At 70.1% G+C, this 57,671-nt stretch carries 50 protein-coding genes (2 of these 50 cut by a window edge); 33 read left to right on the top strand and 17 right to left on the bottom strand.

Annotated elements, in window-relative coordinates:
• On the top strand, positions 1-254 hold the end of the coding sequence (locus ABEA33_RS17695) for a hypothetical protein (RefSeq protein WP_345528232.1). The gene continues 385 nt to the left of window position 1, outside the view; 254 of the gene's 639 nt are visible here — the last part of the coding sequence; its start codon lies off the left edge, out of view; it ends in the stop codon at positions 252-254.
• Between the two features lie 225 nt (positions 255-479).
• Positions 480-962: a glutathione peroxidase gene (locus tag ABEA33_RS17690; protein ID WP_345528231.1), complete on the top strand. Its 483-nt coding sequence runs from the start codon at positions 480-482 to the stop codon at positions 960-962.
• Between the two features lie 117 nt (positions 963-1,079).
• Here ABEA33_RS17690 and ABEA33_RS17685 read toward each other — a convergent pair whose 3' ends face one another.
• From ABEA33_RS17685 to ABEA33_RS17675, 3 genes are all read right to left on the bottom strand, one after another.
• The gene (locus ABEA33_RS17685; RefSeq protein ID WP_345528230.1) at positions 1,080-7,868 is read right to left on the bottom strand and encodes an isopeptide-forming domain-containing fimbrial protein; all 6,789 of its coding nucleotides are present in this window, start codon (positions 7,866-7,868) and stop codon (positions 1,080-1,082) included.
• Between the two features lie 235 nt (positions 7,869-8,103).
• Positions 8,104-10,431, bottom strand: a complete 2,328-nt coding sequence (locus ABEA33_RS17680; RefSeq protein WP_345528228.1) for an MMPL family transporter — start codon at positions 10,429-10,431, stop codon at positions 8,104-8,106.
• A 35-nt stretch (positions 10,432-10,466) separates the two neighbouring features.
• A complete protein-coding gene (locus ABEA33_RS17675; protein ID WP_345528227.1) occupies positions 10,467-11,060 on the bottom strand; it encodes a TetR/AcrR family transcriptional regulator in 594 nt (197 codons plus the stop codon).
• A gap of 131 nt (positions 11,061-11,191) precedes the next feature.
• Here ABEA33_RS17675 and ABEA33_RS17670 point away from each other — a divergent pair, with 131 nt between their 5' ends.
• A complete protein-coding gene (locus ABEA33_RS17670) occupies positions 11,192-12,568 on the top strand; it encodes an NAD-dependent malic enzyme (RefSeq protein ID WP_345528226.1) in 1,377 nt (458 codons plus the stop codon).
• Positions 12,569-12,687: 119 nt separating this feature from the next.
• On the opposite strand, the gene ABEA33_RS17665 is transcribed toward ABEA33_RS17670, so the two are convergent.
• Together ABEA33_RS17665 and ABEA33_RS17660 are read right to left on the bottom strand one after the other, a co-directional pair.
• Positions 12,688-13,638, bottom strand: coding sequence for a hypothetical protein (locus tag ABEA33_RS17665; protein WP_345528225.1), 951 nt, complete (start codon positions 13,636-13,638; stop codon positions 12,688-12,690).
• A gap of 89 nt (positions 13,639-13,727) precedes the next feature.
• Positions 13,728-14,021, bottom strand: a complete 294-nt coding sequence (locus tag ABEA33_RS17660; RefSeq protein WP_345528224.1) for a hypothetical protein — start codon at positions 14,019-14,021, stop codon at positions 13,728-13,730.
• A gap of 58 nt (positions 14,022-14,079) precedes the next feature.
• On the opposite strand from ABEA33_RS17660, the gene ABEA33_RS17655 reads away from it, so the two are divergent.
• Positions 14,080-14,385, top strand: a complete 306-nt coding sequence (locus ABEA33_RS17655; RefSeq protein WP_345528223.1) for a MarR family transcriptional regulator — start codon at positions 14,080-14,082, stop codon at positions 14,383-14,385.
• Between the two features lie 51 nt (positions 14,386-14,436).
• Here ABEA33_RS17655 and ppgK read toward each other — a convergent pair whose 3' ends face one another.
• Positions 14,437-15,189, bottom strand: coding sequence for a polyphosphate--glucose phosphotransferase (gene ppgK, locus ABEA33_RS17650; protein ID WP_345528222.1), 753 nt, complete (start codon positions 15,187-15,189; stop codon positions 14,437-14,439).
• A gap of 42 nt (positions 15,190-15,231) precedes the next feature.
• On the opposite strand from ppgK, the gene ABEA33_RS17645 reads away from it, so the two are divergent.
• The gene (locus ABEA33_RS17645; protein WP_345528221.1) at positions 15,232-15,864 is read left to right on the top strand and encodes a PadR family transcriptional regulator; all 633 of its coding nucleotides are present in this window, start codon (positions 15,232-15,234) and stop codon (positions 15,862-15,864) included.
• Positions 15,865-15,868: 4 nt separating this feature from the next.
• Here the strand turns inward: ABEA33_RS17645 and ABEA33_RS17640 are convergent, their stop codons facing one another.
• Entirely contained in the window at positions 15,869-16,657 is a 789-nt protein-coding gene (locus ABEA33_RS17640; RefSeq protein WP_345528220.1) for an NYN domain-containing protein, read from the bottom strand.
• 80 nt (positions 16,658-16,737) lie between these two features.
• Between ABEA33_RS17640 and ABEA33_RS17635 the strand changes: the two genes are divergently transcribed.
• From ABEA33_RS17635 to ABEA33_RS17610, 6 genes are all read left to right on the top strand, one after another.
• Positions 16,738-17,454: a maleylpyruvate isomerase N-terminal domain-containing protein gene (locus tag ABEA33_RS17635; protein ID WP_345528219.1), complete on the top strand. Its 717-nt coding sequence runs from the start codon at positions 16,738-16,740 to the stop codon at positions 17,452-17,454.
• 45 nt (positions 17,455-17,499) lie between these two features.
• Positions 17,500-18,504 carry an ATP-binding cassette domain-containing protein gene (locus ABEA33_RS17630; RefSeq protein WP_345528218.1) on the top strand — a complete coding sequence of 335 codons (1,005 nt, stop codon included), beginning with the start codon at positions 17,500-17,502 and terminating at the stop codon, positions 18,502-18,504.
• Positions 18,504-19,265: an ABC transporter permease gene (locus ABEA33_RS17625; protein WP_345528217.1), complete on the top strand. Its 762-nt coding sequence runs from the start codon at positions 18,504-18,506 to the stop codon at positions 19,263-19,265. The genes ABEA33_RS17630 and ABEA33_RS17625 overlap by 1 nt, the downstream gene beginning before the upstream one ends.
• A 13-nt stretch (positions 19,266-19,278) precedes the next feature.
• A complete protein-coding gene (locus ABEA33_RS17620; protein WP_345528216.1) occupies positions 19,279-20,058 on the top strand; it encodes an ABC transporter ATP-binding protein in 780 nt (259 codons plus the stop codon).
• 77 nt (positions 20,059-20,135) lie between these two features.
• Complete coding sequence (locus ABEA33_RS17615) at positions 20,136-21,578, top strand: fatty acid desaturase (RefSeq protein WP_345528215.1); 1,443 nt, start codon at positions 20,136-20,138, stop codon at positions 21,576-21,578.
• A gap of 5 nt (positions 21,579-21,583) precedes the next feature.
• Positions 21,584-22,153, top strand: coding sequence for a TetR/AcrR family transcriptional regulator (locus tag ABEA33_RS17610; protein WP_345528214.1), 570 nt, complete (start codon positions 21,584-21,586; stop codon positions 22,151-22,153).
• An 82-nt stretch (positions 22,154-22,235) separates the two neighbouring features.
• Here ABEA33_RS17610 and ABEA33_RS17605 read toward each other — a convergent pair whose 3' ends face one another.
• Positions 22,236-23,096, bottom strand: coding sequence for a GTP-binding protein LepA (locus tag ABEA33_RS17605; protein ID WP_345528213.1), 861 nt, complete (start codon positions 23,094-23,096; stop codon positions 22,236-22,238).
• Positions 23,097-23,160: 64 nt separating this feature from the next.
• Here ABEA33_RS17605 and ABEA33_RS17600 point away from each other — a divergent pair, with 64 nt between their 5' ends.
• Both ABEA33_RS17600 and ABEA33_RS17595 read left to right on the top strand, forming a co-directional pair.
• The gene (locus ABEA33_RS17600; RefSeq protein ID WP_345528212.1) at positions 23,161-24,564 is read left to right on the top strand and encodes an MFS transporter; all 1,404 of its coding nucleotides are present in this window, start codon (positions 23,161-23,163) and stop codon (positions 24,562-24,564) included.
• 40 nt (positions 24,565-24,604) lie between these two features.
• Positions 24,605-25,453, top strand: a complete 849-nt coding sequence (locus ABEA33_RS17595) for a methylenetetrahydrofolate reductase (protein ID WP_345528211.1) — start codon at positions 24,605-24,607, stop codon at positions 25,451-25,453.
• 64 nt (positions 25,454-25,517) lie between these two features.
• Here the strand turns inward: ABEA33_RS17595 and ABEA33_RS17590 are convergent, their stop codons facing one another.
• The 5 genes from ABEA33_RS17590 to ABEA33_RS17570 form a co-directional block, all read right to left on the bottom strand.
• Positions 25,518-26,168: a DUF1638 domain-containing protein gene (locus tag ABEA33_RS17590; protein ID WP_345528209.1), complete on the bottom strand. Its 651-nt coding sequence runs from the start codon at positions 26,166-26,168 to the stop codon at positions 25,518-25,520.
• Entirely contained in the window at positions 26,107-27,618 is a 1,512-nt protein-coding gene (locus tag ABEA33_RS17585) for an ASKHA domain-containing protein (RefSeq protein ID WP_345528208.1), read from the bottom strand. The genes ABEA33_RS17590 and ABEA33_RS17585 overlap by 62 nt, the downstream gene beginning before the upstream one ends.
• Positions 27,619-27,821: 203 nt before the next feature.
• Complete coding sequence (locus ABEA33_RS17580; RefSeq protein WP_345528206.1) at positions 27,822-28,709, bottom strand: dihydropteroate synthase; 888 nt, start codon at positions 28,707-28,709, stop codon at positions 27,822-27,824.
• On the bottom strand, positions 28,709-29,377 hold the full coding sequence (locus tag ABEA33_RS17575; RefSeq protein WP_345528205.1) for a corrinoid protein: 669 nt from the start codon (positions 29,375-29,377) through the stop codon (positions 28,709-28,711). Before ABEA33_RS17575 ends, ABEA33_RS17580 begins: the two co-directional genes overlap by 1 nt.
• Complete coding sequence (locus ABEA33_RS17570) at positions 29,374-30,159, bottom strand: IclR family transcriptional regulator (RefSeq protein ID WP_345528204.1); 786 nt, start codon at positions 30,157-30,159, stop codon at positions 29,374-29,376. Before ABEA33_RS17570 ends, ABEA33_RS17575 begins: the two co-directional genes overlap by 4 nt.
• Positions 30,160-30,231: 72 nt before the next feature.
• Here ABEA33_RS17570 and ABEA33_RS17565 point away from each other — a divergent pair, with 72 nt between their 5' ends.
• A complete protein-coding gene (locus tag ABEA33_RS17565) occupies positions 30,232-31,671 on the top strand; it encodes a trimethylamine methyltransferase family protein (RefSeq protein ID WP_345528202.1) in 1,440 nt (479 codons plus the stop codon).
• Between the two features lie 56 nt (positions 31,672-31,727).
• On the opposite strand, the gene ABEA33_RS17560 is transcribed toward ABEA33_RS17565, so the two are convergent.
• On the bottom strand, positions 31,728-32,135 hold the full coding sequence (locus ABEA33_RS17560; protein WP_345528200.1) for a hypothetical protein: 408 nt from the start codon (positions 32,133-32,135) through the stop codon (positions 31,728-31,730).
• A gap of 67 nt (positions 32,136-32,202) precedes the next feature.
• Positions 32,203-33,081: a formyltetrahydrofolate deformylase gene (gene purU, locus ABEA33_RS17555; RefSeq protein WP_345528198.1), complete on the bottom strand. Its 879-nt coding sequence runs from the start codon at positions 33,079-33,081 to the stop codon at positions 32,203-32,205.
• A gap of 89 nt (positions 33,082-33,170) precedes the next feature.
• Between purU and ABEA33_RS17550 the strand changes: the two genes are divergently transcribed.
• The 14 genes from ABEA33_RS17550 (at position 33,171) to ABEA33_RS17485 (ending at position 49,202) form a co-directional block, all read left to right on the top strand.
• Positions 33,171-33,935, top strand: a complete 765-nt coding sequence (locus ABEA33_RS17550; RefSeq protein WP_345528197.1) for an IclR family transcriptional regulator — start codon at positions 33,171-33,173, stop codon at positions 33,933-33,935.
• 152 nt (positions 33,936-34,087) lie between these two features.
• Positions 34,088-35,557: an aldehyde dehydrogenase family protein gene (locus ABEA33_RS17545; RefSeq protein WP_345528196.1), complete on the top strand. Its 1,470-nt coding sequence runs from the start codon at positions 34,088-34,090 to the stop codon at positions 35,555-35,557.
• Positions 35,558-35,567: 10 nt separating this feature from the next.
• Positions 35,568-37,283 carry a choline dehydrogenase gene (gene betA / locus ABEA33_RS17540; RefSeq protein ID WP_345528195.1) on the top strand — a complete coding sequence of 572 codons (1,716 nt, stop codon included), beginning with the start codon at positions 35,568-35,570 and terminating at the stop codon, positions 37,281-37,283.
• On the top strand, positions 37,280-38,350 hold the full coding sequence (locus ABEA33_RS17535) for a quaternary amine ABC transporter ATP-binding protein (protein ID WP_345528193.1): 1,071 nt from the start codon (positions 37,280-37,282) through the stop codon (positions 38,348-38,350). Before betA ends, ABEA33_RS17535 begins: the two co-directional genes overlap by 4 nt.
• Entirely contained in the window at positions 38,347-40,383 is a 2,037-nt protein-coding gene (locus ABEA33_RS17530) for an ABC transporter permease (RefSeq protein ID WP_345528191.1), read from the top strand. Before ABEA33_RS17535 ends, ABEA33_RS17530 begins: the two co-directional genes overlap by 4 nt.
• A gap of 59 nt (positions 40,384-40,442) precedes the next feature.
• Positions 40,443-41,447, top strand: a complete 1,005-nt coding sequence (locus ABEA33_RS17525) for an ABC transporter substrate-binding protein (protein ID WP_345528189.1) — start codon at positions 40,443-40,445, stop codon at positions 41,445-41,447.
• 216 nt (positions 41,448-41,663) lie between these two features.
• Positions 41,664-44,174, top strand: coding sequence for a GcvT family protein (locus ABEA33_RS17520; protein ID WP_345528187.1), 2,511 nt, complete (start codon positions 41,664-41,666; stop codon positions 44,172-44,174).
• A 106-nt stretch (positions 44,175-44,280) separates the two neighbouring features.
• Positions 44,281-45,030 (top strand): electron transfer flavoprotein subunit beta/FixA family protein, encoded by a 750-nt coding sequence (locus ABEA33_RS17515; RefSeq protein WP_345528185.1) that lies wholly within the window; start codon positions 44,281-44,283, stop codon positions 45,028-45,030.
• Positions 45,027-46,004, top strand: a complete 978-nt coding sequence (locus tag ABEA33_RS17510) for an electron transfer flavoprotein subunit alpha/FixB family protein (RefSeq protein ID WP_345528183.1) — start codon at positions 45,027-45,029, stop codon at positions 46,002-46,004. Before ABEA33_RS17515 ends, ABEA33_RS17510 begins: the two co-directional genes overlap by 4 nt.
• A gap of 166 nt (positions 46,005-46,170) precedes the next feature.
• Positions 46,171-46,362: a hypothetical protein gene (locus tag ABEA33_RS17505; RefSeq protein ID WP_345528181.1), complete on the top strand. Its 192-nt coding sequence runs from the start codon at positions 46,171-46,173 to the stop codon at positions 46,360-46,362.
• Positions 46,359-46,535 carry a hypothetical protein gene (locus tag ABEA33_RS17500; RefSeq protein WP_345528179.1) on the top strand — a complete coding sequence of 59 codons (177 nt, stop codon included), beginning with the start codon at positions 46,359-46,361 and terminating at the stop codon, positions 46,533-46,535. The genes ABEA33_RS17505 and ABEA33_RS17500 overlap by 4 nt, the downstream gene beginning before the upstream one ends.
• 40 nt (positions 46,536-46,575) lie before the next feature.
• Entirely contained in the window at positions 46,576-47,859 is a 1,284-nt protein-coding gene (locus tag ABEA33_RS17495) for a M15 family metallopeptidase (RefSeq protein WP_345528177.1), read from the top strand.
• 21 nt (positions 47,860-47,880) lie between these two features.
• Complete coding sequence (locus tag ABEA33_RS17490) at positions 47,881-48,849, top strand: NADPH:quinone oxidoreductase family protein (RefSeq protein WP_345528176.1); 969 nt, start codon at positions 47,881-47,883, stop codon at positions 48,847-48,849.
• A 20-nt stretch (positions 48,850-48,869) separates the two neighbouring features.
• Entirely contained in the window at positions 48,870-49,202 is a 333-nt protein-coding gene (locus ABEA33_RS17485; RefSeq protein ID WP_345528175.1) for a hypothetical protein, read from the top strand.
• Positions 49,203-49,223: 21 nt separating this feature from the next.
• On the opposite strand, the gene ABEA33_RS17480 is transcribed toward ABEA33_RS17485, so the two are convergent.
• Both ABEA33_RS17480 and ABEA33_RS17475 read right to left on the bottom strand, forming a co-directional pair.
• Positions 49,224-50,543: a FlgD immunoglobulin-like domain containing protein gene (locus ABEA33_RS17480; protein ID WP_345528174.1), complete on the bottom strand. Its 1,320-nt coding sequence runs from the start codon at positions 50,541-50,543 to the stop codon at positions 49,224-49,226.
• Positions 50,540-50,899 (bottom strand): putative quinol monooxygenase, encoded by a 360-nt coding sequence (locus ABEA33_RS17475; RefSeq protein ID WP_345528173.1) that lies wholly within the window; start codon positions 50,897-50,899, stop codon positions 50,540-50,542. The genes ABEA33_RS17480 and ABEA33_RS17475 overlap by 4 nt, the downstream gene beginning before the upstream one ends.
• 85 nt (positions 50,900-50,984) lie before the next feature.
• On the opposite strand from ABEA33_RS17475, the gene ABEA33_RS17470 reads away from it, so the two are divergent.
• The 5 genes from ABEA33_RS17470 to ABEA33_RS17450 form a co-directional block, all read left to right on the top strand.
• On the top strand, positions 50,985-52,943 hold the full coding sequence (locus ABEA33_RS17470; protein WP_345528172.1) for a M13 family metallopeptidase: 1,959 nt from the start codon (positions 50,985-50,987) through the stop codon (positions 52,941-52,943).
• Positions 52,940-53,686: a 2-phosphosulfolactate phosphatase gene (locus ABEA33_RS17465; protein WP_345528171.1), complete on the top strand. Its 747-nt coding sequence runs from the start codon at positions 52,940-52,942 to the stop codon at positions 53,684-53,686. The genes ABEA33_RS17470 and ABEA33_RS17465 overlap by 4 nt, the downstream gene beginning before the upstream one ends.
• A gap of 209 nt (positions 53,687-53,895) precedes the next feature.
• The gene (locus ABEA33_RS17460; RefSeq protein WP_345528170.1) at positions 53,896-55,998 is read left to right on the top strand and encodes a RecQ family ATP-dependent DNA helicase; all 2,103 of its coding nucleotides are present in this window, start codon (positions 53,896-53,898) and stop codon (positions 55,996-55,998) included.
• A 41-nt stretch (positions 55,999-56,039) separates the two neighbouring features.
• Positions 56,040-57,179: a CDP-glycerol glycerophosphotransferase family protein gene (locus ABEA33_RS17455; protein ID WP_345528169.1), complete on the top strand. Its 1,140-nt coding sequence runs from the start codon at positions 56,040-56,042 to the stop codon at positions 57,177-57,179.
• Between the two features lie 157 nt (positions 57,180-57,336).
• A protein-coding gene (locus ABEA33_RS17450) for an NAD(P)H-dependent amine dehydrogenase family protein (RefSeq protein ID WP_345528167.1) crosses the window boundary here: on the top strand, positions 57,337-57,671 show its beginning. Its footprint extends 715 nt past the window's final position; 335 of the gene's 1,050 nt are visible here — the first part of the coding sequence; it begins with the start codon at positions 57,337-57,339; its stop codon lies beyond the right edge, outside the window.

Below are 57,671 nucleotides of genomic sequence, written 5' to 3'. Positions count from 1 at the left end.
TATGGCGTCTCGGCGGCCGTCGCCGCCCGCAGCTGCGGGCGATCGCGATGGAGGACGTGGAGCGGTGCGCGCCGGGGACGGCGCTGGACCGCATCGAGGGGGAGACCTTCCTGATCCGCGGTGAGGTCTCCGCGATCGAGCCGGGGCAGGTGGTGCTCGAGCTCGGGGGCCGCTCGGTCCTCGTCTACCTCGACGGGCACCTGAACGTCGTCGGCCACCAGCAGCCGGCCCAGGTCCGCGCCCGGCTCGTCTGACATCTCGGCGCCGCGGCGCGACAGGCCGGAGACCAGGACCGCGACCATCAGGGTGGGTGCCAGCAGGACGAACGTCATCAGACCGACCATGACCTCTGACTCCACCGACATGCTCAGCACGGTGTCCGCGGTCGGCCTTCTCGAAACGTGCCCCGCCGAAACGTGGCCCAGCCCACATATCGGATGCGTCGTCCGCGCGGTTGCCGGCTCGGTCAGGCTGGGCCCATGACGAGCCTCCACGACTTCAAGGCCACCGGCATCGACGGCGCCGAGGTCGACCTCGCGGCGTACCACGGCGAGGTGGTGCTGGTCGTCAACACCGCTTCGCAGTGCGGGTTCACGCCGCAGTACAAGGGCCTGCAGAAGCTGCAGGACGACTTCGCCGATCGCGGCTTCACGGTGCTCGGCTTCCCGTGCGACCAGTTCGGCCACCAGGAGCCCGGAGACGACGCGGAGATCCAGGGGTTCTGCGAGCGCAACTTCGGCGTGACGTTCCCGCTGTTCTCCAAGATCGACGTCAACGGTGACGACGCCCACCCGCTCTTCACGTGGCTCCGGTCGGAGAAGGGCGGGCTGCTCGGCAACCGGGTGAAGTGGAACTTCACCAAGTTCCTCGTCGGCAAGGACGGCCAGGTGATCGCGCGCTACGCGCCGACCACGAAGCCCGAGAAGATCGCGGCCGACCTGGAGAAGACGCTCGGCAGCTGAGCTCCGCAGCCGTCGTTCACCCGGGGTCGTCAGCCGAAACCCGCCGACACGCCGTTGCAGCAACGGCGTGGCGGCGGGTTTCCCCGGTCGGCCGGGGAAACCCGCAAGCCAGCTCGGCTACTGGAACCGGTACCCGTGCACCCGGCCCTTGCGGATCGCCTGGTGGAAGCGCGGCTTGACCTTGATGGCCACCTTGACCCGCTGACCGGAGCCGACCTGGTAGGTCCGGGTCCCGATGACGACGCGCTTGGCCTTGTGTCCCGGCCGCTTCACCTTGGCCGTCAGCCGCAGCGTGCCCTTGCAGACGTCCACGGTGGACGCGCAGGTGATCGTGACCGAGGCCTTCTTGCCCTTGGTCCCGATCGAGAGCGTCGCCAGCTTCGCGGCGGCCGGCCCGGAGCTCGGGGCGAAGCCCGGAGAGAAGCCCGGGTTCGTGCCGGCGCCGACCGTGAGCTGCACGGTCGCGGTGCCGGAGTTGTTCGCCAGGTCCGGGTCGTACGTCGTGCTCGCCACGGTCGCGGTGTTGACCGCGGTGAGCTCGTCGTTGAGCGTCGGGCCGGTCCGGACCGCGATGCACTCGAGGTCGAGCAGCACGTCGACGTTCCCGCTCGTGGCGTTGAGCAGGCGGAAGTCCCGGTTGACCGGCTGCGGCTCGTGGCCGAGCAGCAGCACGCCCGCGGGCAGGTCGTACGACGCCGTGATGCCCTTGTAGCCGGTGGGGCAGCTGACCCGCTCGACGCTCTCGCCCGGGGCGAGAGAGACGGTGCGGGTCACGTGCTGGAGGTCCAGCGCGTGCTGGTGTGCCGGCGAGCCGGCCAACGCGGTCCGGTTCTTGAGCGCCCGGATGCTGAGGGTGGCCTCGGCCGGGCTGAGGACCTCGACCGTGAACTTCCAGCCACCGGCGACCGGCTCCGCGGCGACCAGGCGGGCCTGGCCGCTGAGGACCTGGATGCCGGGCGCGACCGCACGGGTGCCGGACGTGATCGGCAGCGTGAAGCTGTGCCGACCGACCGCGAGCGCGCCCGTGCCGAGGGTCTGCAGCGTGCCCACCGAGATGGCGTGGGCGTGGCCCGCGACCGTGGTCGTGCCGCTGGCGAGGCAGGTACCGAAGAGCTTCACCTGCGCCTGACCGGTGGTGCCGTTGGTGACCACGAACCGGTAGGTGCCGAGGCCGGTCGAGCTGGCCTGATCGACGACGACGTCGGCCTTGGTGCCCGCACCCTGGTCGACGCTCATCACCTCGACGGAGCCGTCGGTCATGGTGGCGCCACCGGCGCAGGTCAGGTCCTGGGTCCGGGTCTCGCCGGCCTGCAGCGAGACGTACTCCTCGGACTTCGCCACCTCGAGCTGGTGCTCGTGGCTGTCGGCGGGCGCGACCGGCGGTCCGCCGTTGACCGTGGCCTGGATCGTCACGGTCCGCTCCGCGCCGGGCTCGAGCGACCCGAACGAGCAGCTCACCGTGCCGGCGGCCTGGGTGCAGGTCGGCGCGCCCGGCGCGACCGACACGAACGTCAGGTTCGACGGGACCGGGTCGGTGAGGGTGACGCTCTGGGCCGTCGACGGACCGGCGTTGCGGGCCACGAGGGTGTAGGTGACGGTGTCGCCGCCCACGTACTCCGTGCCGTCGGCCGTCTTGGTGACGGACACGTCCGCGACCGGGGTGACCGGCGTGGTCACCTGGCTGTGGTTGTTGCCCGGGTTGGTGTCGGGCGTCGTGGTGGTGACGTCCGTCGCGTTGGTGACCGCACTGGTCCGGGCCGGGTCGACCTGGACGGTGACGTGCATCGTCCGGGTCGCGCCGGGGGCAAGCGTCCCGTAGTCGCAGGTGATGGCCTGGCCGGCCGCCGCGCATCGGGTCGGGTCGTCGAGCGAGACCAGGTGGAGGTACGCCGGCAGCGTGTCGGTCAGGGTCGAGACGAGCGCGTCCGAGGGCCCGACGTTGGTGGTGGTGAGCGTGTAGACGAGCTGCTCACCGGGGATCACCGACGTCTTCGACGCGGTCTTGGTGACCTTCAGGTCGGTCTTGGTGCCGACGACCAGCGAGCCGGTGTCCGTCTTGTCGGTGGGCACCTCCTCGGCGTGGGTGGACGCCGTGTTGGTGAGAGTGCTGCCGGTGGCGACACCCGGGCCGACGTGGACCGGGACCGTGATCGTCACGGTGCCGCCGGGCGCCAGCGAGGTGATCGCCCAGTCGATGGTCGACCCGGAGGCTCCGGTCTCGGAGAAGCCGGCCGTCGGCGCGGCGGTCGCCGTGCCGGCGGTGTAGCTCACGCCTGCCGGAAGCGCGTCGTGGACCACGACGTCGTGTGCGGTGGCGTGGGCGTCGGTGTTCTTCACCTTGATCGTGAAGGACGAGTCCTCACCGGCCGTGGCGGCGCCGTTGTCGGGCGTCTTGGTGATCACCAGCTCCGGCTTCGCGACTGTCAGGGTCACGGTCGACTGCGGGCCGACGTACTCGCGCCAGGGGTTGTCGCTGTCCGCGGTCCGGTCGGCCGTCGAGACACCCCAGTACGACGGGATCGCCGCCGTGTTGGTGATCTGGTCGCCGGAGCCGAGCGCGGTCGCCGGCTTCACCTTCGTGGTGTAAGTGAAGGTGACCGAGGCGCCGGGGGCGATGCCGCCCGGGATCAGCCAGCGCAGGTCGGGGTCGCCGGCGGTCCAGCCGTCGGTGCTCAGGTCCGCGCCGGTGACGAGGGTGATGTCGACGAGCTCGGCGTCGGGCTGGTCGGTGACCACCACGTCGTACGCCGGCCAGGTGCCGGTGTTCTTCACGGCCACCGTGTAGGTGACGGTGTCCTTGCCCTCGACGTACGGGCCCTTGTCGGCCGACTTGGTGATCGTGAGCTTCGGCTCCTTGACCGCGGTGGCCGCGGTAGCCGGGCCGACGGTGTCGGAGTACGACGCCGGCACGTTGGCCGGGGCGGCGGGCAGGGTGTCGGTCCGGTTCGTGCGCACCCGGGCCTCGTTGGTGAAGGAGACCGGTGCGGTGACGCTGCCGCCGCCCCGCTTCGTGGAGAGCACGTGGCCGTTGAGGACCAGCTCGTAGGTGCGCTGCTGCGCAGCCGCGGTGAGGTCACCGAGGAACCACGCTGCCTGCTGGGTCGTGCCGCTGGCCGTGACCGGGAAGGTGCTGACCGTCGGGTCGCCGCCGGGGCAGCCGGCGGTGCAGGTGATCGCGCCGTACGAGTCGACCGCGAGGCCGTCCGGCACGGAGTCGACGACCGTCGTGTCCCAGTAGCGGACGTTGGCCGGGACGGTGACCTTGACCGTCCAGGTGACGTTGTCGCCGATCGTGGCGGTCGTCGGGGTGACGTCCTTGGTGATCGTCGGCAGCACGACGGAGAGCACCTTGCTGGCGCTCGCCGTGTAGTCGGGCGCCGTCGTCGAGGTCGACGTCGACGACCGGACTCCGGTGGTGTCGTCACCGAGGCTGGTGGTGTTCGCCTTCGCGGTGTTGGTGTACGTCGTGCCACCGGTCGCCGGGTCCTCGACCTGGACGGTGTAGGTCAGCGGCACCGAGCCGCCGGGCGCGATCGCGCCGAGGGCCGTGGTGGTGGCCTTGGTCCAGGTGATGGTCCGCGCCGTCGCGTCCCAGACGCCGCCCTGGTTGATCGTGACCGGCTCGGTGCCGGCGGGCACGGTGTCGACCACGACCACGTCGTGGGCGGTGGACGTGTTGGTGGCGCTGCCGTTGGAGGCGGTGACGGTGAACGTCTTCGTCTCGGCGGAGGTCACGACGGTCGACCCGGCGACCGCCTTGGTGATCGCGATCTTGGGCTCGACGATCGTCGTGTTGACCGTGTTGGACTTGGTGTGGCTGGTCCCGTCCTGGTCGACGTAGGTCAGCGTCGCGGTGTTGCCGAGCGAGGTGCCTCGGGTGTTGGCGGCGACGTCGAGCACCTTCGCCTGGAACGTGATCACGAGCTTGCCGTCGGTCGCGACCGGTGCGGCGTACGTCGAGGGCAGGGTGGCGAGGACCGTGTTGGCCGGCGACTCCGTGACGCCGGCGAACGCGGCGCCGTCCAGGGTGCAACCGGCGACGCAGAGGCTGCCCGGCACGAGGGTCTGGCGGGCCCCGAGCGGGTCGGTGACCTTGCCGAGGTAGACGGTGGTGTTCTTCGGGACCGTGGTCGTGACGGTGTAGGTCACGACCTCGCCCACCGTCGCCTGCGAGGCGCTGTTGCCACCCTCGGTGACCGAGGTGGTCCGGGTCTTCGCGATCACGGCGTCGCGGGTGTGGATCGACTCGGTCGCCTCGGCGGCCGGCATGTTCGCGGCCGGGAGCGAGGGGTCCTTGACCGTGGTGTTCGCCGGGATCAGCTGGTACGGCGTGCCGTTGTTGGCGACGTACGTCCACTCCACGACGCCGACCTTGTTGGTGTAGGTCACGCCCGGGCTGACGTCGCTCGGCACGGTGAGCGTGTAGGTCAGGTTCTTCGTCGCGCCGGCGGCCACGTCGATGCCGGTCCAGGTGATCCGGCCGGAGGCGCACGTGCCGCCGTCCGAGAGCGCGCTCAGGTCGGCGCAGGTGATGCCGGAGGGCAGCACGTCCCAGACCCGGGCGTCCTCGGCGGGCGCCGTGCCGGAGTTCTTCACGCCGACCGTGTAGTGGACGGCCTGTCCGGCCTCGACCTCCTCGTCGTCGGCGGCCTTGGTGACCCCGAGCTCGGGGAGCTTCACCTCGAAGTCGGTGCGGTCACGCAGCGTGAAGGCCTTCGTCGCGGTGTTCTCGTACGAGAACTTCTGCAGGTTGCCCTCGACGTCACCCGAGGAGTGGCCCGACGGCGATCCGACGGTGGACTCGAAGGTGATCTCGAAGACCTGGCTGCCGGAGTCGACGTCGTTCGTCCCGCCACCGAGCGGCCAGCGCAGGCGGCCGTCCACGGAGGTGTCGATGGTGCCCACGGGGACCGTGTTGTTGGCGGTGGCGGCCCAGCTGCCGGCGACGTACGAGAGGCCGTTCGGCAGCACGTCGAAGACGTCCTGGCTGGTGGTGTCGAGGTTGGCCGGGAAGTCGAGGCGCAGCTTCCAGCAGACGTGGTCGCCGGGGCCGTACTCCGGGACCGTCTTGCCGTAGTCGGCGGCGGCGAGGTTGCCGCACTGGCCGGCGCCGGGGAAGTGCTCGCCGACCTGCTTGACGATCGTCGGGCCGTCGGCGGCCTTGCCGGACTGCGACTGGTCGTAGTCGAGGTCGCCGTCGGTCTCGTCGGCGTCGATCTTGCTGCCGGCGCCGGTGCACAGCGGGTCGGCCGGGGCGCAGCGGATCCAGTCGTTGCCCTGGGTGCTGATCTTGTTGGCGACGTCGTCACGCGAGAGCACCGGGGTGGAGTTGGCGAACCCGGACTGGTAGTTGGCGCGGGTCCGCGTCCAGAACGTGAGCTGACGGGTGTCGCTGGGCTCGATCGTGGCGAGCTCGGGGAACGTCGTCTTGTCCCAGACGATGTCGTAGGTGCCGTTGCCCTGCTCGTCGACCGACGTGTAGGGCTTGCTCGGCAGGTTGCCGCCGGTGGGGCCGCACTCGCTGTCCTGGCCGTTGGGCGTGTGCGCGAGGTTGGTCGCGCCCAGCGGGCACAGGCCGTTGGGGACCACATCGTGGATCGAGACGTCGGTCAGCCAGCGGTACTCCGACACCTGGAGGTCGACGGTCCACTTCGTCAGGTCGCCCTGGTTGAGCGAGCCGAGGTTGTTGGACTTCTGGATCGCGATGTCCTCGGCCGTGCGCAGCAGCGTGCCCTCGTCCTTGACGGACTTCCCGGGCTTGCTCGGCGCCTGGTAGGTGCCGTGCGCCAGCGCGCCGTTGAGCAGCGGCTGCTCGTCGTACGTCTCGTCGCCCGCGTTGTTGTCGAGGTTGGCGGCCTGCGCTCCGGTCGTCGCCGGGGTGGCGCCGCTCCAGGTGAGCGTGTTCTCGCGGATCGGGATCGCGGCGGCGTACGTCAGCGTGGTGACCTGACTCGGCGCGAAGTCACCGACGAGGTTCCACTTTACGTGGGTGTAGACGTCGAGGGGCAGCGGTCCGCTGCCGTCGGGGTCGGTCTCGACGGTCTCGACCAGGTCGGGCTGGGTGCAGTCCTCGGCACCGGTCGGGTGGGTGACCACGATCGGGCCGGAGCCCGGGTACTCCTGCCCGCTGCCCGCGTTGGTGGGCGCGTCGGTGGTGTGGTCGGCGGTGCCGGCGCAGCCGAGGAACTCCAGGCCCGCGGGGAGGTAGTCCTCGACCCAGACGCCGTTGGTCGGGTTCACGTCGTTGTTGGTGACCGTCAGCGTGTAGACGGTCTGGTGGTCGTGCACGCCGCGCGGGATCTCGCCCTCGGGGTGCGGCTCGGACTTGCGGATCTGGATGGCCGTCAGGTCCGTGGTGGTGGCCTTCTCCGCCCACCCGGTGTAGCTGCCGGCGGCCGGCCCGACGGGCTGACCAGAGCCGTTGAAGTCGGCCTCGTCGCGCGGCTGGGTCGAGATGAAGGCGCTCGAAACGATCGGGAGCTGATCGCCGACGTCGTACGTGGGCGTCCCGGCGGACCCGGTGTCGTTGTAGTCGACGTCGAAGGACAGCGTGTGGCCGGAGCTGGCCACCAGGTCGTCGACGTTGTGCCAGATGAGGGTCGTCTGGCCGGTGGTCGGCTTGTTGGTCAGGATGCTCGGGGCACCATCGTTGCCGGCCGAGCCGGCGACGTACGACGTGCCCGCGGGGAGCACGACGCGGAAGGCGAGGTTGTAGCCCTTCGGTGCTCCGGCGGGGAGCGACGCGGTGAGGGCGACGGGCACGTTGCGGCCGTAGAGCACCGAGGTTGCGGGCCCTCCCGTCAGCTGCACGTCGGGCGTCGAGGCCGGCGGCGGCGCTGCGGCTGCCGACGCGGACACGGCGATCGCTGCGCCGAAGGCGAGCATGCCGCCCACGAGGCTCAGCACGACGGAGTGAGTGAAAAACGGTCGGAGGCGCGCGCGCCCCAGCAAACCCCGCATCGGGTTTAGCCCCCCTGCTCAGCACCGCCCGATCGGTGGTTCTTGCTGGTGCCCCCCTTGTCCAAACATGGCCCAGCCATACCATTCTGCCCGGTCGGAGCGCCGGAGGTGGAGCTTTCGGCGAGTTTCGGACGGACTGGTCTGGTCAGCGACCAGACCAGCCCGTCCGAGGGTTCCGGGATCAGGCCCGGACCGACTCCTCGTCGCCGAGCTCGGCCAGGTCCTCCTCGAGCGGACGACCGACGAGGTGCGCGCGCTCGAGCTTCTCGCCCTCGATGTCGACGTTCGGCAGGATCCGGTCGAGCCACTTCGGCAGCCACCAGGCCTTCTCGCCCATCAGGTACATCAGCGCCGGGATCAGCGTCATCCGGACCAGGAAGGCGTCGAAGAAGACGGCCACGGCCAGGGCGAAGCCGATCGAGCGGATGATCGGCTCGTCGATGAGGATGAAGGCGGAGAACACCGCGATCATGATCGCGGCGGCCGCCGTGACCACCCGGGCGCTGTTGCGGAAGCCGTCGACGACGGCCTCACGGGTCGACATGCCGTGGACATGCGCCTCGCGCATCCGGGTCACCAGGAATACCTGGTAGTCCATCGCGAGGCCGAACACCAGCCCGATCAGGAAGATCGGCATGAAGCTGACGATCGGCTGACCCTCCATCAGCCCGAAGGCGCCCTCCTGGAAGACGGCAACCGTCGCGCCGAGGGTGGCCAGCACCGAGAGCAGGAAGCCGAGTGTGGCGGTGAGCGGCACGAGGATCGAGCGGAAGACGATCATCAGCAGGATGAACGCCAGTCCGATCACGACGGCGAGGTAGATCGGCAGTGCCCGGCTCAGTCGGTCCGAGACGTCGGTGGTGATGGCGGTCAAGCCGGTCACGCCGGTGGTGGTCCCGGTCTCCTCCTCGATCTGGGCCTGCCCGTCGCGCAGGTCGGTGAGCAGATCATCGGTCGCGGTGTCCTCGGGCCCGGTCTCCGGCGTGATCAGCACCTGGGCGCCGGTGCCATCCTCGTTGGTTCCGATCAGCTGTGCGTTGCGGACGTTCTCCTGCCCGGCGGCCCAGGCCACGATGTCTCCGTACGCCGTCGCGCGCGCCTCGGCATCGGGCAGGTCCCGGCCATCGACCACGACGATCATCGGCGCGTCGCGACCGGGCCCGAAGGAGTCGGCGATCAGGTCGGACGCTTTGCGCTGAGTGGTCTCTGTCGACGCCGTGCTGTCGGTGGGGAAGGCGAGATGCAGGTTGCTCAACGGCAGCGCGAGGGCGCCGAGGACGATCACCGTCAGGACGACGGCGGTGACCGGGCGCCGGCCGATGAGCCGGGCCCAGCGGGCCCCGTTGTTCACGACGAGGCCGTTGGTGTCGCGCTTGGGCCGGAACCGTCGGACGGTGCCGCCGAAGGCGCGCTTCTTCAGGAGCCCGAGGATTGCCGGCAGCAGGGTCAGCGCGACCAGGACGGCGATCAGCACCGTGGCGCCGGCAGCAAGGCCCATCGAGGTGAGGAACGGAATCTGGACCAGTGCCAGGGCCGAGAGGGCGATGAGCACGGTGAGGCCTGCGAAGACGACCGCCGAGCCCGCCGTACCGACGGCGATGCCGACGGCCTCCTCCCGGTCGTCGGTGTGGTGCAGCTCGGCGCGGTAGCGCGCCAGGATGAAGAGCGCGTAGTCGATGCCGACCGCGAGCCCGATCATGGTCGCGAGCATCGGGGTGGTGGTGCCGATGTCGAAGAAGGCGGTGCTGGCGGTGATGCCGGTGATGCCGAGACCGACCCCGACCAGCGCGGTGACGATCGGCAGCCCGGCGGCCATGAGGGAACCGAAGGTCAGCACGAGCACCAGCAACGCGATGGCGATGCCGATCAGCTCGGAGGTGCCGTTGATCTCGATCATGCCGACCGAGCCGGCGCCGTTGGCCTCGACCGTGAGGCCGTCCTGGCTCGAGTCCGACATCACGTCACCAAGGGCCTCGATCGTGGTCGGCTCGACGTCGGCGATCGTCTCCACGTCGAAGTCCCACGTGATGGTGCCGACCCGGCCGTCCTCGGAGAGGGGGGACAGGGCTTGTGCGTTGTCCCGTGCGACCTCGACGTCCCCGCCAGCCTGGCGGGCGCCGTCGACCAGCGCCTGCTGCTGCTCGCCTGCGGCCGTGACTGGGTCGACCAGCGCGGTGTCGGGCATCTGCGGCAGGCCCTCGAGGCCGGCGATCAGGGCCTGGACCTGCTCGGCGTACGCCGGCTCGTCCAGGGTGTGGCCCGCGGGCGCTGCCACGACGACCTTGACGCTGGCCTGGTCGAACGCGTCGACAGAGTCGGGGAACAGTTCGGCTTGCATGTCGGCGGCCTTCTCCGACGGGATGCCGGGGATGGAGAAGGCGTCAGTCATCGGCTTCGACATCGTCCCGGCGAAGATGCCGACGGCGAGGAAGGCCACCAGCCAGGCGGCGATGAAGTATGGCCAGCGCCGGTAGGCGGTCTTGCCGAGGCGGTGAAGCAGGGTTGCCATGGGTGGGCTCCTGGGTCGGTGGGTGAGTGGTGGGGTCAGGCGAAGAAGTCGCGGGCGTACTGGAGCTGGTCGACGAAGATCTCGTCGAGCGTCCGGGTCTCTGCGTCGTCGAGGAGGTCGCCGAGGGAGCAGTCGAAGAGCGCGACGAACAGGCGCAGGATGAGCCGCGCTCGCGCCGGCGTGAAGTCGGCGCCCTCGCGCTCGACGAGCAGCGCGGTGAACTCCTCGGTGATGCTCTCGAACCGCTCGTGGGCGGCCGCGAGGAGTCGAGGGTTGGCGGTCATGACGCGGCGGGTGAGCTCCACCGTGTCGCGGTCGGCCTGCTTGCCGGTGAGCGCCGCGCGGGCTAGCTCGGCGAGGTCGTCTGCCAGGTTGCCGTGCGGTCCGCCGGCGATGAAGGTCGCCAGCACCGACGGGGAGATCTCGGGATGCTCGCCGAGCACGGCGTCGAGCTTGCTCGGGAAGTAGTTGAAGAGCGTGCGGCGCGAGACCTCCGCGGCGTCGGCGAGATCCTCCATCGTGAAGCCGTCCAGACCGTTCTCGTCGGTGAGCACCTTGGCGCACCGCGTGATGCGGAGACTGGTGTCCCAGCGCTTCTGCTCGCGCAAGCTGATTGCACTCTCGATCATGAAGTGCATTCTTGCACTATTATTCAACGAGTGCAAAAATGTGGCGGTCGTCACACCGCCTCAGGCGCGGCGATGGCAGGTATCGGGCCGTCGACTTGCCGGTAACCGACGGGCGGGGGGAGGGTCAGGGTATGGCCGCCACCACCTCGTCGTACTCGATCACCATGCGCCTGCACACCGCGCCCGACCACGGCATCGTCGGAGCGGTGGCGACCGCGATCGCGCAGGCCGGCGGCATCGTCACCGCGATCGACGTGGCGGAGTCCAGCCACGAGCGCCTGGTGGTCGACGTGACCTGCTCGGCCAGCGACGCCGACCACGCCAAGCTGGTCGAGGCGGCGGTCGACGCGGTCGACGGCGTGAAGGTCTACAAGACCAGCGACCGCACCTTCCTGCTGCACCTCGGCGGCAAGATCGAGGTCGCCTCCAAGGTCCCGCTGCGCAACCGGGACGACCTGTCGATGGCCTACACGCCGGGTGTCGGGCGGGTCAGCATGGCGATCGCCGAGCACCCCGAGGACGTCTGGCGGCTCACGACCAAGGGCAACACCGTCGCCGTCGTCACCGACGGGTCAGCGGTGCTCGGGCTCGGCAACATCGGGCCGGGTGCCGCCATGCCGGTGATGGAGGGCAAGGCCGCGCTGTTCAAGCGGTTCGCGGGCATCGACGCCTGGCCGATCTGCCTGGACACCCAGGACACCGACGAGATCGTGCGCGCGGTCGAGCTGATCGCTCCCGGGTTCGGCGGCATCAACCTCGAGGACATCGCGGCTCCCCGGTGCTTCGAGATCGAGCGCCGGCTGCGCGAGTCGCTCGACATCCCGGTCTTCCACGACGACCAGCACGGTACGGCGATCGTGGTGCTCGCCGCCCTGACCAACGCGCTGAGGGTGGTGAAGAAGGAGCTCGGCGCGGTCCGGGTCGTCGTGTCCGGTGGTGGTGCGGCGGGCACCGCGATCGTCACCCTCCTGATCGCCGCCGGGGTCACGGACGTCGTGGTCGTCGACCGTGCCGGCGCGCTCTCGTCCGACGACGACACGCTCTCGCCCGTGCACAGTGAGCTGGCCGCCGTCACCAACCCGCGGCGGGTGACCGGCGACCTCCACACCGTCCTGGCCGGCGCCGACGTCTTCATCGGAGTGAGCGCCCCCGGCGTGCTGAAGCCGGAGTGGATCCAGGAGATGGCGCCGGACGCGGTGGTGTTCGCCCTCGCCAACCCCGACCCCGAGGTCGACCCGGCCGAGGCGGACAAGTACGCCGCGGTTGTGGCGAGCGGCCGGTCGGACTACCCGAACCAGATCAACAACGTGCTGGCCTTCCCAGGCGTCTTCCGGGGACTACTCGACGCCCGCGCGTCGCAGGTGACCATCGACATGCTGCTGCGCTCGGCCCAGGCGATCGCACACGTGGTGAAGGACGACGAGCTCAACCCGAACTTCATCATCCCGTCCGTCTTCCACCCCGACGTGCCGAAGGCGGTCGCGGCTGCCATCCTCGGGGACTCGTAGTGGGCCGGTCTGAGTGACCGCGGTTTCACCGGTGCACCGGTGAAACCGTCACTTACCGGCCGATGCAACGCCTGAGAAGTGACAGCGCTGCCTGAGAAGTCCCGTCCCCGGTTGCGTGATCAACCCCGGTAGAGCTCGGCGCGAATGAGCGCCGCAGTTGCAGCCGGCCTCCCGAGGTCGGACCAGTCGAGACGGATGCACCGCCATCCGGTCAGGTCGCAGATCCGGCGCTCGCGCTTCTTCTCGGCGATCACGACATCAGACGCACGCTGACCTGGTTTCAGGTACTTCTCGTACTTCACCTTGCCGTCGAACTCGAGGGAGACGCCGAACTCGGGCCAGGCGAAGTCGACCCGGTGGATGACGTCACCGTGCTCGTCCCGGATCTCGTACTGCGGAATGGGCGCGGGCAGGCCGGCACTGAGCATGAGGTGGACAGCACGGCTCTCGCCGACAGTCTCGACCCGCGCATCCGCGCGGTGGAGGACTAGGCCGGTTCGCAGTGAGTTCGGCCAGCGCTCCATGACGGCGTACCGATCCATCAGCTCGTCCTTGGTCGTCATGCCGCAATGCAAGAAGTGATTGACGACGACGAGTCCTGCCTCGGCAGAGGTGACAGTGGTGACCTCGAGCGCTAGGCGGGCCGGCGTCATCACCAACATTCCGTGGCGCTCGACGACATCGCCGTCACGGAGCCTGCCGCAGTGCTGGTGTACGCCGGCCTCGTGGCGTCCTGCCTTGCCGTCGAGTCGCGTGAGGTGGACGTCCGACAGATCGAGGCCCCAGGTCGGTGCGTCGTACTCAGGTACGCCGGACACATGGGACAGGACGACGTCGGTCCGCGCTTGCTGAAACGCGGCACGCGCCTTCAGTCCGTGACGGCCCGCGGCGTCCAGTTGGTCGTAGTTCTTCTTGTCCGAGTAGCCGCCTGGGCGCACCTTGACGAGGACGCCGTCGGCGACGAGCTGCCTGATCGTCCGATCGTTGTGACCGTTGGCGACAAGGGTCTTGCGCAGGTAGACCGGAGCGTTGCGCGGGTCGTCAGGCGGTCGCTCGGCAGGGATCATCATGTGCGAGCCCCTGCCCGGGCTTCCTGGGGTCGACGCCTCTGAGTTTGCGCCCTGTGGAGAACGGGCGATTACGCCTGCTTGGTGACTTCTCAGGCGGAACCGTCACTTCCCGGGCAACGCGATGCCTGAGAAGTGACGGTTTCCCCGGTGCACCGGGGAAACCGACGGCCCGCGGGGCGCTCGACCCGCCGCGTCCACCAGAACCGGTCACCGAGCAGCACCGCGTTGTCGGCGTTGCCGGCCTCGATCGGGATGGCCGTGAAGGCGGCGGTGCCCGGCTCGTCGACCAGCCACGCTGCGGCGGTGCTGTCGGCGTGGTCGGGCAGCAGGTCACGCGCGTCGCCCTGCGCGAGGCGATCGAGAAGGGCGGCCGGCTGCGCCACGTGATCGCCCGCCGCGCCGGCCTCTCCGAGAGCGACCTGGTCGCGATGGTAGCACCTGATGCGCGAGCCGCTCGGCCCCGGTGAGCTGGCGCGCATCCTCGACGTCACCACCGCGGCGTCGACCGGTCTGGTGGACCGGTTGGCCCAACGCGGGCACGTGCAGCGCCAGCCTCACGGGCAGGACCGGCGGCGTACGCAGATCGAGGTCACCGAGTCCGGCCGCGAGGACGTGCTCGCGCACCTGCTGCCGATGTTCGTCGCGCTGGACCGGATGGACGGCTCGTTCACGGCCGATGAGCGGGCCGTCGTGGAGCGCTACCTCCGCGGAGCGATCGCGGCGTTCGAGGACCTCGAGGCTGGCTGAGCCGGCAGGCCTGCCCACCAGGTCTCGACCCGCCGGTCGCGACTTCGTTCCTCAGCCGCCGCCCTCGCTCGCGTAGAGCGCGGCGCCGACGACCCCGGCCTTGTTGCGCAGCTTGGCTGGGATGATCTCGGTGTCGATGTCGAGCAGCGGCAGGAACTGGTCGGACTCCTTGCTCACCCCGCCGCCGACCACGAAGAGGTCGGGCGAGAAGAGCTTCTCGAGCGTCCGGTAGTACTTCGTGAGCCGCTTCGCCCAGTGCTCCCAGGACAGGTCTTCGCGGGTACGGGCGCTGTTGGCCGCCCGCGACTCGGCGTCGTGGCCGTCGATCTCGAGGTGGCCGAGCTCGGAGTTCGGGACGAGTACGCCGTCGCTGACCAGCGCCGAGCCGATGCCGGTGCCGAGCGTGGTGACGATGACCAGACCGGTGCGGCCCTTCGCTGCGCCGTACCGCACCTCGGCGAGGCCGGCCGCGTCGGCGTCGTTGACGACGTGCACGTCGCGCCCGGTCGCCTCGGTGAAGAGCTTGTCGGCGTCCGTACCGATCCAGCCCTTGTCGATGTTGGCGGCGGAGTGCACCACCCCGTGGCGTACGACGCCCGGGACGGTCACGCCGACAGCGCCCGTGCAGTCGGGGAACTTGGCGAGCAGGTCGACGAAGATCTCCGCGATCGCCTCGGGAGTGGACTTCTCCGGGGTGCGGATCCGCTCCCGCTCGGCGGCGAAGTCGCCGGTGTCGAGGTCGACAGGTGCTCCCTTGATGCCGGTGCCGCCGAAGTCGATGCCGAAGGGTTGTGCGCTGGCCATGGGACCAACCTACGGGCCAAGACCTGTCTCTACACTCACGGCATGGCCGGCCAGGAGACCCGCATGCTGCTGCTGGGTGCGGTCGCGCTGTTCGAGCCGGTCAACGGCTACCAGATCCGGCGCGAGCTGCTCTCGTGGCAGGTCGACCGCTGGGCGCACACCAACCCGGGCTCGATCTACCACGGCCTGACCACCCTCACCGGCCAGGGACACCTGCGCCGCCACGACCTCGTCGACGCCGGCCGTGAGGTGGCGGTCTACGAGCTCACCGATCTGGGTCGGACAGAGCTGCGGCGGCTGATGATCGAGGCGCTCGAGACCGTGAACCCGTACGAGCGCAGCGGCTTCACAGTTGCGTTCTCGATGTTGCCGCTGCTCGACCGCGGCGAGGTGCAGCGGAGCCTGATCAAGCGCCGGGTCGAGCTCGAGCGCACCGTCGCCGAGTTCGGCAACGCGAAGCCCGGGGTGGCGCCGCCCCACGCGACCCGCTCGATGCTGCTCTGGCTCGACCTCGCGGTCGCGGAGCTCGCCTGGCTCCGGGAGACCATCGAGGAGGTCAAGAGCGGTGAGCTCGCCTTCGCCCCGGGCGACAACGGCTGGACGCCGCCCGCCGACGACCCGGGCTGGCAGATGAACGCCGACCGGGAGCGCTATCGGTCGTTGCTCGACCGCTGAGGCGTCAGCCCTTCTTCGCCGCAGCCTTCTCCGTACTCGTCTTCTTTGCGGGCGCGCGCTTGCGGGCAGTCCGCTTGGGCGTGACCCGGACCCGCGGCTGGCCGCCATCGGGGTGGTCGAGGTCGAGGTAGTCCTGCTTGCCGACCAGCACGCTGAGGCGGGAGAAGCCGTAGTGGCGGGGGTCGAACGACGCATGCGCCTTGCCCAGGTAGGTGCCGACCGCGCCCAGTGGCGACCAGCCGTCCTCCTGAGCCGTGCTGCGTACGGCGGCCTCCATGATCGTGCGCAGGTCGGGCAGCGAGTCGCCCTCGGTGTCGGCGTCCGGGCCCGGCTCGTCGTCGGAGTCGTCCTGGTCGCGCAGCACTTCCAGGAAGATGAACTTGTCGCACGCCGCCTGCAGGGAAGCGGGCGTCTTGCGCTGACCGAGGCCGTAGACGGTCTTGCCCGACTCGCGCAGCCGGGTCGCGAGCCGGGTGAAGTCGCTGTCGCTGGAGACGAGCGCGAAGGCCTCGAGGTTGGCGGAGTAGAGCAGGTCCATCGCGTCGATGATGAGCGCGGAGTCCGTGGAGTTCTTGCCGACGGTGTTGGCGAACTGCTGGATCGGCTGGATCGCGTGCCGCGCCAGCTCGCCTTTCCACCCGGTCAACTGCTGGGTCGTCCAGTCGCCGTACGCCCGCTTGACGGTGGGTATGCCGTACCGGGCGAGCTCGGCGAGCAGCGCCGAGGAGTGGGAGGAGGAGACGTTGTCGGCGTCGATGAGCACGGCGAGGCGGACGGTCGGGGACTCGGTCACGCCCTCACTCCTACACCCTCCACCATCATGGGGCCAGTAATCCAGATGCCCCTCCCCGAGCGAAGTGTCACGCTCGACGTGTGCCCACCCAGCTCCCCCCGACCCGTCACCTGGAGGGTCTCCGCAGCGCGATGGTCGCGTTCGTGCGGTACGCCGATCGCGCCGGCCCGGTCGCGCCGGTGCCGACCTGCCCGGGGTGGACGGTGCGCGACCTGGTCGCCCATCTCGGGGCGGCACACCGCTCGACGGCCGCGATGTTGCGTGGGGAGAGCGAGCCTGTCGTCGAGCCCTTGGTCGGCGACCCGATGGAGTGGCTGCGCGACGGGGCGATCGAGCTGGTGGAGGCGATCACCCGGGCGCCGGAGGAGTTCTGGGCCCGGCGCGCATGCCACCAGACGACCCTGCGCGCGGTCGACGCGCTGGCCGCGGTCTTCGGGCGGCCGCCCGAAGCGGTCGAGACCTGGATCGCGACCGACATCGCGGTCGACGGCATCGACGAGGTGCTGACCGGGTTCGCGACCCGGCCGACGTCGCGGTTGCGGTGCGACGAGGAGTCCGTGCTGGTGGCCGCACCCGACGACGTACCCGACTGGTGGCTGGTCCGGGTCGGCCCGCGTCCCGCGGTCGCGCAGCGCGGGGACGGCCCCCGCCCGGAGGTGCCGGCCGCGGACTGGGAGATCGGGGGCACGGCGGTGAGTCTCTACCTCGCGCTCTGGGGCCGCACCGCCCGACCGATGAGTCGCGGCGGCTGGCCCGGTCCTCCTGGGGTCGGCTTGACGTCGGCTATTCAATGTTGAACACTTAGTCGTCACAACTGTTCAAGTTTGAACATAGGAGACCACATGATCACCGCACGAGGACTCGTGCAGACGTTCCACACGGGGCGCGGCAAGAACGCCAAGGAGGTCCACGCCGTCGACGGCGTCGACCTCGACGTCGCGGAGGGTGAGGTCGTCGGCTTCCTCGGCCCCAACGGTGCGGGCAAGACCACGACGCTGCGGATGCTGACGACGCTGATCAAGCCGACGGCGGGCACGGCCACGGTCGCCGGCTACGACGTCGTCAAGGAGTCGGTGCAGGTGCGCCGCAGCATCGGCTACGTCTCGCAGGTCGGCTCGACCTTCTCGGGGGCGTACGCCGGGGACGAGGTCGTCGACCACGGAATGCTCTACGGCATGTCGCGGGGCGACGCCGTACGCCGGGGGCAGGAGCTGTTCGAGCAGCTCCAGCTGGACGGCCTCTGGAAGCGGATGCCCAAGAACATGTCGGGCGGGCAGAAGCGCCGACTCGACGTGGTGATGGGGCTGATCCACGACCCGACGCTGGTCTTCCTCGACGAGCCGACGACCGGGCTGGACCCGCAGGCGCGGGCCAACCTCTGGGACCACATCGAGGGGCTGCGATCGCGCTTCGGCGCCACCGTCTTCCTGACGACGCACTACCTGGACGAGGCGGACGCGCTCGCAGACCGGATCGTGATCATCGACCAGGGCAGGATCGTCGCCTCCGACACTGCAGACAACCTCAAGGCCCAGGTCTCCGGCGACCTGGTGGTCCTCGAGGTGACCGCGGACCAGGTCACCCTGGCCGCCGAGCGGCTCGGCTCGATCGCCGACGGCGTCGAGACCGACGGTCGGCGGGTGCGCGGCCGGGTGCAGCGCGCGGGTCGCGCCGTACCCGGGCTGCTCCGGGACCTGGGCTCCGCCGGGGTCGAGCTGGACTCCATCGAGGTGCTCCGGCCGACGCTCGACGACGTGTTCCTGACCCTGACCGGCCGGTCGCTGCGCGACGCCGAGGCGGGCGAGAGCACGGACGAGACCGAAATCGAGACCGAGGAGGTGGCCTGATGGCCTTCGTGCGCGAGAGCAACATCGTCTTCCAGCGACAGATCCGGATGAACCTGCGCAACCCCGCCTGGGTGCTGATCGGGATCATGCAGCCGGTCCTCTACCTGGTGCTGTTCGGCCCACTGCTCAAGCCGCTGGTCGCCTCGTTCGACACCGGCAGTGACAACGCCTACACGTTCCTGGTGCCGGGTCTGCTGGTGCAGCTGGGCATGTTCGGGGCGTTCTTCGCGGGCTTCGGCCTGATCGGCGAGTGGCGCGAGGGCGTGATCGAGGCCGAGCGGGTGACGCCGGCCAACCGGTCGGCGCTGCTGGTCGGCCGGCTGATGCGCGACGTGATCCAGCTCTTCGTCCAGGCGTTGATCCTGGTGGCTCTCGGCTACCTCATGGGCATGCGCGGCGACGCGGTCGGCATCGTGTTCGGGGTCGCCCTCACGCTGCTGATCGGCGGCGCCTGCGCCGCGGCTTCCAACGCGCTGGCCCTGACGACCAAGAGCGAGGACGTGATGGCGCCGGTCATCAACATCGTGATGATGCCGGTCCTGCTGCTCAGCGGGATCCTGCTGCCGATGACGCTCGGCCCGGAGTGGCTGCAGTCCCTCAGCGACTTCATGCCCTTCAAGTGGATCGTGGACGCCGTCCGCGACGGGTTCGCCGGTGACCTCGCCTCCTCGGCCGTGCTCTGGGGCACGGTGTGGGCAGTGGTCCTCGCCGCGCTCGGCACCTGGTGGGGTACGGCGACCTTCCGCCGCGAGAACGCCTGACTAGGTTGGGCGGATGACCACACCTGCCCTGGAGCTGCGCGACGTCACCTTCATCCGCGACGGCCGCCCGCTGCTCGCCGACATCGACCTCGAGATCGGGTACGGCGAGCAGTGGGCGCTGATCGGGCCCAACGGCGCCGGCAAGAGCACGCTGCTCAACCTCTGCGGTGCGGTGACCTTCCCCAGTCGGGGCTGGGTGCGCGTCCTCGGCAGCCGGCTCGGCGAGATCGACCTGCGCGAGCTGCGGCGCTCGATCGGCAACGTGTCCCCCCGGCACCCGCTGCGCTCCGACCTCACCGTCGAGGACATCGTGCTGACCGGGATCACCGGGTCCATCGAGCGGGTGCCGCGCTGGGAGCCGACGGCCGACGAGCTCGACCGGGCGCACCTGATGATGAAGACGATGGGCGTCGACGTGCCGACCTCGCCGCACTGGCACACGATGTCGCAGGGCGAGCGTGGCAGGACCCTGATCGCCCGGGCCCTGATGACCGACCCACCCCTGTTGCTTCTGGACGAGCCGAGCACCGGGCTCGACGTGGCCGCGCGCGAGCAGATGATCCGCACCCTCGACGAGCTGCCGGCGTCGATCCCCGGGCTGACGACGGTGATGGTGACCCACCACTTCGAGGAGCTGCCACCCTCGACGACCCACGCGGCTCTGCTGCGCGGCGGCCGATTGGTCGCGGCCGGACCGGTCGACGACGTACTCACCACCGAGCTCGTGTCCGCATGCTTCGACCACCCGATCCGGATCACCCGCGACGCCGGGCGGTGGCACGCCCGGGCCTGACTTTACATTTGTGGATCGCTTGTCAAGTTGGTTGACATTCCTTATGGTTTTGTCAACCACCACAGGAGGCACCTCGGATGTCCGCCACTCCGCAATCGACCAGTGCGAACAGCACCGTCTCGGCCAGCTCCACCGATGGCTGGAAGGACAGGAAGCGCTACCTCTGGCTGATCGGCCTCGTCGTACCGTCGCTCGCCTTCATCGGCTACGGGCTCTGGGCACTGACCGGCTGGGGATTCTGGTTCTGGATCGGGCCGATCGTCATCCTGGTCGTGGTGCCGGCGATCGACCTGGTCGCCGGCCTCGACCGGTCGAACCCGCCCGACGACGTGATCGAGGCGCTCGAGCGGGACCGCTACTACCGGTGGATCACGTATCTCTTCCTGCCGGTCCAGTACGCCGGCTTCGTCGGTGCGATGTGGTTGATGGCCGGCGGCGCCGACCTGAGCGTCGTCGACAAGGTCGGGCTCGCCGTCTCCATCGGCTGCATCGGCGGCATCGGCATCAACACCGCCCACGAGCTCGGCCACAAGCGTGAGGAGAACGAGCGCTGGCTGTCCAAGATCGCCCTGGCCCAGAGCTTCTACGGCCACTTCTACATCGAGCACAACCGCGGCCACCACGTCCGGGTCGCGACGCCCGAGGACCCGGCCTCGTCGCGGGTCGGCGAGAACTTCTACCAGTTCTGGCCGCGCACGGTCCTGGGCTCGCTGAAGTCGGCCTGGCGCCTGGAGAAGCGGCGCTACGCCCGCAAGAAGCAGCATCCGTTCCGGGTCGGCAACGACGTACTCAACGCCTGGCTGATGTCGCTCGTGCTGTGGGGCGGGCTCATCGCCTGGCTCGGGATCGGGATCCTGCCGTACCTGCTCATCCAGGCGGTCGTCGGCTTCTCGCTGCTCGAGGTGGTCAACTACATGGAGCACTACGGGATGCTGCGCCAAAAGGTCGGCGTCGGCGAGCGCCAGCGCTATGAGCGGGTCGACCCCACGCACTCCTGGAACTCCAACAACATCGCGACCAACGTGCTGCTCTACCACCTGCAGCGGCACAGCGACCACCACGCCAACCCGACCCGGCGCTACCAGTCGCTGCGGGACTTCGAGGAGTCGCCGGTGCTGCCGACCGGGTACGCCGGGATGATCGTGCTCGCCGCCGTACCCGCCGTCTGGCGCCGGGTGATGGACCCGCGGGTGCTCGCCCACTTCGACGGCGACCTGTCGAAGGCCAACCTGTCGCCGCGCAAGCGGGACAAGATCCTGGCAAAGTATCCGGCCCCGGTGGTTGCGGAGAGCACGTCGGCTGCGGGGGTCTCGACAAGCTCGACCACCGGTGCAGTCGACGAGGTGCTTGCCGCGCGCTGCCCCGGCTGCGGCTACACCTACCGCGTCGAGCAGGGCGACGAGCACGAGGGGTTCGCCGCCGGTACGGCGTGGGCGGACATCCCCGACTCGTGGTGCTGCCCCGACTGCGGCGTACGCGAGAAGGTCGACTTCGTGCCGCTCACCGAGGCCGTAGCCTGAGCCTCATGACGGCCGCACCGACGACGCGTGAGCGGATCGTCGACGCTGCCGTGGCGATGACGACCGAGTCGGGCTGGTCCGCGGTCACGATGGGCGCGCTGGCGGAGCGGGTCGGCGTGAGTCGGCAGACGGTCTACAACGAGGTCGGCTCCAAGGAGGGGCTCGCCGAGGCGGTCATCCTCCGCGAGCTGGCCCGCTTCCTCGACGTGGTGTCAGCTGCCTTCGACCGTCATCCGGACGCACTCGTGGACGCGATCCGCGCGGCGACGTACGGCGTCCTCGAGCTCGCCCAGGACAACAAGCTGCTGCACGCGGTCGTCTCCGCGACGCACGGCGCCGACACCGAGCTCCTCCCGCTGCTCACCACGCACTCGCACTCGCTGCTGGCGGTGGCCAAACAGGTGGTGACCGAGCGGGTCACGCCGTACGACCTCGGCCTGGACGGCCCGCACCTCGAGGTGGCCATCGACGTCGTCGTCCGGGTGGTGCTGAGCCATGTCATGCAGCCCACCGGCTCGCCGGCCGAGACCGCCGACGGCATCGCCTGGCTCGCCGGCCGGGCGCTGCGGGGCTGACTTCTCGGGCACTTCGTCAGCTTCTCGGGCATTGCAAAGACCCAGAACCTCAGGAATACCCGGTTAACCGGGTATCCCCGGACTACGCAGCGCGCCGCACCTGGGCCAACTCAACAGCCTCACGAAACGCCTTGGCGACGTACGGCGGGACCTTGAGGCCGCGCTTGTGCGCCCAGAGCAGCTCGCGCTCGACCCGGGAGATCTGGCCGGCGAAGTTGTCGACATCCTGGTCGATGCGCAGGGTGGCGAGCATGTCGCCGAAGTCGGCCGTCTGCTGGGCGTTGTTGGCGCCGACCGGGGCGAAGGAGAGGCTCCGCATCCGGCGCACCATCCATCGCTGCCAGGCGGCGAGCTGCGACCAGAGGCCGCGCGCCGAGAGTTGGTAGAAGGCGTAGTGGCCGGGCTCCTGGCGGCGGATCGGCGCGATCACCGTCTGCGCCACGGCCGACTCGCCCATCTCGACGACGCCGTCGTGCAGCAGGTTGTAGGCCAGCACTGCGGAACGCTCGGTGGCCATGCCGGTCAGGTAGTAGAGCATCCGGCAGACGTCCTGAAAGGGGTCGAGGTGGGCCAGCGCGCCGAGGATCTTCATCTTGGCGCCGAGCGACGTCAGGTCGGGCTCGGCGGCCGGCCGGCCGAGCTGCACCTGGAGCTCGTCGAGGATCTGTCCGTGCCGGATCTCCTGCGGCTGCCACACCTCGGCGTAGAAGCGCCGGTCGATCTCGGGCGGGTCGGGCAGCAGCGTCGTCAGCTCGACGACGTTGCGGTCGACCTCCAGCTCGACCCGGGCCATGTAGTCGAGCACGTGCCCGTAGCGGGCGTTGAACAGGTCGGGACGGCGTACGGAGTAGTCGACGGACGCCAGGTCGATCGGCGGATGCTCGAGTCCAAGTCGGTCGACATGGTCGGCCAGCCTCGTCTCGTTGAGGGAAACAAGCGCCATTGCAGAATCCTAGGGGCAGGTTAGGACAGCCTTCATCGGGGATGACCCCTATACGGTCTTCGGTGTGACAGACGCCTCCGGATCGGCCGGCCCCGACGGCGTACGACTCGGAACCGCGACGGGTCGTGCGGTGGTGGCCGCCGCCGTGCTCGGCTCCGGCATGACGATGCTCGACGGCACCGTCGTCAACGTCGCCCTGCGCACCATCGGTGAGGACCTCGACGCGTCGCTCGCCCAGCTGCAGTGGATCACCAACGGCTACCTGCTCTCGCTGGCCAGCCTGATCCTGCTCGGCGGCTCGCTGGGCGACCGGTACGGCCGACGGCGGATCTTCGTGATCGGCACGGTGTGGTTCGCGCTCGCCTCGCTGCTGTGCGGGATCGCCCCCAACCCGACCGTCCTGATCGCGGCGCGCATCCTGCAGGGCGCGGGCGCCGCCCTCCTGACGCCCGGCAGTCTGGCGATGATCCAGGGCGCGTTCGTCCGGGGAGACCGGGCGAAGGCGATCGGCTCGTGGGTCGGGCTCGGCGGCATCGCGTCGGCGATCGGTCCGTTCCTCGGCGGCTTCCTGGTGGAGTACGCGAGCTGGCGCTGGATCTTCCTGATCAACCTGCCCATCGCCGTGCTGACCGTCGTGATCGCGATGAAGGCCGTCCCTGAGACCCGCGACCCGCATGCGGCGCGCCGCCTCGACTTCACCGGTGCGCTGCTGGCCACGGTCTTCCTCGGCGGGCTCACCTACGCCCTGATCGAGTGGGGCGGGGACTTCGCGCCCTGGGCGATCGGCATCGCGATCCTCGCGGCCGTCGGGTACGTCGTCGACGAGCGCCGCAGCGAGCACCCGATGCTGCCGCTCGGGATCTTCGCGGACCGGACCTTCACCGCCGCCAACGCGATGACGCTGCTGGTCTACGCCGCCCTCGGTGCCGTCCTCTTCTTCCTGGTCCTGCAGCTGCAGACCGTGGGTGGGTACGGCGCGCTCGAGGCCGGCATGGCCACCCTCCCGATCACGGTCTGCATGCTGCTGCTCGCGTCCAAGGGGGGCGAGCTCGGCACCCGGATCGGCCCGCGGATCCCGATGACGGTCGGCCCGATCGTGATGGCCGGTGGGTCGCTGCTGCTGCTCGACGTCGGCCCGGACGTGAACTACTGGACCGACGTACTCCCCGGCCTGACGATCTTCGGACTCGGCCTGGCGCTGATGGTGGCGCCGTTGACGGCCACGGTGCTCGCGGCAGTCTCGGACGATCACGCTGGCATCGCCAGCGGCGTCAACAACGCTGTCGCCCGGGCCGGTTCGCTGCTTGCTGTCGCCGCGCTGCCGGTCGCGGTCGGGCTGACAGGAGACCAGTACGCCGACCCGGTGGCCTTCGACTCGGCGTACCAGTCGGCCACCCTGATCTGCGCGGCCCTGCTCGCGCTCGGCGGCGTGGTCTCGTGGGTGACGATCCGCAACCCGGAGGACTAGACTTCGGGCATCCGGTGCGCATCCCGAAACGAGTTGCATCATGCGCAACAAGGCATCGCTGACTCCGACGCTCCTGCGGCTGCTCGACAGCGTGCGCTACGAGGTGCTCCCGACGGCCTCGACCGAGGACAAGGTGCTCGCCCACGTCCCGCGCGACGTCACGGTCACCGTCACCGCGTCGCCGAGCAAGGGTCTCGACGCGACCCTCGACCTGGCCGAGCGGCTGGCCGGCCACGGCTACACCGTCGTACCCCACATTGCGGCCCGGATGGTCACCGGTCGGGCTGAGCTGGCTGAGATCTGCGGTCGGCTGACCGGTAAGGGCATCACCCGGGTGTTCGTGCCCGGCGGCGACGCCGACCCTGCGGGCGACTACGCCGACGCGCTGGCGCTGCTGCTGGACCTCACCGAGCTCGGCCGGCCGTTCGAGCAGGTCGGGATCACCGGCTACCCCGAGTCGCACCCGACCATTCACGACGACCTGACCGTGCAGGCGATGTGGGACAAGCGGCACTATGCGACCCATGTGGTCAGCAACCTGACCTTCGACCCGGCAGTGATCCGCGACTGGGTGCACCGTCTGCGCGGCCGCGGCGTCACGATGCCGTTGCTGCTGGGCATCCCCGGCCCGGTCGACCGCACCAAGCTGCTCACGATGGCGACCAAGATCGGAGTGGGTGAGTCGACCCGGTTCCTGGCCAAGCACAAGGGCACCTTCGCCCGTCTGGCCGCTCCGGGCGGCTTCACCGGCGAGCGCTTCCTCGAGCAGTGTGCGCCGACGCTCGCCGAACCCACGTCGCTCGTCGAGGGGCTGCACGTCTTCACGTTCAACCAGATCGCCGAGACCGAGGCCTGGCGGCAGGGGCTGCTGGGGCGGTTGCGGGGCTAGGTCCCGCCGGACGTCATGCGGATAGAGCATCCGTTTGCTCCATCCGTATGACGTCCCGCGGGCGTCAGCTCACCAGGTCGGCCAACGCCGCCTCGAGGCGGGCGTCGCCGGTCTCGACGACGGTGAGGGGCAGGCCGATCCGGGCGGCGGCGTCCTCGGCGAGCGCGCGCAGGTCCTCGTCCGGAGCCTGCGCGAGCCAGACCACGCGCGCGTAGTGGCCGAAGTAGGTGTCGCGCAGCTCCGGATGGCGGTCCAGGCCGAGCTCCTGGATCACCGTGCGTGTGAACGACCGCACCAGGAAGTCGGTCAGCACGTAGGTCCCCGGCTGGTCGGCGAAGAACTGCTCGACGCGGGACGCCCCGGCGAAGACGTCGTAGCAGTGCAGGCCCGGCAGCCGGGCCAGGCCGAGGTCGTCGCAGACCGAGTCGAGGGCGCCGTACGTCCCGCAGTCGGCATAGCCGACGGCGACGGAGGAGTACGACGCGGCGAGGTCGGTCGCGAGCCGGCGTACCTCGCCGGCGATCAGCTGGGGCTGGTTGTGCAGCAGGGGCGGCAGCGGGTGGACGTCGACCGGCCAGTCGTGGCGGTCGACGATCTCCTTGCAGGGCTGGGCGATCGCGCCGCACGCGATGAGCGCGGTCCGTGCTGGTCGGTCAGAAGCCGAGCTGGTCGACGAAGCGGTCGTTGAACTCGGAACGGTCGGAGAGCTCGACATACGTCACCTCCTCCAGGAGCGCTTGCGCGCCAGCCCGTTCGCGGATGGACAGCAGGGCCATCTTCGCGCCCTCGCCGGCGACGTTGCCGGCCGCGACGATGCGCAGCACGGGCAGCTTCGGCACCAGGCCGATGCGTACGGCGGAGGCGGCCGACAGGTAGCTGCCGAAGGAGCCGGCCAGCAGCACCTGCTGCACGTCGCGGTGCTCCAGGCCGAGCTCCTCGAGCAGCAGCGTCCAGCCGGTCGAGATGGCGGCCTTGGCGAACTGCAGCTCGCGGACGTCGCGCTGGGTCAGCACTACGCAGTCCTCCGGCTCGGCGTCTGGCGCCGGCCGGTGCAACACGAAGACCCGCTCCTCACCCCGGTCGGACGTCAAGATGGTGAGCCGGTCGGCCAGGGCCGGGGCGACCTCCTTGGCGACGTCGTCCGGGACGAACCGCCCCGACGCGTCGAGCAGCCCGACCTTGACCAGCTCGGCGACCGCGTCGACCAGCCCGGATCCGCAGAGCCCGCGCGGCTCCACGTCGCCGATCACGCCCAGCTCGACATCGTCCGCCAGCTTCACGACCTCGATCGCGCCGTCGGCAGCGCGCATGCCGCAGCGGATCGCCCCGCCCTCGAACGCCGGTCCCGCGGGCGCCGCCGTCGACAGGATCCGGTCGCCGTCGCTGAGCACGATCTCGCAGTTGGTGCCCACGTCGATGAAGAGGCGGGTGCGCTTGTCACGGTCCATCCCGGAGGCCAGCATGCCGGCGACGATGTCGCCGCCGACGTACGCCCCGAGCGCGGGGAACAACGTGGCCCGGGCCCGGGGGTGCAGGGCCAGACCGAGCTCGGAGGCGAGCACGTCGGGTGGCTGCGGTGAGGACATGATGAACGGTGCGACGCCGAGGGGCTCGGGATCGATCCCCAGCGCCAGTGCGGTCATCGTGGCGTTGCCGGCGATCGCCACCTCATAGACGTGGCTCGGGTCGACTTCGCCCTCGGTGCAAACCTGGATCGCCAGTGTGGACAGGGTTTCCGCGGCCGCGCGCTGCAGCCGGCCGAGGGCCTCGGGGTCCATCATCGTGGCGCTGATGCGGGTGATCACGTCACCGCCGAAGGGCTGCTGCCTGTTGAGCATCGACGCCACAGCGACAGGGGTTCCGGTCGCGACGTCGAGGAGAGTGGCGACGACGGTGGTCGTGCCGAGGTCGAAGGCGATGGCGTACTGCGACTTCGTGGTGTCGCCGGGCTCCACGTCGATGAGCGCCTCGTCGACGATCACCGCGGTGACCTTGAAGTCGGCCGCTCGCAGCACCGTCGGCAGCCGGCGCAGGACGTGGAGGTCGGCGACCGGCTCCAGGTCGTCGATCGCCTGCAGGAGCCGGCCGAGGTCGGTGCGCTGGTCGGTGAGGCTGGGCTCGTCGAGCTCGACGTACCGCTTCTGGATCGCGGGCCGCAGGATCACCTGGCGGCCGACGCCGACCGTGGCCGCCGCAGGTGGAGTCGATCGCGATGCCGTTCCAGGACGCCGAGTCGAAGACGGTCACCCCGGGCGGCACGCGTACGGCGCGCTGCGTGGTGCGCTCCGGATCGGGGTCGAGCACCGTGAACGACAGCTCGACCCGTCCGGTCCCGTCGTGCCCGGCCCCCTCGTTGGTCATAGAGCGCTCATGCCGTCGCGGCCGCCTTCGCGCGGTGAGCCGCGATCCAGGCCATGCCCCACTCGTCGTGGTCGAGGAACACGTCGGCGGCCTTGACCGCCTCCACGATCTGCGGCGTACGCGTGTCCATGATCGCGCTGGTCAGGCCGGCGGTCATCGCCATCGGCAGCCAGGCGGCGCCGAGGGTGTGCCGGTCGGGCATGCCGAACGAGGTGTTGGACGCACCGCAGGTCATGTTGACCCCGAACTCCTCGCGGATCCGGCGCATCGTGTCCCAGGTGACCAGGGAGGTACTGGTGTCGGCGCCGATGGGCATCGCCAGCGGGTCGATCACGATGTCGGCCTGGGCGATGCCGTACTCCTCGGTGGCGACCCGGACGATCTTGGCGGTCAGGTCGAGCCGCTTGTCGGCCTCCATCGGGATCTCGTCGTGGTCGTTGGGCAGCGCGATGATCGCGGCGCCGTATTTCTTGACCAGCGGGAGGATCGCGGCGAGGCGGTCGTCCTCGGCGGTGACCGAGTTGACCAGCGCCCGGCCCTGGTAGACCGACAGCCCGGCCTCGAGCGCCTCGATGACCGAGGAGTCGATGCAGATCGGCTTGTCGGTGAGGCTCTGCACGAGCTGGATCGCCCGGGCGAGCAGGTCGGCTTCGTCGGTCAGCGGGACGCCCATGTTGACGTCGAGCACGTCGGCGCCGCCCTCGACCTGGGCCAACACGTCGCGCTCGATCGCGGACAGGTCGCCGGCTCGCAGCTGTTCCTGGAAGATCCGGCGGCCGGTGGGGTTGATCCGCTCGCCGATCAGGCAGAAGCGGCGGCCGTGGCCGATGACGACGTCGCCGCCGGTGCCGCGCAGGACGGTCTCGAGGGGCTCCGCCGGGGAGTTGGCGGCCATTACGCGGGGACCTTCGAGCGCTTCTCGTGCAGCAGCGCCTTGGCCTTCTTGACCGTGGCCGAGGCGTCGGCGGCGTACCCGTCGGCGCCGACCGCGTCGGCGTACTCCTGGGTGACCGGGGCGCCGCCGACCATGACGACGACCGAGTCGCGCAGGCCGGCCTTCTCGAGGGCGTTCATGTTGGCCTTGAACATCGGCATCGTCGTGGTGAGGAACGCCGAGAACCCGACGATGTCGGGCTGGTGCTCCTCGATCGCGGCGACGAACTTCTCGGGTGCGACCTGGACGCCGAGGTCGATCACCTCGAAGCCGGCGCCCTCCAGCATGATGTTGACGAGGTTCTTGCCGATGTCGTGGACGTCGCCCTTGACGGTGCCCATCAGGAACTTGCCGACGGTCTGGACGCCGGTCTCGGCGAGCAGCGGCCGCAGCCGCTCCATCGCGCCGGCCATCGCGCGACCGGCGATCAGCATCTCGGGCACGAAGAAGTCGCCGCGCTCGAACCGGGCACCGACCTCCTCCAGGGAGGGGATGAGCGCGTCGAAGAGCAGTGTCTGCGGCTCCATGTCGAGCATCAGGCCCTCCTCGGTCAGCTCGAGGACGCGCGGCGCATTGCCGACCAGGGTCTCGTCGTACAGGCCCTGGAGGATCTCTTCGGGAGTACTCATGCAACGCCCTCCTTGCTCACTGGGGTGGGGGTTCGGCCGCGCAGCAGACCGGAGAGATCGGCTGCGTGGGACGACAGGTTGCGACCGAGCTCGTCGAGCCGGTCCTCGAGCCGCGCGGTGGGACCCGAGATGCCGAGGGCGGCGACCACGTCACCGCGCGGACCCTGGACGGGTACGGCGATGCCGGTGAGGCCGACCTCGAGCTCGTCGTGGGTGACCGCCCAGCCGCGCTTGCGGGTGGCGATGCCGTCGCGGCGCAGTGCGGCCGGGTCGGCGACGGTCGCCTCGGTCAGCTGCTCCAGCTCGCCGTGCGGGACCGGCAGGGCGCCCCAGGCGTAGAAGACCTTGCCGAGCGCGGACGTGTGGGGCGGGACCTCGATCTCGGTCCAGTCCCGGGTGCCGAGCAGGTAGCGGGAGTCGACCTGGGCGACCTGCACGACCTTCTCGCCGCGGGTGACGCTCAGGTGCACGGTCTCCGAGGTGTCCTCGCCGATCCGCTCCATCGCGGGGCGGGCCAGCCGGACCAGCTCCTCCCACGGGTCGTGGCGGGCGGCGTACAGCCAGAAGAGCGAGCCGGCGACGTACGACCCGGAGTCGTCGCGCTCGACCAGACCGGTGCGCTCCAAGGCGGTCAGCATCCGCGAGGTCGTCGACTTCGCGAGGCCGCTGGCCTCCTGGAGGTCGGCGAAGGTGAGCGGGGCGTCGGCGTGCACGACGGTCGACACCAGCTGCGCTGCGCGGTCCACCGCCTGGGTTCCGCTGCCGCTGCTCGCGTCGGTCACGGTGCTCCTCTGGTGCCGGGTTCCATCATGTGGAACTGTAGTCCCACATGATGAGGTTAGGTTGGAGGGTCGATGTTCCGCAACCGGATGCCGCGCTACGACGTGCTGTCGGAGGACGCGATGGCCACGCTGGACGCCGGTTGGCGTCGGCTGGTCAGCGAGATCGGGGTCGAGTTCCTGGACGCGCGGGCGCGCGACCTGTTCCGCGCCGCCGGGCAGCGGGTGGAGGAGGACAAGGTCTTCCTCGACCCCGACTTCGTGCTCGAGCAGGTGGCCAAGGCGCCCGAGGAGTTCGACCTCCAGGCCCGCAACCCTGAGCACAACCTGCACATCGGTGGCGACGCGATGGCCTTCAGCGCCGTCTACGGCCCGCCGTTCGTGCGCCAGGGCGACGTACGCCGCGACGGCACGATGGACGACTTCCGCAACTTCTCGAGGCTCGCACAGAGCTTCTCGGTCATGGACTCCGCGGGCGGGGTGATCACCGAGCCCAACGACACCCCGCTCGACAGCCGCCACCTCGACATGACCTACGCGCTGCAGACGTTGACCGACAAGGTCTACATGGGCAACGTGGTCTCCGGCGTCAACGCCCGCGACACCATCGCGATGACCGAGATCCTCTTCGGGTCACGGGAGTCGATCGAGGAGACGCCGGCGCTGATCTCCCTGATCAACTGCAACTCACCCCTGCGGTGGGACGACCGGATGCTCGAAGCGCAGTTCGAGTACTCGCTCGCCAACCAGCCGGTCATCCTCACGCCGTTCATCCTGATGGGCGCGATGTCGCCGGTCACGGTGCCGGCGGCGCTGGTGCAGCAGATGGCCGAGGCGCTGTCGGGCATCGCGCTCTCGCAGCTGATCCGGCCGGGCTGCCCGGTGGTCTTCGGGTCGTTCCTCTCCAACATCGACATGCAGTCCGGGTCGCCGACGTTCGGTACGCCGGAGTCCGGCATCGGGCTGCTCTGCACCGGGCAGATCGCGCGGCACTTCAACCTGCCGTTCCGTACCGGTGGCGGACTGACGTCCTCGCAGGTGCCGGACGCGCAGGCCGGTTACGAGGCCCTGATGACGATGCTGCCGACGTTCCTCGCCGGCGCCAACTACGTCATGCACTCCGCCGGCTGGCTCGAGGGCGGGCTGGTCGCGGGCTACGAGAAGTTCGTGATCGACGTGGAGCTGGTGCAGATGCTCCAGCACGAGTTCACCCCGCTGGAGATCGACGAGGCGTCGCTGGCCTTCGGCGCGCACGAGGAGGTCGGCCACGGTGGCCACTTCCTCGGTGCGATGCACACGATGGAGCGCTTCCGGACCTGCTTCTACCGCCCGATGCTCTCGTCGTCGGAGAACTACGAGCGTTGGATGCGCAACGGCGCCAAGGACACCGCCGCCCGCGCCACCGAGCTGTACCAGAAGAAGCTCGACGAGTACGAGCAGCCGGCCCTCGACGACGCGATCCGGCAGGAGCTCGAGGAGTACGTCGTACGCCGGCGGGCGGAGCTGGGCGACTAGCGGTCGAGTCGGCGCAGAATGACCCGCGAGTCGGCGCAAAGTGATACCTGCATGGGTCACTTTGCGCCGACTCGAGGGTCAACTAGCGCCGACTCGGCATCTGGGCGCAGCCGAAGCCAGGTGACGTCCTGCCAGTCGCAGTGCTCGGCACCAGGGAAGGACGTGATGTCGTCGTGGACGACGACCGCGACCCGGGTCCGGTCGTCGACGTCGTACGAGAGCAGGACGCGCCCGTCGTCCACCCGTTCGACCCGGTAGCCGTCCTCCGGCACCTCGGCAAACTCCTCGTCGAGCCAGTTCTCGAGCGCGTCCTCGGGGAGTCCTGCACCGTCTCGAGACCGCCGTCCACGTAAGTTGCCGCCCCCTCCGCGGCGAGGTTCGCCGACGCACTCGAGCGCGAGTCCGGCGGAGCCGGACGCTTCGAGCGGCGTAGCGATGTCGCTGCAGTCAGGCTCCACGTCCATCGGCCCGTCGTACGGCGTCCCGCGGGGTCGGCCTCGACCGCGATCTGGTCGCCGCAGTCGGAGAGGGTCAGCGGAAGACGACCGTCCGCGAGCCGTTCAGCAGCACCCGCGACTGGGAGTGCCACTTCACGGCACGGGAGAGGACCTGGGCCTCGACGTCGCGGCCGGCCGAGACCAGCTGGTCCTGGTCGTAGCCGTGGTCGACGCGCATCACGTCCTGCTCGATGATCGGGCCCTCGTCCAGGTTGCCGGTGACGTAGTGCGCGGTCGCGCCGACCAGCTTGACGCCGCGATCGAAGGCCTGATGGTAGGGCTTGGCGCCCTTGAAGCTCGGCAGGAACGAGTGGTGGATGTTGATCGCTCGCCCGGACAGCTCGCGGCAGAGCCCGTCGGACAGCACCTGCATGTAGCGGGCCAGCACGACCAGGTCCACGTCGTACGACTCGACCAGCCGCATCAGCTCGGCCTCGGCGTCCGGCTTCGTCTCGGGGGTCACGGGGACGTGGTGGAAGGGGACGCCGTACGACGCGGCCAGGGCGCCGGCGTCCGGGTGGTTCGAGACGACCGCCGGGATCTCGATCTGCAACGACCCGGTGCTGGTCCGGAAGAGCAGGTCGTTGAGGCAGTGCAGGTGCTTGGAGACCATGATCAGCGTGCGGTACGGCGCGGCTGCGTCCCAGAGCTCGAAGCGCATCTCGAACTCCTCGGCCACGGGCGCGAACTCCTCCCGCATGGCCACCGCGTCGGTCGCGCCGGGTACCTCGAAGTCGATGCGCATGAAGAAGCGGTTGGTCAGCCGGTCGCCGAACTGCTGGCTCTCGACGATGTTGCCGCCGCGCGCGACCAGGAAGCCGGACACGGCGTGCACGATGCCCGGACGGTCCGGGCAGGAGAGGATGAGCACGTAGTCACCCGCGGCGGTGGTCGGGATGGCGAGACTGGGCACGAGGGCAGCCTTTCAGTTCTGTCCAGAGCGTTGCGCTGGCCGAAACGCAGTCTGCGATACGCAACAACTGCTGCGCTAGTGTCCCGCACATGAGCGAGGGCAGCGCGGGTGTCCAGTCTGTTGACCGCGCGCTCACCATCCTCGAGGTGCTGGCCCGGGTCGGCGAGGCCGGGGTCACCGAGATCGCCGTCGAGCTCGGCGTCCACAAGAGCACCGCCTTCCGTCTGGTCACCACGCTCGAGGCGCACCGCCTCGTCGAGCAGACTGCCGAGCGCGGCCGCTACCGCCTCGGTGTCGGGGTGCTCCGTCTCGCGGGCGCGACGACTGCCCGGCTCGACCTGGTGCAGGAGGCCCGGCCGCTGTGTCGTCAGCTCGCGGCCGAGACCGGGGAGACGGTCAATATCGCCGTCCTCTCCGAGAGCTCCGCGCTCTACCTCGACCAGATCGCCGGCTCCTCGGCGCTGCAGCCGCACAACTGGGTCGGTCAGCACATCCCGCTGCACGCCACCAGCAACGGCAAAGTGCTGCTCAGCGGCCTCGACGACGCCCAGGTCAAGGAGCTGCTCGGCACGCTCTCGCGCTACACCGCGACCACGATCACCAAGAAGGGCAAGCTCCGCGAGGAGCTGGCTCTGGTGCGCGAGCAGGGGTACGCCGTCGCGGTCGACGAGCTGGAGGAGGGACTCACCGCCGTGGCCGCCCCGATCCGCAACGCGCACGGCGACGTGGTCGCCTCGATGAGCGTGTCCGGGCCGACGTTCCGGCTGCCCGAGGAGCGGGTCGGCGACGTCGTACGACTGCTCGTCGAGGCCGCCGCGGAGGTCTCCCACCGCCTCGGCTGGGGCCAGCGCTGACGGTGGGCTGACAACAAGGTTGGGTTACAGCGCGCCCGTTGCCCTTGACGTGCCGGGTGCCTGACTCCATCCTCGGGTCAAAGAACCGGTTGCGCGACAAGCAATTGGTTGCGTGATACGCAACTGAGTGGTCGTGCGGGGAGTGAGTCCGAGTGGCCGAGCTCTACCTTGACGGCGCGTGGGTGAGCGCGCGGGGTGGAGCACGCCGTGAGATCCGATGTCCGGCCGACGGTGTGCTGGTCGCCGAGGTGGACGAGGCGGGGGCCGAGGACACCGAGGCCGCGATCGCCGCGGCGTACGCCGCCTTCCGCGGCGGGCCCTGGCCGGAGGCGTCGGCCCGTGAGCGCGGTGACCTGTTGATGAGGCTGGCCGACCTGCTCGAGCGCGACGCCGAGGACCTGGCCCGGATGGAGTCGCTCGACACCGGCAAGCGCCTGGTCGAGAGCCGCTACGACATCACCGACGTGGTCGCGGTCTTCCGCCACTACGGCCGGGTCGCGGCCGAGGACGCCGGGCGGGTCGTCGACACCGGCAACCCGGACGTCGTCAGCAGGATCGTGCACGAGCCGGTGGGGGTCTGCGCCCTGATCACACCCTGGAACTACCCGCTCCTGCAGGTCTCGTGGAAGGTCGCTCCCTGTCTAGCGGCCGGCAACACCTTCGTGCTCAAGCCCAGCGAGCTGACGCCGCACACGGCGATCCACCTGATGCGGCTGCTGGCCGAGGCCGGGCTGCCGGCCGGCGTGGGCAACCTGGTCCTCGGCGCCGGTGCGACCGCCGGCGCACCGCTGTCGGCCGATCCGCGGGTCGACCTGGTCTCCTTCACCGGCGGTCTGGAGACGGGCCGGCGGCTGATGGCAGCCGCGGCCGGGACGGTGAAGCGGGTGGCGCTCGAGCTCGGCGGCAAGAACCCCAACGTGGTGTTCGCCGACGCCGACCTCGAGGTCGCCCTCGACTTCGCGCTCACGGCGGTCTTCCTGCACTCGGGGCAGGTCTGCTCGGCCGGGGCGCGGCTGGTCGTCGAGGAGTCGATCCACGACGAGTTCGTCGACCGGCTGGTGGAGCGCGCACAGGCGATCCGGCTCGGTGGCCCGTTCGACGACAAGGCGGAGACCGGTCCGCTGACGAGCGCCGCGCACCGCGACAAGGTCGAGGCGTATGTCGCGCGCGGGGTCGCCGAGGGCGCGGTGCTCCGGGCCGGCGGTGCTCGGCCCGACGCCCCGGCTCTGGCCGACGGCTTCTACTACCTGCCGACGATCCTCGACGGCTGCACCAGCGCCATGTCGGTCACCCAGGACGAGTCGTTCGGCCCGGTGCTGACCGTCGAGACGTTCACCGACGAGACCGACGCCGTACGCATCGCCAACGACAGCATCTACGGCCTGGCCGGCGCGGTCTGGACCCAGGACGCCGGCAAGGGCCAACGAGTCGCGGGCCGGCTGCGGATGGGCACGGTCTGGATCAACGACTACCACCCGTACGTGCCGCAGGCGGAGTGGGGCGGCTACAAGCAGTCGGGGTTCGGGCGCGAACTCGGTGAGGCCGGGCTGGCGGAGTACCGCGAGACCAAACACGTCTGGCACAACATCCGGCCGACAGAGCAACGCTGGTTCCAGGGCTAGGGCGGCGGGCATGGGTGCAGATCGGTACGACGTGGTCATCGTGGGTGGCGGCTCTGCCGGGTGCGCGCTCGCCAACCGCCTGTCCGCGGATCCTGCGACGTCGGTCCTCGTCCTCGAGGCCGGGCGATCGGACTTCCGGATCGACCCGTTCATCCACATGCCGGCGGCGCTGCCCTTCCCGATCGGCAACCGCCTCTACGACTGGAAGTACGAGACCGACCCGGAGCCGAACCTCAACAACCGCAGGGTGTTCCACGCCCGCGGCAAGGTGCTCGGCGGGTCGAGCTCGATCAACGGGATGATCTTCCAGCGCGGCAACCCGCTCGACTACGAGCGCTGGGCGGCCGAGCCGGGGATGGAGGAGTGGGACTACCTCCATTGCCTGCCCTACTTCAAGAAGATGGAGAACTGCCTCGGAGAAGACGGCAGAGGCGGCGCCGACGACTGGCGCGGCGGCCACGGACCTCTGGTCCTGGAGCGCGGGCCGGCCGACAACCCGCTCTTCTCGGCGTTCTTCGACGCGACCGTCGAAGCGGGCTACCCACGCACCGACGACGTCAACGGCTACCGCCAGGAGGGATTTGCGAAGTTCGACCGCAACCTCCACCGTGGGCGCAGGCTCTCCGCCGCCCGCGCGTACCTGCATCCGGTCCGGCACCGCAAGAACCTCACGGTCGAGACGCTCGCGATGGCGACCGCCGTACGCTTCGACGGCAAGCGTGCGGTCGGCGTCGACTACCTCCGCGCCGGCCGCCTGCACCGCAGCGTCGCCGCCGGCGAGGTCATCCTGTGCGGCGGCGCCATCAACACTCCACAGCTGCTGCAGCTCTCCGGAGTCGGCGACGAGACACTGCTCAAGCAACAGGGCGTCCCGCTCCTGCACCACCTCCCCGGCGTCGGCGAGAACCTCCAGGACCACCTCGAGGTCTACATCCAGTACGCCTCCAAGCAGCCGGTCTCGATCGCTCCCGGCCTGAAGTGGCGCAAGCGTCCGGGCATCGGCTACCAGTGGCTGGTCCACCGCCGCGGACTCGGCGCCACCAACCACTTCGAGGGCGGTGGCTTCGCGCGCAGCAACGAGGACGTCGACTACCCCAACCTGATGTTCCACTTCCTGCCGGTCGCGATCCGGTACGACGGGTCCGCGCCGACCGAGGGGCACGGCTATCAGGTGCACATCGGGCCGATGTACGCCGACACCCGCGGCCACGTGCGCATCAAGAGCCGGGACCCGAAGGTGCATCCGTCGCTGCTCTTCAACTACCTGTCGACCGACAACGACCAGCGTGAGTGGGTCGAGGCGATCCGGGTCGCGCGCGACATCCTCAACCAGCCCGCCTTCGCGCCGTACAACGACGGCGAGCTGTCGCCCGGCAAGGACGTCGAGACCGACGAGCAGATCCTCGACTGGGTGCGCGCGGACGCAGAAACCGCGCTGCACCCGTCGTGCACGGCCAAGATGGGCACCGACGAGCTGGCCGTCGTCGACCCGGCCACGATGAAGGTGCACGGACTCGAAGGCCTGCGGGTCGTCGACGCCTCGGTCTTCCCGTTCGTCACCAACGGCAACATCTACGCCCCCGTGATGATGGTCGCCGAGAAGGCCGCGGACCTGATCGCGGGCAACACGCCGCTCCCGCCCGCCGACGTGCCGTACTACCGCTACCGCGACGGCATGCCCCTCTATCCGCCCGGCGACAGCCGCAACCAGGAGGATCTGTCATGAGTGCAGTCACCGCGTCGGAGCCGACCACGGCCGCGAGCAGCACGGACGCAGCCCTGTCGGTGCGTAACCTCTGGAAGATCTTCGGCAAGGGCGCCGACGACGTCATCGGTACGCCGGACGCCGACCTCTCACGTGCGGACCTCAAGGAGAAGACCGGCTGTGTGGTCGGCGTCAAGGACGTCTCCTTCGACGTCGCGCCGGGCGAGGTGTTCGTGGTCATGGGCCTGTCCGGCTCCGGCAAGTCCACCCTGGTCCGCTGCCTGACCCGGCTGATCGAGCCGACCTCCGGGCAGGTGGTCATCGACGGCCACGACATGACCAAGGCCAACGAGCGCGAGCTGCGCGAGCTGCGGCGCACGCACACCTCGATGGTCTTCCAGCACTTCGGCCTGCTGCCGCACCGCCAGGTGATCGACAACGTCGGCTACGGGTTGGAGATCCGCGGGGTCAAGAAGAAGGAGCGCCGCGCGAAGGCGGAGGAGATCGTCAAGCTGGTCGGCCTATCCGGCTACGAGAAGTCCTATCCCGACCAGCTCTCCGGCGGCATGCAGCAGCGCGTCGGGCTGGCGCGGGCGTTGGCCAACGACCCGTCGCTGCTGCTCTTCGACGAGCCGTTCTCCGCGCTCGACCCGCTGATCCGTCGGGACATGCAGAACGAGGTGATCCGGCTCCACCACGAGCTCGGCAAGACGATGGTCTTCATCACCCACGACCTGCAGGAGGCGCTCAAGCTCGGCGACCGGATCCTGATCATGCGCGACGGAGCCCTGGTGCAGATCGGTACGCCGGACGAGGTGGTCGGAGCCCCCGCCGACGACTACGTCAAGGACTTCACGTCCGAGGTCCCGAAGTCCCACGTCCTCACGTTGAAGTGGGTGATGCGTGAGCCCCGGCCGGACGACTCGACCGAGGGCCCCGTGATGACCTCGACCACGATCGTGCGGCAGGCCGCGCGGGCGGCGCTCGCCTCCGAGCACCCGGTCCGCGTGGTCGACGACGGGCGCCTGGTCGGCATCGTGGACGCCGACGCGATCCTCCGGGTCGTGGTCGCCGAGGAGGAGGAATGAGCCTGACGTTCGCGCCGGCGCCGACGGAGCCGGGCGCGGAGGCCCCTCCGCCGCCCGAGCGCCGCTCGCTGCCGCGCTGGGCCTGGGCGCTGGTGGTCGTGGCGGTGTGGATCGTCGTGTGGGCGTTCACCAAGGGACAGAACACGCTGGCCGTGCCGATCCGTGAGCACTCCGATGTCCAGAACCAGCTCACCGACTTCCGCAACTCCGTCCTCGCGAGCCGGGACAGCAACCCGGTCGTGCAGCTGACCTACAACCTCGGGGAGTGGTTCGGCTCGGTGTTCGACTGGGCGTCGCGGATGATCTCGATCCCCGACCTGCCCCGGCCGGTGCCGCAGATCGGCTGGCTCGGCGTCACCGCCATCGCCACCTGGCTCGGGCTCGCGGTCGCCGGTTGGCGGATCGCGATCCTGGTGGCGGCGTCGTTCTTCTCCTTCGGCCTCTTCGGCTACTGGTCGGACTCGATGGACCTGCTGATCGTGACGTTCGTGGCCGTCGCCGCGGCGGTGGTGCTCGGGTTGCCGCTGGCCGTCTACTACGGCACGGCCGGACGCACGGGCACCGCGATCCTCACCACGATCCTGGACCTGATGCAGACCCTTCCCACGTTCGTCTACCTGAGCCCGGTCGTGCTCTTCTTCGGCATCGGCGCCTCGACGGCGGTCGTGTGCACGCTGATCTACGCGTTGCCGCCGATCATCAGGATCGCCGGCTACGGGATCCGCTCGGTGTCGACGACGACGATCGAGGCCACCGACTCGTCGGGACAGACCCGGTGGCAGCGGTTGACCAAGGTGCAGCTGCCGATGGCGCGCGCGACGATCGTGGTCGGTCTCAACCAGACCATCATGGCGGCGCTGTCGATGGCGACGATCGCGGCCTTCGTCGACGGTCCCGGGCTCGGTCAGCCCGTCCTCCAGGGTCTGGTCCGCAACGACGTCGGCGGCGCGTTCGTGCCCGGCATGCTGATCGTGGTGATGGCGGTGATGCTCGACCGCACCACGACCGCGGCGAGCGAGGCGTCGGAGAAGGCGGCCCGCGGCGGCGTCGACGTCCGGCTGCGTCGTATCGTCCTCGCTGTCACCGGCGTCCTGGCGCTGGTCGCCGTCTACGTCTCGCGGCAGTCCTTCTGGGCCGCCGAGTTCCGCGAGACTTCGTGGGGTCCCCGGCTGGCCGACGCCGTCGACTCCTTCTTCACCTGGGTGACCGACACCTTCCACGGCGTCACCCAGGCCATGGTCGACGGGGTTAGCACGGCCCTGCTCAACCCGCTCCAGGAGCTGCTGGCCGAGTCGCCCTGGTGGCTCGTGGGGGCGGCGATCGTGGCGCTGGCGTTCGTCTTCGGCGGCATCCGAGGCGTCGTGCCTGCGGTGGTCTGCCTCGCCGGCATCCGGTTCTTCGGGCTCTGGCACGACACGATGCTGACCCTGACGATGGTGCTGGTCGGCACGATCCTGGTCATGGTGCTGGCGGTGGTCCTGGGGGTCTGGATGGCGCGGGCGCGGGTCGCCGACGTGGTCCTGAGGCCCTTCCTCGACGCCGGCCAGACCATCCCGCCGTTCGTCTACCTGATCCCGGTGCTCGGGCTCTTCGGTCCGTCACGCTTCACCGCGATCTTCGCCGGCGTCGTGTACGCCGCGCCGGCCGCGATCAAGCTCGTCGCCGACGGCGTCAAGGGCGTCTCGGTGACCACCATCGAGGCGTCGCGGTCGACCGGCTGCACGAGGTGGCAGGAGATCACCAAGGTGCAGCTGCCGATGGCCCGGGGATCACTCGTGCTCGCGGCGAACCAAGGTCTGCTCTACGTGCTGTCGATGGTCGTGATCGGCGGGCTGGTCGGCGCGCAGGCCCTGGGGTACGACGTGGTGCTGGGCACGTCTCGCTCCGAGGAGTGGGGTAAGGGGGCCGCGGCCGGCATCACGATCGTGCTGCTCGGGATCATGCTCGACCGGATCATGCGCGCGGCGGCACTGAACGACGCGGTCGCGAAGGACCCGACCAAGCGGTCGTGGTGGCGCGGAATGGCGGCCTGATGGCGTCGCCTCCAGGGCTCGGAACAGAGATCGCACACGCGACCCACGAAGGAGATGGAATGCGGAACACGCGGATCGGATGGAAGCGGGGGGCCGGCCTTGCTGCGGTCGCGGCGTGCGCGACGCTCGCGCTCGGTGCCTGCGGCAGTGACGGCGGCGGGTCGATCGCCGACCAGACGAAGGAGAACGAGTCGAAGGCCGCAGCTGCCGGGGACTGTGGCGACGTCAACATGGCGGTGAACCCCTGGGTCGGCTACGAGGCGGACGCCTACGTGGTCGGCACGCTCATGGAGACCGAGCTCGGCTGCACGGTGAACTACAAGGAGCTGAAGGAGGACGTCTCCTGGCAGGGCTTCGGCACCGGCGAGGTCGACGTCGTCATGGAGGACTGGGGCCACCCCGACCTCGAGAAGAAGTTCTTCGCCGAGAAGGGCGACGGTAGCGCCGAGGCGTTCGGTGAGACCGGCAACGTCGGCATCATCGGCTGGTACGTCCCGCCGTGGCTCGCCAAGGCGCACCCGGACATCCTGGACTGGAACAACTTGAACAGCTACGCCAAGGACTTCGCCACCAGCGAGTCCGGCGGCAAGGGTCAGTTCCTGGGCGCGGACCCGTCGTACGTCCAGTTCGACGAGTCGATCGTCAGCAACCTCGGCCTTGACTACAAGGTGGTCTTCTCCGGCAGCGAGGCGGCCAGCATCACGGCCTTCCAGCAGGCGGAGAAGAACAAGGAGTTCCTGATCGGCTACTTCTACGAGCCGCAGTGGCTCTTCGCCGACATCGACCTCCAGCGGGTGAAGCTGCCGGAGTACACCGACGGTTGCCAGGACGACCCGGCCAAGGTCGACTGCGACTACCCGGAGACCACCCTGCAGAAGGTCGTGTCGACCTCGTGGGCCGACGAGGGGGGCGCGGCGGTCGACCTGGTCAAGAACTTCCAGTGGACCAACGACGACCAGAACGTCGTGGCGAAGTACATCTCCGAGGACGGCATGAAGCCCGAGGACGCCGCCGCGAAGTGGATCGACGAGAACCAGGACAAGGTCGACGCCTGGCTCGGCTGAGCCGCCATTGCGTGATCGGGCGTGCGGGTTTCCCCGGTCGGCCGGGGAAACCCGTGCGACACGCCGATGGGCGGCGGCGTGTCGTGCGGCATTCACCGGTCAGCCGGGGAAACCCGCAACGGGCCTTGACCTTCCGGCCGGGCCCGGGTGATCCTTGAGGTGGTTTCGTATTACGAACTCCGTTGCGTATTACGCAACATCCGACAGGAGCGCATCATGGCCACCGTCCCCGCCACGGCGAAGGTCGTCGTGATCGGCGCCGGCATCGTCGGCAACAGCCTCGTGCACCACCTCGCCGAGCTCGGCTGGCGCGACATCGTGCAGCTCGACAAGGGAGCGCTGCCCAACCCGGGCGGCTCGACGGGCCACGCCTCCAACTTCATCTTCCCGGTGGACCACTCCCGCGAGATCACGGACCTGACGCTCGACTCGATGCGGCAGTACCAGGAGATGGGCGTCTTCACCGAGTCCGGCGGCTTCGAGCTGGCCCGGACCGAGGAGCGGATGGAGGAGCTGCGCCGACGGATGTCGAGCGCCAGGGCCTGGGGCATCGAGGCCGAGCTGGTCTCACCGGAGTTCGTGAAGGAGAAGGTCCCTTTCATCGAGACCGACCAGTTCATCGGTGCGTTCTGGACGCCGAGCGTGGGCGTCGTCGACTCTCTGCGCGCCGGCACGATCATGCGCGAGAGCGCGCTCGCGAGCGGCGCGCTGACCGTCGTACCCACCGTCGAGGTCGTCGGCCTGGACGTCGAGGACGGTCGCATCCGCAGGGTGCGCACCGACGGCGGCGACATCGAGGCGGCGTACGTCGTGATCGCGTGCGGCGTGTGGAGCCCCAAGATCGGCGACATGGCCGGGATCTCGATCCCGCTGACTCCTGCGGTGCACCAGATGATCAGCGTCGGCCCGTGCCCGCAGCTCGCCGAGCGCGAGGGCGAGATCGCGTTCCCGATCATCCGCGACATGGACACGTTCTGCTACGAGCGCCAGCACGGCGCCGACATGGAGGTCGGCTCCTACGCGCACCGCGCGATCCTGCACGAGCCGGAGGACATCCCCTCGATCGAGCAGGCCAAGCTGTCGCCGACCGAGATGCCCTTCACCTCCGACGACTTCGACCCGCAGCTCGAGCAGGCCTACGAGCTGATGCCCGAGCTGCTCGGTGCCGAGGGCGCGGAGATGCGCTACGCGATCAACGGACTGCTGTCGTTGACGTGTGACGGCAACCCGATCCTCGGCGAGAGCCTGGTCAAGGGCCTCTGGACCGCGGCCGCGGTCTGGATCAAGGAGGGCCCCGGCGTCGGTCGCGCGGTCGCCGAGTGGATGACCCACGGACACAGCGAGATCGACGTCCACCACAGCGACGTCGCCCGCTTCCACCCGCACCAGATGCGTCGCGAGCACACCCGGCTGCGCACCACCGAGGCGTTCATCAAGACCTACGGGATCGTCCACCCGGCGGAGCAGTACGAGTCCGATCGCGACCAGCGGCTGTCCCCGATGCACGCGTCGCAGCAGAAGCTCGGCGCGATGTTCTTCGAGACCGCGGGCTGGGAGCGGCCGCACTGGTACGAGTCCAACGCCGGCCTGCTCGAGCAGTACGGCGACGCCGTACTCCCGCGCGAGCACGAGTGGGACGCGCGCTGGTGGAGCCCGATCATCAACGCCGAGCACCTGCGGCTGCGTGAAGCCGCCGGCGTGATCGACCTGACAGCGTTCCAGGTCTTCGACATCACCGGACCCGGCGCCCTCGACGCCGTGCAGCGCACCTGCGTCGCGCAGTGCGATGTCGCGCTCGGCAAGGTCATCTACACCCCGGTGCTCGACGCGAAGGGCGGCTTCCTCTCCGACCTGACCGTGATGCGCCTGGGCGACGACCACTTCCGGGTCGTTACCGGCGGTGCGCACGGCCGGGCCGACCTGCAGTGGTTCGGCAGCCAGCTGCCCGTCGACGGCGCCACCACGATCACCGACCACACCGACGAGGTCTCGACGATCGGCCTGTGGGGCCCGAGGGCCCGCGACATCCTCAGCGGCCTGACCGACGACGACGTGTCCGACGAGGGATTCGGCTTCCTCACCTGCCGCGTGATCACCGTGGGAGGCACGCCCGTCCTGGCCTCGCGTATCTCGTACGTCGGCGAGCTCGGCTGGGAGCTGTACGTCGCGATGGACGACGCGGCCGCGCTCTGGGAGACGCTGCTCGAGGCCGGCGTCGACCACGGCGCCGTACCGGTCGGGATCGGTGTCTACGGAACCACCGGCCGGCTCGAGAAGGGCTACCGCGCGTACGGCGCCGAGCTCGACGCGGAGCGCACGATCGTCGAGGCGGGCATGCAGCGACCGAAGGTGAAGGCCGCCGACTTCGTCGGCCGCGACGCCTACCTGGCGCAGCGGGACAGTGCGGTCCAGTCCGTGCTCTGCACCCTCACCGTCGACGACCACACTTCGGCGAGCGGCGTGAAGCGCTACATGCTGGGCGGCGAGCCGATCCTGAGCGCCACAGGTGAGCCGCTCACCGACGGCCACGGCCACCACCCCTACGTCACCTCTGCCGGCTCTGCGCCGTCGCTCGGCAAGCACGTCCTGCTCGCCTACCTGCCGCCCGCCGAGGCGTCCATCGGCAACCGGCTGACCGTCTCCTACATGGAGGAGCTCTACCCGGTCACCGTCGGCTCCGTCGACGCGACCGCCCTCCTCGACCCGGCGAACGAGCGCATCCGATGACCGTGTCGGCGCCGCCCGGCGGTGCGTCAGCAACCGTTTCGGCTCGTTCGTGCTCCGAAATCGGTTGCCTGCTCACCGCTGCCCGACGACGCCAGGAGGTGCGGCAGTGAAGGTTCTCGTCTGCATCAAGCGGGTCGTCGACTCGTCGAGCGAGGTGGTCCTGACCGAGGACGGCCAGGCGGTCGACGGCAGGTACGCCGGCTTCACGACGAGCACGCACGAGGAGTGCGCCGTCGAGCTCGCGGTCCAGATCGCCGCAGCGACCGGGGGTACGGCGACCGTGCTCACCCTCGGCGACGCCGACGCGGTCGAGCAGCTGCGCGCCGCCCTCGCTGTCGGCTGCACCGCAGCGGTCCATGTCATCGCCGATGCACAGACCTTCGGTCCGGCCGACGTCGCCCGTGAGGTCGCGGCCGTCGCCCGGGATCACGACCTGGTGCTGCTCGGCAACGACGCCGCTGACAGCGGCGACTTCCAGGTCGGCATCCGGCTCGCGTACGAGCTGGGTTGGCCGGTCGTCAACGGGGTCAGCACCGTCTCCGTCGACGGGGCGGAGGTGACGGCCAGTGGCGCCGGACCCGACGGCCACGAGACCTACCGGGTGCCACTACCCGCTGTCATCACCGTCCTCGAGGGCGGCGTCGAGCCGCGCTATCCGACCGTCCCCGGCCGGATGAAGGCCAAGAAGGTCGCTGTCGCCGAACGCCAGCCGACCGCCGAGCCCACCGGGCCGTCGCGGGTCCGGCTGTTGCTCCCGCCGCCCACCCCGTCCGACGTCCAGATCCTCGGCAAGGGCGCCGACGCGGCGCCGGCCGTGGTCGACCTGCTCGAGCAGCTGGGGGTGCTGGCCCGATGATCGTGGTGCTCGTCGAGACCACCCCCACGGGAGAGGCGGTCGAGGTGTCCCGCGAGGCGATCACGTTCGCCCGCTCCCTGGCGGCCGCGGGCGGTGGTGTCCCGGTGGACGCCGTCGTCGTCGGCGAGCCGTCGGAAGGCCTGGTCGCGACGCTCGCGTCGTACGGCGTCCGCACCGTGCACGCGCTGACCGGCGACGCCTTCGCGTCGTACGCCGGCGCCGCCTGGGCCGCCGGCGTGCAGAGCGTCCGGGGTTCATCGGTCGTCGTGATGGCCGCGGGCACCCCGCGCGGGAACGAGGTGATGGCGCATCTCGCCGCTCGCGAGGGTGTGGCGATGGCGGCCAACGTGCTGTCCTTCAGTGGTCTCTCCCCGTTCGTGGTCACCCGCCAGGTGGTCGGCGGTGCGGCGCTGGAGGAGATGCGCCTGTCCGACCGGCCCGCGGTCTTCACCGTGGCTGGGCACGCTGTCGAGGCGGCGCCCGCGGAGACATCCGGTCCCGCCGAGGTGCTGGCCCACGTGCCCGAGATCGCCGCCGCAGATCTGGTCGCCCGGGTCGTGTCGAGCGAGGAGCCGGAGCCGGACCTGTCCGGCACCCTGAAGTCCTCGCGCGTGGTCGTCGGCGCAGGCCGCGGCGCTGGGAGCTCGGACGGGTTCGCCGACCTGCTGGAGCTGACCGAGCTGGTCGGTGGCTCGCTCGGGGTCTCCCGGGTCGTCACCTCCCTCGGTTGGCGACCGCACCACGAGCAGGTCGGCCAGACCGGGTCCCGGATCTCGCCCGACCTCTACATCCCGTGCGGCATCAGCGGCGCCATCCAGCACTGGGCCGGCTGCTCGTCGGCCAAGACCATCCTGGCGATCAACACCGACCCGGACGCACCGATGGTCACCAAGGCGTCGCACGCCGTGATCGGCGACCTGCACGAGGTCGTCCCGGCCATCAACGCCGAGATCAGGCGTCGCCGGGGCGCGTGAGCCCGAGCACCGACGGCGGCACCGGCACCAGCCCGCTCCACACGTCCTCCTCGGCGTCTGCCTCGGCGGGGGTGGCCGGCCAGTCGTCCGCGACCTTGAGCAGCCAGCCGTCGGGTCCACCGAGACTGATGATTGAGTAAGTTCATAAAGTCAGTAGACTTCTCGTGTGGAGGAGGAGCGACAACCCGACGTCGACCCGTGGTGGTCGATTTTCACGGTCGTGTCCGTGGGAACGCTCGGGCTGCTCCTGGTCACCGACCGGTACGTCGAGCTCCTCGCCGCAGGAGCGGCGTACGTCGCCACCTGGATCATCGCTCGGGCCGATCGACGCTCGGGCGGAGAGGGAGAAGCACCATGACGCACGCAGCACTGGACCAGAGGAAGCAGCCCGCGGACCCGAAGGCGACCGCCGAGGTCCGCGCCCTGAGCCACGTCCGCGCGCTGACCGACCTGTTCGGTCGTCGTCCGGACCTGACCGGCGTCTACACGCCGGCCGACCTGACCAACGAAGCGGTGCTCTGGTCGGCGTGACCGACTGACGCGCCCTGGCGGGCCCGCCTACCCTTGCTCGGTGAGGTCGGGGGGATCCGGGAGACAGAGGAGCGCCACGGGACGCGTACGCCGTGGCGCGCTCGCGGTCGTCGGCGCGCTCCTCACCGCCACCCTGAGCGCGGGGTGTGACGGATCCGGGTCCGACGCCAAAGAGGAGCCGTCCGATCCGGGCTCCAGCACTGCCGGGAGCTCGCCGAGCGGGTCGATGCCGGACTCGGCGTCGCCGTCGAGCGGCCCGACCCTGGACCCGGCGCACGCGGTCAAGGAGCCCGGACCGCGCAGCGGCGTCGTCGGCTACCCCGACATCGTGGTCACCGGCTCCGAGACGATCGACGCGCGCACCATCTCCGCGATCAAGCGACTCGAGCACGTCCAGGACGTGATGCCGATCGCGCTCGCCCAGGTTGTCGTACAGAACCGAACCCTCCAGGTCGCCGCGGTCGACCCGGCGACGTACCGCAACTACACGACCCTCGGAGTGGCGGAGAGCCAGGACATTTGGGACCGGGTGGCCGCCGGCGAGCTCGCCATCGACAAGCCGCTCGTCAAGCGCCTGCCGGTGGACGGCAACGGGTTCGTCGGCCTCGGCAGCACCGATGACGCCCCGCCGGTGCACATCGGCGCGTACGCACCGCAGGCGCCGCTGGTCGACGCGGTCGTCAACGACAGCTGGATCCCGGACCTCGACATGGTCGCGGGCAACGCGCTGCTGATCCGCACGGGCGGGGCCGCGCCCGACACCCTCAAGAAGCCCATCGAGCAGGCCCTGCAGGGCTCCGGCGCGGCCGCGCAGATGACCGACGCGGTCGCGCGCTACGGGCTCGACCCCAATGTCGTCCAGACCGCCGTGGTCGTCGGCACCATCGCCGACGCGGTCGGCGTCTACCGCTACTCGGTGCTGGGTGGCGGCAAGATCGCGCCCGACCCGGACTGGGTGGCCTCGCACATCACCACCGAGCCCGTGCCGATCCTCGGCAACGTCACCTGCAACAAGCTGATCTTCCCGCAGCTGCGGGCCGCGCTCGAGGAGGTGGTGGCCCGCAACCTGGCCGACAAGATCCATCTGGACGACTACGCCGGGTGCTACTACCCGCGCTTCATCGCGGGCTCCACCAAGCTCTCCAACCACGCGTTCGGCCTGGCGCTCGACCTCAACGTCGCCGGCAACGAGCGCGGCACGGTCGGCGAGATCGACCGGGACGTGGTGGCCATCTTCAAGAGCTGGGGCTTCGGCTGGGGCGGCGACTGGAGCTACACCGACCCGATGCACTTCGAGATGAACCGGCTCGTCGCGCCCCGCTGAGCTCCGGCTAGCCTCGATCGCATGCGCGCTGTCCAGGTCGTCACGCCCACCGGTCCCGCTGATGTCGTCGTCAACGACGTGCCCGAGCCCACGCCGCAGCCCGGTGAGGTGCTGGTCGAGGTGCACAGCGTCGGCATCTCGTTCCCCGACCTGCTGCTGAGCAAGGGGGAGTACCAGCTGAAGCCGGAGCCGCCGTTCACGCTCGGCGTCGACTTCGCCGGCGTGGTCCTCTCCGGCCCCGAAGGGTTCACTCCCGGCCAGCGGGTCGCGGGCGTGGCCGGCTACGGCAACGCCGCCGACGTGGTCGCCAGCCCCGCCGACACGACGTTCGCGCTGCCCGACAGCCTCTCCTTCGACCAGGGCGCCGCGCTGCCGATGAACTACCTGACCGCACACTTCGCGCTGGCGGAGCGCGGCAACCTGCGTGAGGGTGAGACCGTGCTGGTGCATGGCGCCGCCGGTGGCGTGGGCACGGCGACCATCCAGGTCGCCAAGGGGTACGGCGCGCGCACCATCGCCGTCGTGAGCACCGAGGAGAAGGCGGCGATCGCTCGCGACGCGGGCGCCGACGAGACGGTCCTGCTCGACGGCTTCCGGGACTCGGTCAAGGAGCTGACCGGCGGTCGTGGTGTCGACGTGATCGTCGACGTCGTCGGCGGTGACGTCTTCACCGACTCCCTGCGCTCCCTCGCCACCCAGGGCCGCCTGCTCGTCGTCGGCTTCGCCGCCGGTCAGGGCATCCCGGAGGTCAAGGTCAACCGGTTGCTGCTCAACAACGTCGACGTGCGCGGCGTCGGCTGGGGCGCGTTCGCGATGATGCGCCCCGGCTACATGCAGCAGCAGTGGGCCGAGCTGCTGCCGATGATGGAGTCCGGCGTGATCAAGCCGCCGGTCGGCACGACGTACGCACTCGAGGACTTCGGGCAGGCGCTGATCGACATGGAGCGGCGCAAGACCCTCGGCAAGTCCGTGGTGCGGGTCCGTTCGTGACCGTGGGGGACGATGGACCCATGGACGAGACTGTGGACGACACCACCCGAGCACTCCAAGCCGCCCAGGTGATCCTGGACGGCGTGACGGAGCCGGCCCCCGGAGGGGGAGTCGTGGGCGATGCTATGCAGCTCGCCTTCGGGAGGCTGGTCGAGGAGGGTGCGATCGAGCTCGCCGTCGAGGCGCCCGACGAGGACGACGAGGACGGCGAGTTCGAGGTCGAGCTCGACATCGCGCCGTTGCTCGGTGGCATCTCCCTGGTCGTCGACCACCTCGTCGACGAGCTGACCCGGCGCGGCGGGATGTCGCGCGAGGACGTCATCGCCACCGCGCGAGAAGCGCTGGCCCGCTGACGTCGCCCGAGGCGCGCCTGATCAGGCCACCGGTGCGTACGTGAAGAGCCTGACCTGGAACGACGCGACGTCGTAGGAGCCCACCAGGCCCCTGACCGACCAGATCACGGCGTCGGGCCAGTCGGCAGGGTAGACCTCGCTGTTCGACGACATCGGGCGGTCGCTCGAGGGGGTCGTCACGTCGCCGGTCATCGTCCAGGTGGCGCGGGAATCGGCCCCGGCCGTCAGCTGGGCCGACGCGCTCGCTCCTGGGGTGGAGGGTCCGCCGGTGGCCGCCACACTGAACCTGTCGTACGGCGTGCGCCGGCCGGGGACGCGCACCGTGAAGTATCCGAGGGTCGGAAGGCAGGTCGTCGACGTGGTGGTGAAGCTCAGCCCGTCGGGGTACCGAGTGGAGGCAGTGGTCGCGCACGGGTACGGGCAGAGGATGCAGCCGCCGGTCGGCGGCTCCGCCGATCGAGGGGTGGCAGCGGCGGCGAGGTCGATGATGGTTGCCTTCGCCTCTAGCTGAGCGCGGGAGACCTTGACCGACCTCGTGTCGGACAGGACCCGGGCGTTCCCGGCGGCGTTGCGTCCCTGGACCACGCGGATCCGGTAGGCGCCGGGCGGCTGCCGCACCCCGGCGGAGTCGCGGCCGTCCCAGGTGAACCGGCCGCACGGGACGCAGGTGGCGACCCCGATCCTCTCGCTGCTGCGTGGCGCCGAGGTGATCGGCTCCGTGGAGACCACGCGCCCCGCTCGGTCGAGCACCTGGGCGCGCAGCTTCTCGATCACGCGCGACGAGTAGTAGTAGCCATCCAGACCGTCGACCACCAGGGGGCTGGTGAGGTTGAAGTTGCCGACGACGACGTCGTTGATGACCTTGGCGTAGGGGTACACGGTGTTGCTGCTGAGCTTGAGGGTGCCGGCGTCGAGGTGGGTCGGCGAGGTGCGCACGACGACCGCGGTCGAGTCGGTGCGGTTGGCGCCGTGGGCGGACGCGCGGACGACCACCTCGTAGCGGCCGTCGGGAAGGCGCTTGCCGCTGGCGCGGGTGCCGGCCCAGGCGAAGGACCGCTTGCCGGCGCGGGTGGTCTCCGGGGCGGTCCGGAAGACGGTCTTGCCGCGGTGCGTCACCTCGACGCTCACCCTGGCCTGGCTCGTGAGCCGGTAGCGCACCGCGACCCGGTCCTTCGTGCCGTCGCCGTTGGGAGAGAACGGCGAGGTGGTGTCCAGGATCCGCACCTGTGTCGCGGTCCGCGGGGCCGGCTGGGACCGGTCGGGAGCGGACGCCACGGCCGGCGCGGCGGCGACAGGCAGGAGTACGGCGGCGAGCAGCGCCGGGATCAGTCGTCGGGTCACGTACGTATCAGCGCTTCGTAGTCACGTTCCGTTACAGGCCACCAAGCCGGTTCAGACCGCCTTGAGCGGGTGGATCGCGATGTCGCCCGCGATCGCGGCCCGAGCACCTCGAACGCCTTGCCGATGTGGAGCGCGCTCATGTGGGCGTCCATGTCGGCCTGCGAGCGCCACGCCTCGACGGTCACGAACGTGCCCGGCGTGGTCGCGGACTCGAAGACGTCGTACGCGTAGCAGCCCTCCTCCTCGCGCGACGCCGCGGCGAGGGTGGCGAGCGCGGCGGCCGCTTCTGTGGCGCGAGCGGGATCGATCGGGATGGTCGCGACGACCCGTAGGGCGTCGGCGGGAAGATCAGTCATGCTCGGACGGTAGTGCCCTCCCCGGGGCGACAACGCCCATACGGTCTATTCCTCATCCCTTACCTCGGGCGGCTAGGGTCACCGGGTGAGCATTCTCGAGGACGCCCGCGAGGGCATGGACGTCGCCATCCGGCCACAGGACGACCTGTTCGGCCATGTCAACGGGCGCTGGCTCGACGAGACCGAGATCCCGTCCGACCGCTCGAGCTGGGGACCGTTCGTCCAGCTCGCGGACATCGCCGAGGATCAGGTCCGCACGATCATCGAGGACCTGGCGCGGGTGGTCGCCGAAGGTGCCGAGGGTGTCGCCATCGACGAGGACGCCCGCAAGATCGGTGACCTCTTCTATGCGTTCATGGACACCGACACGATCAATCGCAAGGGCATCGAGCCGGTGCGCCCGCTCATCGCCGCGGTGGCCGGCCTGCGCGACGTCCGCGACCTGGCCGCGTTCCTGGGTGAGTTCGAGCGGATCGGCGGCCACGGGCTCTTCGGGTCCTACGTGACCACGGACAGCAAGGACTCCGACCGCTACCTCTTCAACCTGGTCCAGGGCGGCCTCGGGCTCCCCGACGAGTCCTACTACGTGGACGACAAGTTCGCCGAGATCCGCGAGAAGTACGTCGCCTACCTGACCCGGCTGTTCACCCTCGCCGACCACGCCGACGCCGACCGCGCGGCCGCGACGGTGCTCGCCATCGACACCCGGCTGGCCGCCGGGCACTGGGAGCGCTCGGAGACTCGCGACGTCCAGAAGACCTACAACCTGATGACGAAGGCCGACCTCGTGGAGCTCTGCCCGAGCTTCGACTGGGACGCCTACGTCACCAACCTCGGCGGCAGCGACGAGACCCTCGCCGAGGTGTGCGTCCGGCAGCCGTCGTACTTCTCCCACCTCTCCTCGGTGCTCGACGAGGTCCCGGTCGACGAGTGGCGCGAGTGGTTGCTCTCCCACGTGCTGCGGGCGTCCGCGGCGTACCTGACCGACGACTTCGTCGAGACCAACTTCGACTTCTACGGCCGCACCCTCAACGGCACGCCCGAGCTGCGGGCACGGTGGAAGCGCGGCGTCGCGTTCGTCGAGGGCGCGATCGGTGAGGCCGTCGGCAAGGAGTACGTCGCCCGGCACTTCCCGCCCCGGTCGAAGGCGATGATGGACGAGCTGGTGGCCAACCTGCTCGCGGCGTACCGCGTGTCGATCGAGGCGCTCGACTGGATGACCGAGGAGACCAAGCAGCGGGCGTACGACAAGCTCGACCGGTTCCGCCCCAAGATCGGCTACCCGGAGAAGTTCCGCGACTACTCCGCGCTGCAGGTCTCGCGCGACGACCTGCTCGGCAACGTGGCGGCGGCGTCCGCCTTCGAGACCGACCGCGAGCTCGCGAAGATCGGGTCGCCGGTCGACCGGGACGAGTGGTTCATGCTGCCGCAGACCGTCAACGCCTACTACAACCCGGGCACCAACGAGATCTGCTTCCCTGCTGGGATCCTGCAGGCACCGTTCTTCGCGCCCGACGCCGATCCGGCCGAGAACTACGGCGGCATCGGTGCCGTCATCGGTCACGAGATCGGCCACGGCTTCGACGACCAGGGCGCGCAGTACGACGGGGACGGCAACCTCAACGACTGGTGGACGCCCGACGACAAGGCCGCCTTCGAGGTGAAGTCGAAGAAGCTGATCGAGCAGTACGACGGGTTCGAGCCGCGCAACCTCCCCGGCGAGCACGTCAACGGCGCGCTCACCGTGGGTGAGAACATCGGCGACCTCGGCGGTCTCACGATCGGCCACACGGCGTACCTGATCGCGAACGGCGGCTCCGCGTCGGTCGAGGACCGGCGGAAGCTCTTCATGAACTGGGCCTACTGCTGGCGGACCAAGCGCCGCAAGGAGCAGGACCAGCAGTACCTCACGATCGACCCGCACAGCCCGCCGGAGTTCCGGGCCAACATCGTGCGCAACCTCGGCGAGTTCCACGAGGTGTTCGAGACGGCGCCCGGCGACGGCCTCTGGCTCGACCCAGAGGACCGGGTTCGGATCTGGTGATCGCTGCCCACCGGCAGCCGGACTACCGGGTCAGGTTCGAGTGGGGCCCGACCGGCGCCGCGGCGGTGGCTCTGCCGGACGAGGTCGCGGTCGTCGTCGACGTGCTGTCGTTCACCACGACCCTGTCGGTCGCGATGGACGCCGGCATCACGGTCTACCCCTTCCGCTGGAAGGACGCGCGGGCCGAGGCGTACGCCGCTGAGCGCGACGCGGTGCTCGCGCGGGACCGCTCGGCGCGCACCGGGATCAGCCTCTCGCCCGTGACGGTGCGTGCGTCGTCGGGAGTCGAACGGTTGGTGCTGCCATCGCCGAACGGGTCCGCGATCAGCTTCGCGCTGGCCGACTCGGGCGCGACGGTCGTCGGCGCCTCTCTCCGCAACGCCACGGCGGTCGCCCGCTGGGTGGCCGCCCGGCGTACGCCGATCGCGGTGATCGCGGCCGGTGAGCGCTGGGCCGACGGCACGCTGCGTCCGGCGGTGGAGGACCTCTGGGGCGCCGGCGCCGTGCTCGCGGCGCTGGCCGACCTGCGGGCGACCGGGTTCAGCCCCGAGGCCCGGATGGCCGCGGCGGCCTACCGGGACGTCGCCGAGCGGATCGACGCGGAGCTCCGTGCCAGCGCGAGCGGCCGCGAGCTCGTCGACATCGGCTTCGCCTCCGACGTCCTGGTTGCCGGCGAGGTCGACGACAGCGATCTCGTCGCGGTGCTGCGCGGCGAGGCGTTCGTGCGATCGACAGCCGACTGAGCGCCATCAGCTGATCGGGAGTCGTGTGCCCCAGCACGCGCCATGGGACGTCCTGGGGCACACGACCTGTGATCCGCCAGCAACGCGCCCCGTGTCGCGCGCTGGCAGCCTCGAGGAGCGGCCCGTCGGTGCCCAGATACGTCGCACGGAAGATTCCCTCTGTGGAGGGGCCGATCCCGGCGTCGGCGACCGCTGGTAGACAGGGCGGCATGAGTACCGCGCCCACCACCGATGCCCGGGCCAGCGCCGAGGCCCACCTGAAGGCGCTGGTGGGCAGCGACGACGCCACGCTGCGCGAGGACCAGTGGGCCGCCATCGAGGCGCTCGCGGTCGACCGGCGGCGCGCGCTCGTCGTCCAGCGCACCGGCTGGGGCAAGTCGGCCGTCTACTTCGTCGCCACCCTGCTGCTGCGCGACCAGGGCGCGGGCCCGACCGTGATCGTCTCGCCGCTGCTCGCCCTGATGCGCAACCAGATCGCCGCCGCCGAGCGCGCCGGGATCCGGGCGGTGACGATCAACTCGACCAACATGGAGGACTGGGAGCCGATCCAGGAGTCGATCCGGGCGGGCGAGGTCGACGTGCTGCTGGTCAGCCCGGAGCGGCTCAACAACCCGGGGTTTCGCGACGAGGTGCTGCCGCGGCTGGCGGCGACCTGCGGGCTGCTGGTGGTCGACGAGGCGCACTGCATCTCCGACTGGGGACACGACTTCCGCCCCGACTACCGCCGCATCCGCACCCTGCTCCAGGACCTGCCGACGGGCATCCCGGTGCTCGCGACGACCGCGACCGCCAACGCCCGGGTGACCGACGACGTCGCCGAGCAGCTCGGGAGCGCGGGGACCCTGGGTGACGTGCTCGTGCTCCGGGGCACCCTCGACAGGGAGTCGCTGCGGCTCGGCGTCGTACGACTCAAGACGCCGGAGCAGCGACTCGCCTGGCTCGCCGACCACCTCGCGGAGCAGCCGGGATCGGGCATCGTCTACTGCCTCACCGTGGCCGCGACCCAGGAGGTCGCCGACTACCTCCGCTCGCGCGGCCACGAGGTCGCGGCGTACTCCGGGCAGACCGAGCCCACCGAGCGGCACGCACTGGAGCAGGACCTGGTCCACGGCCGGGTCAAGGCCCTGATCGCCACCAGCGCCCTGGGCATGGGCTTCGACGCGACGCTCGGGTTCGTCGTCAACCTCGGGGCCCCGCCGTCGCCGGTCGCCTACTACCAACAGGTCGGCCGTGCCGGTCGCGGCACGGCCGAGGCCACCGTGGTGCTGCTGCCGGCGATCGAGGACCGCGACATCTGGGCCTACTTCGCCTCACTGGCCTTCCCGCGCGAGGAGCAGGTCCGGCGCACCCTCGAGGTCCTCGCCGAGGAGGGCCGCACGATGAGCACCGCCACCCTCGAGACCTACGTCGAGCTCAACCGCAACCGGCTCGAGACGATGCTCAAGGTGCTCGACGTCGACGGCGCCGTACGCCGGGTGCGCGGCGGCTGGGAGTCCACCGGCCAGCCGTGGGCCTACGACGAGGAGCGCTACCAGCGGGTGACCGAGGCCCGCGAGCGTGAGCAGCGCGCGATGCTCGACTACATCGCGACCGACGGCTGCCGGATGCGCTTCCTGCGCGACCAGCTCGACGACCCGGGCGCCGTGGACTGCGGGCGGTGCGACAACTGCGGCGGGCTCGCGCTCGCTGTCGAGATCTCGTCCGCGGCCGTCGAGGAGGCCGAGGCCAGGCTGTCTCGACCCGGCGTCGTCGTCGAGGCCCGCAAGATGTGGCCCACCGCGCTCGCCAACCTCGGCGTCGACCTGCGCGGCAAGATCGGCGAGGCTGCCCTGGAGGGCCGCGCCGTCGCCCGGCTCACCGACCTCGGCTACGGCAACGCGCTGCGTGAGCTGTTCGCCCCGGCCACGCCGGACGGCCCGGTGCCGGTGCCGCTGGTCCGCGCGGTCGTCGAGGTGCTCGGCGACTGGCGCCCCCCCGTCGACGGCATCGTCGTGGTCGAGTCCGCGACCCACCCCGCCCTCACCGCCGACCTCGCCGACGGGCTCTCGCGCTTCCTGAAGGTCCCGGTCGTAGGCCGCTACGCGATCGTCGACCCCGACGTCGCACCGGGACAGGGTGCCGCCAACTCGGCCCAGCGGATCGCCGCGGTCGGCCACCGGTTTGACCTCCAGGCGGAGATCCCGGAAGGCAGCCGGATCCTGCTGGTGGATGACCGGGTCGGCACCGGCTGGACGCTCACGCTCGCCGCTCGCGCGATCCGCTCGGCCGGCGCCGCCGAGGTCCGCCCGCTGGTGCTCGCTACCACGAGCTAGCCGTTTGCACGAATGAAACACCCGAGACCTAGAGTGCGTCGGTGAACCACGCTCATGTCCTCGCCTACTTCGCCGACGACCCCACGCGCAGCTACCAGCTGATCCAGTGGCTGCCCGTGCTGGAGCAGCTCGATCACCAGCATCCGGTCGAGATCGTCGCGCGCGACGGGGACACGGCCGAGCTTCTCGGCTGCTGGACCCGGTTGCCGATCACCCTTGCCCCGTCCTTCGCCGAGCTGACCCAGGTGTACGCCGACTCGGACGCCAAGGTCGTCCTCTACTGCAACAACTCGATGCTCAACTTCCACTCGCTGCTGGACGGCCGCAAGCTGCACGTCCACATCAACCACGGCGAGAGCGACAAGCAGAGCATGGCGAGCAACAACGCCAAGGCCTACGACCGGGTCTTCGTCGCCGGCGAGGCCGCGGTGCGGCGTCACGAGGCGGGGCTCCTGGAGTTCGACACCTCCCGCCTGGTGCGCACCGGGCGGCCGCAGCTCGACCTGCGCCCGCCGGCCGTGCTCGAGCCGAGCACTCGCCGTACCGTCCTCTACGCACCCACCTGGGAGGGCGACGCCGAGTACAACGACTACACCTCGGTGGACACCCTCGGCGCCGAGATCGTGCGCGCGGTGCTGGGCGTGCCCGACGTGCGGCTGGTCTACAAGCCGCACCCGAAGGTCACCACCAGCCAGGTCGAGGCGATCCGCGCCGCGCACGCCCACATCCTGGCGCTGGTGGCCGAGGCCCGCCGCCGAGACCCCGAGGCCGGGCACATGGCTGTCACCGCCGGCGACATCCTCGCCGTGATGCCCGACTGCGACGCGATGATCACCGACGTGTCCTCGGTGGGCCTGGACTGGCTCTACCTGCGCACGGACAAGCCGATCTTCATCACCGACCGGCACCACGACGCCGAGCGGCTCCGCCAGGAGGTGCCGGTCAGCAGGTGCGCGGACGTGCTCGCCGAGGTCGTCGTCTCCGAGCTCACGGCACTCGTCGCCGCCCGGCTCGAGTACGACGAGCACCACCTGGCGCGGGTCGCCATGCGGCACCACTACTTCGACGACCTGCAGGTCGGCGACAGCACCACCCGCTTCCTGGAGTCGGTGTCCGCGCTCGTGGCCCTCCGCGACCGGTTGGTGGGTGGCCCCGGGCTCGGCGAGGCCATCACCGCCTGAGCGCGCAACTGTCGCCTCGCCGGTTGCAACGCGATGTTGTGGCGTCTAGGAAACCCGTTAGAACAGGGTCACCAGACCCCCTAATACCGCGTTACAGCCGGTCATGCGGCCAGGAATGACCCTGGACCAACGCTAGAACACGTTCTAGTGTGCGGCCATGGACAGACCTCTGCGCGTCATCCAGTGGACCACCGGCAACATCGGCCGGCGCTCGCTGCACGCGATCATCGGCCGGCCCGACCTGGAGCTGGTCGGCGTCTACGCCCACGGCGCCGAGAAGGTCGGCAAGGACGCCGCCGAGCTGTGCGGGCTGTCGGAGCCGACCGGCATCGTGGCCACCAACGACATCGCGGCGCTGCTCGAGCTCGGCGCCGACGCATGCTGCTACAACCCGCTCTGGCCGAGCATCGACGAGCTGTGCGCACTGCTGGAGTCGGGTGTCAACGTCTGTACGTCGGCGGCCTGGATCACCGGCGGCAAGCAGACCCCGGA

The organism is Nocardioides endophyticus (assembly GCF_039543845.1).
Lineage (GTDB): Bacteria > Actinomycetota > Actinomycetes > Propionibacteriales > Nocardioidaceae > Nocardioides > Nocardioides endophyticus.
This window is presented reverse-complemented; position numbering and strand designations above follow the sequence as displayed.

Excerpts from the sequence above, each read along its gene's own strand:
- ABEA33_RS17610 (WP_345528214.1), top strand. The coding sequence starts at position 21,584 with ATGACGGCCGCACCGACGACGCGTGAGCGGATCGTCGACGCTGCCGTG.
- ABEA33_RS17475 (WP_345528173.1), bottom strand. The coding sequence starts at position 50,899 with ATGACTGATCTTCCCGCCGACGCCCTACGGGTCGTCGCGACCATCCCG.
- ABEA33_RS17605 (WP_345528213.1), bottom strand. The coding sequence starts at position 23,096 with ATGGCGCTTGTTTCCCTCAACGAGACGAGGCTGGCCGACCATGTCGAC.
- ABEA33_RS17590 (WP_345528209.1), bottom strand. The coding sequence starts at position 26,168 with ATGTCGAGCTCTCCGACCGTTCCGAGTTCAACGACCGCTTCGTCGACC.
- ABEA33_RS17680 (WP_345528228.1), bottom strand. The coding sequence starts at position 10,431 with ATGGCAACCCTGCTTCACCGCCTCGGCAAGACCGCCTACCGGCGCTGG.
- ABEA33_RS17535 (WP_345528193.1), top strand. The coding sequence starts at position 37,280 with ATGAGTGCAGTCACCGCGTCGGAGCCGACCACGGCCGCGAGCAGCACG.
- ABEA33_RS17630 (WP_345528218.1), top strand. The coding sequence starts at position 17,500 with ATGATCACCGCACGAGGACTCGTGCAGACGTTCCACACGGGGCGCGGC.
- ABEA33_RS17615 (WP_345528215.1), top strand. The coding sequence starts at position 20,136 with ATGTCCGCCACTCCGCAATCGACCAGTGCGAACAGCACCGTCTCGGCC.
- ABEA33_RS17560 (WP_345528200.1), bottom strand. The coding sequence starts at position 32,135 with ATGGACGTGGAGCCTGACTGCAGCGACATCGCTACGCCGCTCGAAGCG.
- ABEA33_RS17645 (WP_345528221.1), top strand. The coding sequence starts at position 15,232 with ATGGCCGGCCAGGAGACCCGCATGCTGCTGCTGGGTGCGGTCGCGCTG.
- ABEA33_RS17485 (WP_345528175.1), top strand. The coding sequence starts at position 48,870 with ATGGACGAGACTGTGGACGACACCACCCGAGCACTCCAAGCCGCCCAG.
- ABEA33_RS17690 (WP_345528231.1), top strand. The coding sequence starts at position 480 with ATGACGAGCCTCCACGACTTCAAGGCCACCGGCATCGACGGCGCCGAG.
- ABEA33_RS17625 (WP_345528217.1), top strand. The coding sequence starts at position 18,504 with ATGGCCTTCGTGCGCGAGAGCAACATCGTCTTCCAGCGACAGATCCGG.
- ABEA33_RS17550 (WP_345528197.1), top strand. The coding sequence starts at position 33,171 with ATGAGCGAGGGCAGCGCGGGTGTCCAGTCTGTTGACCGCGCGCTCACC.
- ABEA33_RS17620 (WP_345528216.1), top strand. The coding sequence starts at position 19,279 with ATGACCACACCTGCCCTGGAGCTGCGCGACGTCACCTTCATCCGCGAC.
- ABEA33_RS17575 (WP_345528205.1), bottom strand. The coding sequence starts at position 29,377 with ATGAGTACTCCCGAAGAGATCCTCCAGGGCCTGTACGACGAGACCCTG.
- ABEA33_RS17595 (WP_345528211.1), top strand. The coding sequence starts at position 24,605 with ATGCGCAACAAGGCATCGCTGACTCCGACGCTCCTGCGGCTGCTCGAC.
- ABEA33_RS17500 (WP_345528179.1), top strand. The coding sequence starts at position 46,359 with ATGACGCACGCAGCACTGGACCAGAGGAAGCAGCCCGCGGACCCGAAG.
- ABEA33_RS17525 (WP_345528189.1), top strand. The coding sequence starts at position 40,443 with ATGCGGAACACGCGGATCGGATGGAAGCGGGGGGCCGGCCTTGCTGCG.
- ABEA33_RS17530 (WP_345528191.1), top strand. The coding sequence starts at position 38,347 with ATGAGCCTGACGTTCGCGCCGGCGCCGACGGAGCCGGGCGCGGAGGCC.
- ABEA33_RS17655 (WP_345528223.1), top strand. The coding sequence starts at position 14,080 with ATGCGCGAGCCGCTCGGCCCCGGTGAGCTGGCGCGCATCCTCGACGTC.
- ABEA33_RS17490 (WP_345528176.1), top strand. The coding sequence starts at position 47,881 with ATGCGCGCTGTCCAGGTCGTCACGCCCACCGGTCCCGCTGATGTCGTC.
- ppgK (WP_345528222.1), bottom strand. The coding sequence starts at position 15,189 with ATGGCCAGCGCACAACCCTTCGGCATCGACTTCGGCGGCACCGGCATC.
- betA (WP_345528195.1), top strand. The coding sequence starts at position 35,568 with ATGGGTGCAGATCGGTACGACGTGGTCATCGTGGGTGGCGGCTCTGCC.
- ABEA33_RS17565 (WP_345528202.1), top strand. The coding sequence starts at position 30,232 with ATGTTCCGCAACCGGATGCCGCGCTACGACGTGCTGTCGGAGGACGCG.
- ABEA33_RS17460 (WP_345528170.1), top strand. The coding sequence starts at position 53,896 with ATGAGTACCGCGCCCACCACCGATGCCCGGGCCAGCGCCGAGGCCCAC.
- ABEA33_RS17665 (WP_345528225.1), bottom strand. The coding sequence starts at position 13,638 with ATGATGATCCCTGCCGAGCGACCGCCTGACGACCCGCGCAACGCTCCG.
- ABEA33_RS17580 (WP_345528206.1), bottom strand. The coding sequence starts at position 28,709 with ATGGCCGCCAACTCCCCGGCGGAGCCCCTCGAGACCGTCCTGCGCGGC.
- ABEA33_RS17675 (WP_345528227.1), bottom strand. The coding sequence starts at position 11,060 with ATGATCGAGAGTGCAATCAGCTTGCGCGAGCAGAAGCGCTGGGACACC.
- ABEA33_RS17670 (WP_345528226.1), top strand. The coding sequence starts at position 11,192 with ATGGCCGCCACCACCTCGTCGTACTCGATCACCATGCGCCTGCACACC.
- ABEA33_RS17520 (WP_345528187.1), top strand. The coding sequence starts at position 41,664 with ATGGCCACCGTCCCCGCCACGGCGAAGGTCGTCGTGATCGGCGCCGGC.
- ABEA33_RS17510 (WP_345528183.1), top strand. The coding sequence starts at position 45,027 with ATGATCGTGGTGCTCGTCGAGACCACCCCCACGGGAGAGGCGGTCGAG.